The 55,505-nt window shown below is 71.9% G+C and carries 56 protein-coding genes, 4 tRNA genes and 3 pseudogenes (2 of these 63 cut by a window edge); 36 read left to right on the top strand and 27 right to left on the bottom strand.

Annotated features, from left to right (window positions below; translation table 11 throughout):
* Positions 1–45 (top strand): IS5 family transposase gene (locus CP981_RS20800; protein WP_244329672.1); it begins 800 nt to the left of the window's first position. Within the gene, positions 1–45 belong to an annotated coding region that runs on past the window's edge; the region does not span the whole gene.
* A gap of 120 nt (positions 46–165) precedes the next feature.
* Here CP981_RS20800 and CP981_RS20795 read toward each other — a convergent pair.
* Positions 166–597, bottom strand: a complete 432-nt coding sequence (locus CP981_RS20795; RefSeq protein ID WP_085928157.1) for a nuclear transport factor 2 family protein — start codon at positions 595–597, stop codon at positions 166–168.
* Between the two features lie 134 nt (positions 598–731).
* Between CP981_RS20795 and CP981_RS20790 the strand changes: the two genes are divergently transcribed.
* The 5 genes from CP981_RS20790 (at position 732) to CP981_RS20770 (ending at position 4,646) form a co-directional block, all read left to right on the top strand.
* Complete coding sequence (locus CP981_RS20790; protein ID WP_085928158.1) at positions 732–1,301, top strand: PadR family transcriptional regulator; 570 nt, start codon at positions 732–734, stop codon at positions 1,299–1,301.
* 126 nt (positions 1,302–1,427) lie between these two features.
* A complete protein-coding gene (locus tag CP981_RS20785; RefSeq protein ID WP_085928159.1) occupies positions 1,428–1,775 on the top strand; it encodes a hypothetical protein in 348 nt (115 codons plus the stop codon).
* A gap of 142 nt (positions 1,776–1,917) precedes the next feature.
* Positions 1,918–2,973, top strand: a complete 1,056-nt coding sequence (locus CP981_RS20780) for an NAD(P)-dependent alcohol dehydrogenase (protein ID WP_085928190.1) — start codon at positions 1,918–1,920, stop codon at positions 2,971–2,973.
* A 236-nt stretch (positions 2,974–3,209) separates the two neighbouring features.
* Positions 3,210–3,380, top strand: coding sequence for a 50S ribosomal protein L32 (rpmF, locus tag CP981_RS20775; protein WP_085928160.1), 171 nt, complete (start codon positions 3,210–3,212; stop codon positions 3,378–3,380).
* A gap of 6 nt (positions 3,381–3,386) precedes the next feature.
* Positions 3,387–4,646: a GTP-binding protein gene (locus CP981_RS20770; protein ID WP_085928161.1), complete on the top strand. Its 1,260-nt coding sequence runs from the start codon at positions 3,387–3,389 to the stop codon at positions 4,644–4,646.
* Between the two features lie 81 nt (positions 4,647–4,727).
* Here the strand turns inward: CP981_RS20770 and CP981_RS20765 are convergent, their stop codons facing one another.
* Positions 4,728–6,908 (bottom strand): MMPL family transporter, encoded by a 2,181-nt coding sequence (locus tag CP981_RS20765; RefSeq protein WP_085928162.1) that lies wholly within the window; start codon positions 6,906–6,908, stop codon positions 4,728–4,730.
* Positions 6,909–7,158: 250 nt separating this feature from the next.
* Between CP981_RS20765 and CP981_RS20760 the strand changes: the two genes are divergently transcribed.
* The 5 genes from CP981_RS20760 (at position 7,159) to CP981_RS37795 (ending at position 9,843) form a co-directional block, all read left to right on the top strand.
* Positions 7,159–7,545, top strand: coding sequence for an ArsR/SmtB family transcription factor (locus CP981_RS20760; protein ID WP_085928163.1), 387 nt, complete (start codon positions 7,159–7,161; stop codon positions 7,543–7,545).
* Entirely contained in the window at positions 7,542–7,778 is a 237-nt protein-coding gene (locus CP981_RS20755) for a hypothetical protein (protein WP_085928164.1), read from the top strand. The genes CP981_RS20760 and CP981_RS20755 overlap by 4 nt, the downstream gene beginning before the upstream one ends.
* Before the next feature lie 157 nt (positions 7,779–7,935).
* Positions 7,936–8,448, top strand: coding sequence for an LPXTG cell wall anchor domain-containing protein (locus CP981_RS20750; protein WP_143659063.1), 513 nt, complete (start codon positions 7,936–7,938; stop codon positions 8,446–8,448).
* 31 nt (positions 8,449–8,479) lie between these two features.
* Positions 8,480–9,181, top strand: coding sequence for an RNA polymerase sigma factor (locus tag CP981_RS20745; protein ID WP_085928166.1), 702 nt, complete (start codon positions 8,480–8,482; stop codon positions 9,179–9,181).
* Complete coding sequence (locus CP981_RS37795; RefSeq protein WP_085928167.1) at positions 9,178–9,843, top strand: hypothetical protein; 666 nt, start codon at positions 9,178–9,180, stop codon at positions 9,841–9,843. The genes CP981_RS20745 and CP981_RS37795 overlap by 4 nt, the downstream gene beginning before the upstream one ends.
* Positions 9,844–9,848: 5 nt before the next feature.
* On the opposite strand, the gene CP981_RS20735 is transcribed toward CP981_RS37795, so the two are convergent.
* Positions 9,849–11,345 carry an apolipoprotein N-acyltransferase gene (locus tag CP981_RS20735; protein ID WP_244329724.1) on the bottom strand — a complete coding sequence of 499 codons (1,497 nt, stop codon included), beginning with the start codon at positions 11,343–11,345 and terminating at the stop codon, positions 9,849–9,851.
* Between the two features lie 353 nt (positions 11,346–11,698).
* Here CP981_RS20735 and CP981_RS20730 point away from each other — a divergent pair, with 353 nt between their 5' ends.
* The 3 genes from CP981_RS20730 (at position 11,699) to CP981_RS20720 (ending at position 13,594) form a co-directional block, all read left to right on the top strand.
* Positions 11,699–12,322 carry a DUF4232 domain-containing protein gene (locus tag CP981_RS20730; RefSeq protein ID WP_085928168.1) on the top strand — a complete coding sequence of 208 codons (624 nt, stop codon included), beginning with the start codon at positions 11,699–11,701 and terminating at the stop codon, positions 12,320–12,322.
* A 169-nt stretch (positions 12,323–12,491) separates the two neighbouring features.
* Positions 12,492–12,788 (top strand): type II toxin-antitoxin system VapB family antitoxin, encoded by a 297-nt coding sequence (locus tag CP981_RS20725; protein WP_006604254.1) that lies wholly within the window; start codon positions 12,492–12,494, stop codon positions 12,786–12,788.
* 155 nt (positions 12,789–12,943) lie between these two features.
* Positions 12,944–13,594: a LytR C-terminal domain-containing protein gene (locus tag CP981_RS20720; protein WP_085928169.1), complete on the top strand. Its 651-nt coding sequence runs from the start codon at positions 12,944–12,946 to the stop codon at positions 13,592–13,594.
* A gap of 75 nt (positions 13,595–13,669) precedes the next feature.
* Here the strand turns inward: CP981_RS20720 and upp are convergent, their stop codons facing one another.
* Positions 13,670–14,305 (bottom strand): uracil phosphoribosyltransferase, encoded by a 636-nt coding sequence (upp, locus tag CP981_RS20715; RefSeq protein WP_085928170.1) that lies wholly within the window; start codon positions 14,303–14,305, stop codon positions 13,670–13,672.
* A 175-nt stretch (positions 14,306–14,480) separates the two neighbouring features.
* Here upp and CP981_RS20710 point away from each other — a divergent pair, with 175 nt between their 5' ends.
* The 4 genes from CP981_RS20710 (at position 14,481) to CP981_RS20695 (ending at position 16,188) form a co-directional block, all read left to right on the top strand.
* Positions 14,481–14,699 (top strand): hypothetical protein, encoded by a 219-nt coding sequence (locus CP981_RS20710; protein WP_085928171.1) that lies wholly within the window; start codon positions 14,481–14,483, stop codon positions 14,697–14,699.
* 210 nt (positions 14,700–14,909) lie between these two features.
* Positions 14,910–15,452, top strand: a complete 543-nt coding sequence (locus CP981_RS20705) for a tRNA adenosine deaminase-associated protein (RefSeq protein WP_085928172.1) — start codon at positions 14,910–14,912, stop codon at positions 15,450–15,452.
* A gap of 69 nt (positions 15,453–15,521) precedes the next feature.
* Positions 15,522–16,022 (top strand): tRNA adenosine(34) deaminase TadA, encoded by a 501-nt coding sequence (gene tadA / locus CP981_RS20700; RefSeq protein WP_085928173.1) that lies wholly within the window; start codon positions 15,522–15,524, stop codon positions 16,020–16,022.
* Between the two features lie 79 nt (positions 16,023–16,101).
* Positions 16,102–16,188 (top strand) — tRNA-Ser (locus tag CP981_RS20695).
* Positions 16,189–16,368: 180 nt separating this feature from the next.
* On the opposite strand, the gene CP981_RS20690 is transcribed toward CP981_RS20695, so the two are convergent.
* A complete protein-coding gene (locus tag CP981_RS20690; protein WP_244329723.1) occupies positions 16,369–16,857 on the bottom strand; it encodes a hypothetical protein in 489 nt (162 codons plus the stop codon).
* 516 nt (positions 16,858–17,373) lie between these two features.
* Here CP981_RS20690 and CP981_RS37790 point away from each other — a divergent pair.
* The 6 genes from CP981_RS37790 to CP981_RS20665 all read left to right on the top strand — a co-directional run bounded on the left by CP981_RS37790 (position 17,374) and on the right by CP981_RS20665 (position 21,960).
* A complete protein-coding gene (locus CP981_RS37790) occupies positions 17,374–17,538 on the top strand; it encodes a hypothetical protein (RefSeq protein WP_167392858.1) in 165 nt (54 codons plus the stop codon).
* A gap of 136 nt (positions 17,539–17,674) precedes the next feature.
* The gene (locus tag CP981_RS20685; protein WP_085928174.1) at positions 17,675–17,968 is read left to right on the top strand and encodes a Dabb family protein; all 294 of its coding nucleotides are present in this window, start codon (positions 17,675–17,677) and stop codon (positions 17,966–17,968) included.
* A 219-nt stretch (positions 17,969–18,187) separates the two neighbouring features.
* Entirely contained in the window at positions 18,188–18,997 is an 810-nt protein-coding gene (locus CP981_RS20680) for an RNA polymerase sigma factor SigF (RefSeq protein WP_030415862.1), read from the top strand.
* 190 nt (positions 18,998–19,187) lie between these two features.
* On the top strand, positions 19,188–20,024 hold the full coding sequence (locus CP981_RS20675; RefSeq protein ID WP_085928175.1) for an RNA polymerase sigma factor SigF: 837 nt from the start codon (positions 19,188–19,190) through the stop codon (positions 20,022–20,024).
* Positions 20,025–20,504: 480 nt separating this feature from the next.
* Positions 20,505–21,323, top strand: a complete 819-nt coding sequence (locus tag CP981_RS20670; protein WP_244329722.1) for a hypothetical protein — start codon at positions 20,505–20,507, stop codon at positions 21,321–21,323.
* Positions 21,324–21,486: 163 nt separating this feature from the next.
* On the top strand, positions 21,487–21,960 hold the full coding sequence (locus CP981_RS20665; RefSeq protein ID WP_085928176.1) for a VOC family protein: 474 nt from the start codon (positions 21,487–21,489) through the stop codon (positions 21,958–21,960).
* A gap of 88 nt (positions 21,961–22,048) precedes the next feature.
* On the opposite strand, the gene CP981_RS20660 is transcribed toward CP981_RS20665, so the two are convergent.
* Positions 22,049–22,600 (bottom strand): MarR family winged helix-turn-helix transcriptional regulator, encoded by a 552-nt coding sequence (locus CP981_RS20660; protein WP_229893627.1) that lies wholly within the window; start codon positions 22,598–22,600, stop codon positions 22,049–22,051.
* Between the two features lie 73 nt (positions 22,601–22,673).
* Between CP981_RS20660 and CP981_RS20655 the strand changes: the two genes are divergently transcribed.
* Positions 22,674–24,002 (top strand): amidohydrolase family protein, encoded by a 1,329-nt coding sequence (locus tag CP981_RS20655; protein ID WP_085928178.1) that lies wholly within the window; start codon positions 22,674–22,676, stop codon positions 24,000–24,002.
* Between the two features lie 49 nt (positions 24,003–24,051).
* On the opposite strand, the gene CP981_RS20650 is transcribed toward CP981_RS20655, so the two are convergent.
* Positions 24,052–24,327: a GntR family transcriptional regulator gene (locus tag CP981_RS20650; protein WP_244329721.1), complete on the bottom strand. Its 276-nt coding sequence runs from the start codon at positions 24,325–24,327 to the stop codon at positions 24,052–24,054.
* A gap of 225 nt (positions 24,328–24,552) precedes the next feature.
* On the opposite strand from CP981_RS20650, the gene CP981_RS20645 reads away from it, so the two are divergent.
* Positions 24,553–24,831, top strand: coding sequence for a hypothetical protein (locus CP981_RS20645; RefSeq protein WP_085928180.1), 279 nt, complete (start codon positions 24,553–24,555; stop codon positions 24,829–24,831).
* A gap of 66 nt (positions 24,832–24,897) precedes the next feature.
* On the opposite strand, the gene CP981_RS20640 is transcribed toward CP981_RS20645, so the two are convergent.
* Entirely contained in the window at positions 24,898–25,116 is a 219-nt protein-coding gene (locus CP981_RS20640; RefSeq protein ID WP_085928181.1) for a hypothetical protein, read from the bottom strand.
* A gap of 344 nt (positions 25,117–25,460) precedes the next feature.
* Between CP981_RS20640 and CP981_RS20635 the strand changes: the two genes are divergently transcribed.
* The 5 genes from CP981_RS20635 (at position 25,461) to CP981_RS20615 (ending at position 31,081) form a co-directional block, all read left to right on the top strand.
* A complete protein-coding gene (locus CP981_RS20635; protein WP_085928182.1) occupies positions 25,461–25,934 on the top strand; it encodes a MarR family winged helix-turn-helix transcriptional regulator in 474 nt (157 codons plus the stop codon).
* Positions 25,935–26,026: 92 nt separating this feature from the next.
* Positions 26,027–28,534, top strand: a complete 2,508-nt coding sequence (locus CP981_RS20630) for an MFS transporter (protein WP_483028327.1) — start codon at positions 26,027–26,029, stop codon at positions 28,532–28,534.
* Between the two features lie 228 nt (positions 28,535–28,762).
* Positions 28,763–29,605 carry a YceI family protein gene (locus tag CP981_RS20625; RefSeq protein ID WP_085928184.1) on the top strand — a complete coding sequence of 281 codons (843 nt, stop codon included), beginning with the start codon at positions 28,763–28,765 and terminating at the stop codon, positions 29,603–29,605.
* A 73-nt stretch (positions 29,606–29,678) separates the two neighbouring features.
* Positions 29,679–30,593 (top strand): IS982 family transposase, encoded by a 915-nt coding sequence (locus tag CP981_RS20620; RefSeq protein WP_085928185.1) that lies wholly within the window; start codon positions 29,679–29,681, stop codon positions 30,591–30,593.
* Between the two features lie 38 nt (positions 30,594–30,631).
* The gene (locus CP981_RS20615) at positions 30,632–31,081 is read left to right on the top strand and encodes an SRPBCC family protein (protein WP_085928186.1); all 450 of its coding nucleotides are present in this window, start codon (positions 30,632–30,634) and stop codon (positions 31,079–31,081) included.
* Between the two features lie 355 nt (positions 31,082–31,436).
* On the opposite strand, the gene CP981_RS20610 is transcribed toward CP981_RS20615, so the two are convergent.
* The 8 genes from CP981_RS20610 to CP981_RS39205 form a co-directional block, all read right to left on the bottom strand.
* Complete coding sequence (locus CP981_RS20610; protein ID WP_085928187.1) at positions 31,437–32,207, bottom strand: TetR/AcrR family transcriptional regulator; 771 nt, start codon at positions 32,205–32,207, stop codon at positions 31,437–31,439.
* Between the two features lie 142 nt (positions 32,208–32,349).
* Positions 32,350–33,948 (bottom strand): MFS transporter, encoded by a 1,599-nt coding sequence (locus CP981_RS20605; protein WP_085928188.1) that lies wholly within the window; start codon positions 33,946–33,948, stop codon positions 32,350–32,352.
* A 202-nt stretch (positions 33,949–34,150) separates the two neighbouring features.
* Positions 34,151–36,397: an ArnT family glycosyltransferase gene (locus CP981_RS20600; protein WP_085928189.1), complete on the bottom strand. Its 2,247-nt coding sequence runs from the start codon at positions 36,395–36,397 to the stop codon at positions 34,151–34,153.
* Complete coding sequence (locus tag CP981_RS20595) at positions 36,394–37,740, bottom strand: bifunctional glycosyltransferase family 2/GtrA family protein (RefSeq protein ID WP_244329720.1); 1,347 nt, start codon at positions 37,738–37,740, stop codon at positions 36,394–36,396. The genes CP981_RS20600 and CP981_RS20595 overlap by 4 nt, the downstream gene beginning before the upstream one ends.
* 219 nt (positions 37,741–37,959) lie before the next feature.
* Positions 37,960–39,498: a sensor histidine kinase gene (locus CP981_RS20590; protein ID WP_085928698.1), complete on the bottom strand. Its 1,539-nt coding sequence runs from the start codon at positions 39,496–39,498 to the stop codon at positions 37,960–37,962.
* A gap of 171 nt (positions 39,499–39,669) precedes the next feature.
* On the bottom strand, positions 39,670–40,461 hold the full coding sequence (locus CP981_RS20585) for a response regulator transcription factor (protein ID WP_085928699.1): 792 nt from the start codon (positions 40,459–40,461) through the stop codon (positions 39,670–39,672).
* A gap of 126 nt (positions 40,462–40,587) precedes the next feature.
* Positions 40,588–42,348 (bottom strand): ABC transporter ATP-binding protein, encoded by a 1,761-nt coding sequence (locus CP981_RS20580; RefSeq protein WP_085928702.1) that lies wholly within the window; start codon positions 42,346–42,348, stop codon positions 40,588–40,590.
* A gap of 299 nt (positions 42,349–42,647) precedes the next feature.
* Positions 42,648–42,770, bottom strand: a complete 123-nt coding sequence (locus CP981_RS39205) for a hypothetical protein (protein ID WP_280116717.1) — start codon at positions 42,768–42,770, stop codon at positions 42,648–42,650.
* A 663-nt stretch (positions 42,771–43,433) separates the two neighbouring features.
* Here CP981_RS39205 and CP981_RS20575 point away from each other — a divergent pair.
* The gene (locus tag CP981_RS20575) at positions 43,434–44,015 is read left to right on the top strand and encodes an NADPH-dependent FMN reductase (protein WP_085928700.1); all 582 of its coding nucleotides are present in this window, start codon (positions 43,434–43,436) and stop codon (positions 44,013–44,015) included.
* A gap of 31 nt (positions 44,016–44,046) precedes the next feature.
* On the opposite strand, the gene CP981_RS20570 is transcribed toward CP981_RS20575, so the two are convergent.
* From CP981_RS20570 to CP981_RS20560, 3 genes are all read right to left on the bottom strand, one after another.
* Positions 44,047–44,922 carry an amidohydrolase family protein gene (locus tag CP981_RS20570; protein WP_085928701.1) on the bottom strand — a complete coding sequence of 292 codons (876 nt, stop codon included), beginning with the start codon at positions 44,920–44,922 and terminating at the stop codon, positions 44,047–44,049.
* A 195-nt stretch (positions 44,923–45,117) separates the two neighbouring features.
* Positions 45,118–46,182, bottom strand: a complete 1,065-nt coding sequence (locus tag CP981_RS20565) for a DUF2797 domain-containing protein (protein ID WP_150522356.1) — start codon at positions 46,180–46,182, stop codon at positions 45,118–45,120.
* A 191-nt stretch (positions 46,183–46,373) separates the two neighbouring features.
* Entirely contained in the window at positions 46,374–47,474 is a 1,101-nt protein-coding gene (locus tag CP981_RS20560; RefSeq protein ID WP_208852961.1) for a GlxA family transcriptional regulator, read from the bottom strand.
* Between the two features lie 44 nt (positions 47,475–47,518).
* On the opposite strand from CP981_RS20560, the gene CP981_RS20555 reads away from it, so the two are divergent.
* Positions 47,519–48,319: an NAD(P)H-dependent oxidoreductase gene (locus CP981_RS20555; protein ID WP_085924675.1), complete on the top strand. Its 801-nt coding sequence runs from the start codon at positions 47,519–47,521 to the stop codon at positions 48,317–48,319.
* A gap of 60 nt (positions 48,320–48,379) precedes the next feature.
* Here CP981_RS20555 and CP981_RS20550 read toward each other — a convergent pair.
* Positions 48,380–48,453: transfer RNA gene (locus CP981_RS20550), tRNA-Met, on the bottom strand.
* Positions 48,454–48,577: 124 nt separating this feature from the next.
* Here CP981_RS20550 and CP981_RS20545 point away from each other — a divergent pair.
* Positions 48,578–49,291, top strand: a complete 714-nt coding sequence (locus CP981_RS20545) for a nucleoside/nucleotide kinase family protein (RefSeq protein ID WP_208852960.1) — start codon at positions 48,578–48,580, stop codon at positions 49,289–49,291.
* A gap of 472 nt (positions 49,292–49,763) precedes the next feature.
* Here the strand turns inward: CP981_RS20545 and CP981_RS38720 are convergent.
* The 7 genes and pseudogenes from CP981_RS38720 to CP981_RS20520 all read right to left on the bottom strand — a co-directional run.
* Positions 49,764–49,973: pseudogene (locus CP981_RS38720) on the bottom strand (hypothetical protein); the annotation flags it as partial.
* Positions 49,974–49,991: 18 nt separating this feature from the next.
* A pseudogene (locus CP981_RS38715) lies at positions 49,992–50,180 on the bottom strand (hypothetical protein); the annotation flags it as partial.
* A 303-nt stretch (positions 50,181–50,483) separates the two neighbouring features.
* Positions 50,484–51,155, bottom strand: a pseudogene (locus CP981_RS38710) (caspase family protein); the annotation flags it as partial.
* A 2-nt stretch (positions 51,156–51,157) separates the two neighbouring features.
* A complete protein-coding gene (locus CP981_RS20535) occupies positions 51,158–51,559 on the bottom strand; it encodes an effector-associated constant component EACC1 (protein ID WP_107429528.1) in 402 nt (133 codons plus the stop codon).
* 586 nt (positions 51,560–52,145) lie between these two features.
* Positions 52,146–52,218 (bottom strand) — tRNA-Arg (locus tag CP981_RS20530).
* 133 nt (positions 52,219–52,351) lie between these two features.
* Entirely contained in the window at positions 52,352–52,591 is a 240-nt protein-coding gene (locus CP981_RS20525; RefSeq protein ID WP_085924672.1) for a hypothetical protein, read from the bottom strand.
* A gap of 399 nt (positions 52,592–52,990) precedes the next feature.
* Positions 52,991–53,081: transfer RNA gene (locus CP981_RS20520), tRNA-Ser, on the bottom strand.
* A gap of 240 nt (positions 53,082–53,321) precedes the next feature.
* On the opposite strand from CP981_RS20520, the gene CP981_RS38705 reads away from it, so the two are divergent.
* Positions 53,322–54,134: an SSI family serine proteinase inhibitor gene (locus CP981_RS38705; protein ID WP_244329718.1), complete on the top strand. Its 813-nt coding sequence runs from the start codon at positions 53,322–53,324 to the stop codon at positions 54,132–54,134.
* Between the two features lie 193 nt (positions 54,135–54,327).
* On the top strand, positions 54,328–55,505 hold the start of the coding sequence (locus CP981_RS20510; RefSeq protein WP_244329717.1) for a response regulator. 3,286 nt of this gene lie beyond the right edge of the window; 1,178 of the gene's 4,464 nt are visible here — the first part of the coding sequence; it begins with the start codon at positions 54,328–54,330; the stop codon falls past the right edge of the window.

Here is a 55,505-nt window from a genome sequence, read left to right as displayed (position 1 = left end):
GCCGGACTCCACCTCGCCGCCATCTTCATCTGGTCAGCCAGATGATCCGAAGGAAACGACCTAGCCGAGCTCTCCGGCCCGCCCTGCCACGGCATCCGTGCACGAGGCGGGCCGCCGTCCGGCCGCGGCCGCCCCTCCACCCAGCGGCCGTCCGGCCGGGCCGCCCTACGCCTGGGGCACCAGCCCGTCCTCGACCAGCCCGGCCAGCACCGCCTCGCCCAGCGCATGCACCGCGGACTGCGGGCGCACCATCACCGTGAACTCCTTGATCCGGCCCGCCTCGTCGAACTGGAGCAGGTCGATGCCGTGGATCTCCTTGCCGTTCACGGTGGCCCGGAAGATCAGGACCGTGGAGTCGGCGGAGCCGCCGTCCGGGCCCGCCGCCGTCTGTGCGCTGCCCGTCAGCTCGCCGACGTAGCGGAAGTCCTCGAAGGTGCGCAGCAGCACCCCGAACAGCCCGAGCACCATCGGCCGCCCCTCGAAGGGCGTGAACTTCACCGGGCTGTAGAGGCGGACGTCCTCGGTGAACAGCTCCTCCACCGCGCCGAGTTCCTTTGCCTCCACCGCCGCCTTGAAGCGGTCCGCGGTCGTCCCCATGACTTTCCTCCTCGCCTCGGCCGGGCAGCGGTCCGGGCGACCCCGGCCATGCCCCGGCCGCGGCGATGGACCTCGCCCTCATAGTCACGACTATGATTAGTCATATTCTTGAGTATGGGAAGGGGTGGCCGGCCATGGCTCTCAGGCACGCGGTGCTGGCGGCGCTGCTGGACGGCGAGTACAGCGGCTATCAGCTGGCCAAGGCGTTCGATGCCGGAGTCGCCAATTTCTGGCACGCACTGCCGCAGCAGCTCTACGCGGAGCTGACCAAACTCGAGGCGGACGGGCTGATCGCCGGCCGCCAGGTGATCCAGGAGACCCGGCCCAACAAGCGGCTGTTCCATGTCACCGAGGAGGGTCTGGCCGAGCTGGAGCGGTTCGCGGCGGCCACCGCCAAGCCGTCGTTCATCCGCGACGATCTGCTGGTCAAGGTGCAGGCCGTGGACCGGATCGAGGCCGCGCCGGTGATCGAGCAACTGGCCGCGCGGGCCCGGACCGCCGCCGCCAAGGCCGGGATCCTCGAACAGCTGGCGGCGCGGCTGCGCGGCGGGAGGGACGAGGCGGATTTCCTGGCCCACGGCACGCGGCTCGGCCCGTATCTGACCTGTCTGCGCGGTCTGGCTTTCGAACGGGAGACCCGCGACTGGTGCGAGCGGAGCGCCGAAATCTTGCGGGCGCGGTACGACGGGGGTCGGCAGCCCTAGCGCCCGGCCCGAACAACCGCCGAGGGATCGTTTCGCCGCAACTCCTTCGTGTGACGACGCACATCACCGGGCGGCAGGCCGGGAAGCACACATTCCGCACAGAACCGGAACGGAAGGAATGTCTGTATGCGTCTTCGTCACACCACCGCCCTCGCCGTCAGCGCGCTCGCGCTCACCCTGTCCCTGCCCGCCTCCCCGGCGGGCGCGGCCACCGGCCCCTTCACCTACGTCTACACCGACCAGACCGGCACCCCGCACGTGGGACTGCTGCCCGACCCGGTGAGCCGGGTGTGCATCACCCTGCCCGAGGTGGCCGACCCGGCCGTACCGCCCGCGCACACCCCGAAGAACTACACCGCGTCCGTCGCCACGCTGTTCACGGGCGTCGACTGCACCGGGGACTACTTCACCCTCCGGCCGAACGGCGGTCATGGCTCGGAGCGGCTGAAGGTGCGTTCGGTGGTCTTCGCCTGATCCGACGCCGGCCGCCGGAGCGCACGGCCGGCGGCCGCCCCCCGGCCTGCCCCGGAGGGTGGTTCCGTCAGTACTAGGCACACCATGCATATGTTGAAGGGGGCACTGGCTGGGGCGTGCGGCACGACGCATGCTCGGTGGCATGACGCACACCTCTGTCTTCGCGTACGCCGCACCCGCCCCGAAAGCACCGCTGGAGCGGACCACGATTCCGCGCCGCGAGCTGGGTGCCCACGACATCCTGATCGACATCAAGTACGCCGGCATCTGCCACTCCGACATCCACACCGTGCGCGCCGAGTGGGGCGACGGCGGGGCCTTCCCGATCGTTCCCGGCCATGAGATCGCCGGTGTGGTGGCCGAGGTCGGCGCCGAGGTGACCCGCTACCGGGCAGGCGACCGGGTCGGCGTCGGCTGCTTCGTCGACTCCTGCCGGGAGTGCGCGAACTGCCGTGCCGGGCTTGAGCAGTACTGCACCGGCGAGCTCGGCAACGTCGGCACGTACAACGCCACGGGCCGGGACGGCGAGACCACCTACGGCGGCTACTCCACCCATATCGTCGTCGACGAGAACTACGCCCTGCGCATCCCCGAGAGCATCCCGCTGGACGCCGCGGCCCCGCTGCTGTGCGCCGGCATCACCCTCTACTCGCCGCTCGCCCACTGGCAGGCCGGTCCCGGCAAGAAGGTCGCGATCGTCGGCCTGGGCGGCCTCGGCCACATGGGTGTGAAGATCGCGCATGCGATGGGCGCGGAGGTCACCGTGCTGAGCCAGTCGCTGCGCAAGAAGGACGACGGGCTGCGGCTGGGCGCGGACCACTACTACGCGACGTCCGACCCGGCGACCTTCGAGGAGCTGGCGGGCACCTTCGATCTGATCGTCAACACCGTCTCGGCCAACCTGGACCTGAACGCCTACCTCGGGCTGCTGCGCACCGACGGCACGCTGGTGCAGGTCGGCGCACCGGAAAGCCCGCTGCCGGTCGCGCCGTTCGCGCTGATACCGCAGCGCAAGTCGATCGCCGGCTCGATGATCGGCGGCATCCCGGAGACCCAGGAGATGCTCGACTTCTGCGGGGAGCACGGGCTGGCCGCGGACATCGAGGTGATCGGCGCGGACCAGATCAACGAGGCGTACGAGCGGGTCATGGCGAGCGATGTGCGCTACCGCTTCGTGATCGACACCGCGACGATCTGACGCCGGAACGGGGAGTTTTCCGCCCGGTCGGGCCGCCGCCCGGGGTGGCCTGCTGCGGGCCGCCCCGGGCCGGCGCGTGCGCGGGCGTTGGCGGACGGAACGGCCCGCGTCCCTGCCCCGCCCCCGCCCCCACCCCCGGGCTCAATTGAAAACGGTAGCCATTTTCATATAGCCTCCCGACGACGTCCGCCGGTGCACCGTGCCGGCACCCGCCCGTCCCGTAGGAGGCCCGCCCCATGGCCGTACCCAAGCGCAAGCTCTCCCGCAGCAACACCCGCCACCGCCGCGCCCAGTGGAAGGCGACCACGCCCCAGCTGGTGCCGGTCACCGTCGACGGCTCCGTGTACCAGGTGCCGCGCCGTCTGGCGAAGGCCTACCGGCTCGGCCTGATCGACCCGAAGGGCTGACCGGCCATGGCGCACCCCCGGCTGCCCGTCACCGTCCTCTCCGGTTTCCTCGGCGCCGGCAAGACGACCCTGCTCAACCACGTCCTGGGCAACCGGGAGGGCCTGCGCGTCGCCGTCATCGTCAATGACATGAGCGAGATCAACATCGACGCCGCCCTGGTGCGCGGCGGCGGCGCGGCGCTGTCCCGTACCGAGGAACGGCTCGTCGAGATGACCAACGGGTGCATCTGCTGCACCCTGCGGGACGATCTGCTGGAAGAGGTCGACCGGCTGGCCCGGGAGGGGCGCTTCGACTATCTGCTGATCGAGTCCAGTGGCATCTCCGAACCGATGCCGGTCGCCGCGACCTTCGCCTTTGCGCGCGATGACGGCGCCACGCTCGGCGAGCTCGCGCGTCTGGACACCATGGTCACCGTCGTCGACGCGGCCGGCTTCCTGCCCGAACTCACCGGCGGCGACGGCCTCGCCGAACGCGGCCTGGACCAGTACGAGGACGACGAGCGTACGGTCAGCGATCTCCTCATGGACCAGATCGAGTTCGCCGACGTCCTCGTGCTCAACAAGACCGACCTGGTCGACGCCGGGACCGCGGAACGCCTGCGGGCGACGCTGGCCCGGCTCAACCCGGCCGCCCGTATCGTCCCGGCCCGGCACGGCAGGGTGGCGCCCGCCGAGATTCTGGGCACCGGCCGCTTCGACCTGGAGCGCGCCCAGCAGGCGCCGGGCTGGGTACGGGAACTCAACGGCGACCATGTCCCGGAGACCGAGGAGTACGGCATCACCGGTACCGTCTTCCGCGCCGACCGCCCCTTCCACCCGGCCCGCCTCTGGCACTTCGTCACCGAGCAGCTCGACAGCGGCGCCTTCGGCGGCATCCTGCGCTCCAAGGGCTTCTTCCGGCTGGCCACCCGCCCCGGCGTCACCGGGCTGTGGTCCCAGGCCGGTTCGGTCGCCCGCTTCGAGCCGACGGGCGTGGACGAGGGGCGTACGGAGCCGGGGCCGGGGCGTGGTCCGGAGTCGGACCCGGCCCGTGATGTGGAGCCGGGCCCGAACGGCCAGGAGCTCGTCTTCATCGGCACCGGTCTGCGTGCGGGGCCGCTGCACGCCGCCCTGGACGCCTGTCTCCTCGTCCCCGGCGAGCCCGCGCCCACGAGGGCCGACGACCCGTTCCCGGCCTGGGACGTCCACGGCCCCGGGGACCTCTGCGACCACGAGAGCCCGGCCGACCACCCGGCGGACCACCCGGAGGTGCCGCTCACCGGCTGACGCGGCCGAGTCCCGGCCCGACCACGGCACCGCGCGCACGAGCACCACCCGGGCCACGGCACCGCCCGGCTACGCCCCCGGCTACGACACCCCCCGCACCGGCACCGCCTCCTGCGCCCGCCGCATCGTCCGGGACGGCCACCAACTGGCCCGCCCCAGGAGGGTCAGCGCCGACGGCAGGATCACGACCCGGATGACGAAGGCGTCCAGCAGGACGGCCACCGCGAGGCTGAAGCCGATCTGCTTCATCTCCGCGAGGTGCAGGAACATGAAGGCCGCGAAGACCGTCACCATGACCGCCGCCGCGCTGGTGACGACCTTGGCGGAGGCCCCCACGCCGTGCAGCACCGCCTCCCGGGTCGGCACCCCGCGCAGCGCCGCCTCCCGTATCCGGCTGACGACGAAGATCTGGTAGTCCATCGACAGGCCGAAGAGGATCACGAACAGGAACAGCGGTACGCGGGAGCCGATGGCGCTGGTCGCCGCGGTGTCGAACCCGAACAGGGTGCTGGCCAGGCCGTGCTGGAAGAAGACCACGACCAGCCCGAACGCCGCGGCCGCGGAGAGCAGATTGAGCGCGACCCCGAGCAGACCGATGACGACGGAGCGGAAGACCAGCGTGGTCATGAGGAAGGTCAAGAGCAGCAGGGCGCCGATGACCAGGGGCAGCTTGCCGTCCTGGTGGGCGAGGTAGTCGGTGTCGTGGGCGACATCGCCGCTGACCGCGAACTCCGCCCCGGGCACCGCGCCCACGGTGTCCGGCAGATAGTCCCGGCGGAGGCGGTCGAGGGAGGTGATCGCCTCGGGGGAGCTGACCTTGTGCGGCGTCGACAGCTCCATGGTGGTGGTGCGGTGGTCCCGCGAGGTCTTCACGAGCGGGGTGACGCCCTTGGCGTAGAGCGGATCGGACTGCGCCCGCGCGCTCAACTGCCGTAGCGCTGCCGCCACTTCGGAGGATTCCGCGGCGGGGGCCCGGACCACGATCTGATGCTGGACGCGCAGCTCGGGGAAGGCCGTGGTGAGCCGGTCGTAGGTCTGGAGGGCGGGGATCTCGCGGGAGTGGCTGTCCTTGTTGAGGACGCGCAGCTGCATGCCCAGTGCGGGTGCCGCGAGCGCCAGCATCAGCAGGACGGACACCGACAGGGTGCGGGCCGGGTGCTCGGTCGCCGGACGCAGCAGGGCGCGCCAGAGGCGGCCGGTGCCCTCCGCGCGCTCCCGCGGTGCCGGGCGGCGGCCGGTCCGCCGCGCACGGCGGTCCGCGCGGCGTTCGGCGCGTTGGGCGATCTTGACCAGCAGTGCGGGCAGCGCCGTCAGCGAGCTGAGGACCGCGGCCAGGACGACGATGACGGTGCTGGTCGCGAGCGAGGAGAAGACCACGTCGGTGGCCAGGTACAGAGTGGCGGTGGAGACGATCACCGCGAGGCCGGAGACGACGATCGCCCGGCCGGCGGTGGCGGCGGCCAGTTCCACCAGCGCCTCGGCGCCGAGCCGGCCGCCCGCGCGGGCCCGTTCCTCCCGTTCGCGCTTGAGGTAGAAGAGCGTGTAGTCGACGCCGACGGCCATGCCGATCAGCAGGATGATGTTGGCGCCCACCCCGGCGTCCGGCTGGAGGTGCGAGACCACCATCGACAGGCCCATGGCGGCCGCGATCGAGGTCAGCGCGAGCAGCAGCGGCACCGCCGCCATCAGCGCGGACCCGAAGACGACCAGCAGCGTCAGCAGTGTGACGGGCAGCGCGAGGGCCTCGGAGAGCGCCAGGTCCTGGCTGCGCTGGGTGTCGACGCCGACGCTGACCGACGGGCTGCCGGTCTCCGCCACCCGTAGTTCCGGGTGGCTGCGCTGGACCGCCGCGGTCCGCGCGGCGAGCGGCGCCACATGGTCCTTGGCGTCCGCCTCCGCGCCCTTCATGACCACCGCGACCCGCAGCGAACCCCCGTCGGCCGAACGGACCGGGGGCTCGACCCGCGCCACCTCGGGCAGCTTCCGCATCCTGGCGGTGAGGTCGCGGACGGCCGCGTCGGCGGCGGTCCGCTCCAGCGGGCCGGACCGGGCGGAGATCAGCACCTGTTCGACCGGCTCCCGGTCCAGCCGGGCCTCGGCGGCCAGCGTCTCGGCGCGGCCCGCCTCACCGACGCGGTAGTCCTCGCCGGTGGCCTTGTGGGTGCCCATCGCCAGGCCCACCCCCAGGCACAGCACCACGAACGCCAGCCAGCCGGCCAGCGCGCGCCAGGGATGCCGTGCGCTCCAGACCGCCAACCGCACCGTGACCGGCCGTTTTTCTCTCGACTGCGGCTCCCACGGCCGCGTTCGTACCGCCACGTTCACTTGCCCCGCCCCTTCGGCATCGCGTCGCGCCCCCACTGGTACGCATGTAAGTCGAGAATTACAGGTGTCACATCAGAGCGTCAACCGTAAAATTGTGGTGGCCGGAGGGCGCCGGGCTGTTTGACAGTCCGTCGTGGCATACGAAAACCTCCGCTGACACACGTCCGGAACAGCAAGAAGGTGGGCCATGAACAGCGAGCAGCTGCTGGCCCTGCTGTCCGCCGTGGGTCATGCGCAGCGGCTGCGGGTGATCGGCGAACTCGCCGACGGGCGGCTGTACGTCAGCGAGCTGGCCCGCCGGCTGGAGATGTCCCGGCCGCTGCTCTATATGCACCTGGACCGGCTGGAAAAGGCCGGACTGGTGGTCGGCCGGCTGGAGCTGTCCGAGGACGGCAAGGCGCTGAAATACTTCGAACTGGCGCCGTTCGAGCTGAAGCTGAACGTGGCCACCGTCCTCGCCGCCCTCCAGGAGGACCGGTCCGCGGCGCCGCCCGAAGAGACCGGGGACACGGGCGGCGCGGTGCAGCCGCCGGCCGCGAAGGGACCGAACGACCCTAGGGGGACGCGTACATGAACGGCAGCATCATCATCCCGATCGCCGTCCTGGTGATCATTTTTGCCTCGGTCACCACGATCGTGGCGTCGTACTTCAAGCTCCAGCGGCATCGCGCGGACGCCGCGGCGCTCGCCGAGTACCGCGGGCTCGCGGAGCGGGTCACCGCCCAGCAGGAGACCATGAGCGCGCAGTTGGCCGAGCTGGGCGACCGGGTCAAGGCCGTGGAGAAGCTGCTCCAGAGCGTGGGCTGAGGCCCGGCGGCGGGCGGGGAGCGGCCCGCCGGCGGGCGGGTGCGGGCCCGGCGGAAGTTTTTTCGCACCGCCCGGCAACCCCGGCCCCCGCCGCACGTCGTCAGGGGTGAGGGCGCCATCCGGCGCCGCCCCGTCGAAGAACGTGGAGCAGCCGACCGTGAAGTCCACCCGTACCGTCCGCACCCCCTCCGCCGCCCGGCCGTCCGCCGCCCGCCCCCGTCTGCGCGGTGCGGCCGGCGCCGGAGTGGTCGCGGCGCTCGCGCTGGCCGCGCTGTCGGCCGGCACCGCGCACGCCGAGAACCACGCGTCCCCGCGCCCGTCCCAGGCGTCCCCGTCCTCGCCGCCGTCCGACAGCAGTGCGCGGCCCACGCCCGGCACCAGCGTCACCCCGGAACCCAGCGCCCCGCCCACGGCCCCGCCCTCCCCCGGCACCCCGCGGCCCTCCGAGAGCCCCACCGAGCCGCCGCGGCCGAGCCAGACCCCGCCGCACCCCGGCGCCGAGCCGTCCTCCCCCGGCGAGCCCACCCCCGCCAACGGGCAGGGAGGCGGGAAGGAACTCGCGCGCACCGGCGCCTCCGACACGACGACCATGGCGCTCGGCGGCGCCGCCGCGGCCCTGATCGCCGCGGGCGGCGGCACCGTCTACGCGGTCCGCCGCCGGCGCGGCTGAACCACCGCACCAGGCCCCGCCGAAGGAAGCGATGGAGTACTCCGCCGCCCCGCACGCCCCGGTACGGTTCGCCCTGCCGGGGCGCCGGCCTGCCCTGTGGCGGTGGCTGCTGCGCACCGCCCGTGCGACGGCCGCCCACCGCGAGACACCGCGCCCGAGCCCTGCGCCTGCGCCTGCCGCGTACGGCCAACCCGCTGGCTCCCGGCCCCGGTTGCCGGACGGCGGGGGCGCCGCACCGCCCGAACCCGCGCCCACGATCAGCGAGCTGTACCACGCCCACCGGCTGACCATGGTCCGGCTGGCCGTGCTGCTCGTCGACGACCGCGCCACCGCGGAGGACGTCGTCCAGGACGCGTTCGCCGCGCTCTACAAGCGGCACGGCGAACAGCTCGACGAGGTCGACAACGCCCTCGCCTATCTGCGTACCGCGGTGGTCAACGCGGCCCGTTCGGTGCTGCGGCGCCGGCGGACCGCGCGCAACTACACCCCGCCGTACGAGGCGGACGCACCGTCCGCCGAGGAGCGGATCGTGCTGGACGAGGAGCACCGGGAGGTGTTCGCCGCGCTGAGCGGGCTGACCGCCCGCCGCCGGGAGGTGCTCGTGCTGCGCTACTGGGGTGATCTGACGGAGGCGCAGATCGCGACGACACTGGGCATCAGCCGCGGCGCGGTGAAGTCCCTCGCCAGCCGCGCCCTGGACTCGCTGGAGAAGATCTTGGAGGCGCGGTCATGAACGGCCCCGGCACGGGATACGGCCGCACCGGAGACGCCCCGGAGGACCGCCCGGGAGACGGCGGGGGCGGTGTCGGGCCCGGCGGCCCCGGTCCCGGCCCCGGCCTCGGCGGCACGGCGTCCGGGCGCCCCGTGGAGGACCGGCTGCGGCGGGCCTTCGCGGCCCGCGCCGAGAGCATCGGTATCCGGGATCTGCGGCCCGCCGCGCCCCCGCGGCCCGCACCGCGCCGCGTTCGGCTGCTCGGTCCGCGGCGGCCCTGGCTGCGCCGTTTCGGGCTGCCGCTGGCGGCGGCCGCCGCGGCCGCCGCCGTCGCGCTCGGCTATCTGGCGACCGCCCCCGACGGCCCGCCGGACCGGCCGCTGCCTGCCCGGCCGCCGCACTCCGTCGACCCGTCACCGGACCCGACGCCTACGGAACCGAGCAACACGCCGTCGCCGAGCGCGTCGCGGACGGGCGGCCACCGGCCCCCCGCCCCCTCCGGCTCGCCGTCCCCCTCCCGGCCGCCGCGGGATGCCCCGACGGCCCCCGCCACGGCCCGGCCGTCCGGCCGCCCGGACGGCCGGCCCTCCGGGACCAGCCCGCCGCCCTCCACACCCCCGTCACCCACCCCGACCCCGGAAGGCGGCGGCCGGAGCACCTCCCCTACCGCGTCCGCGAGTTGAGGATGTTACGGACGCTCGCCACCGGCCCCCGGAGCACCGGCACGGGCCCGCCGCCCCCGCACCCCGAGCGCTGCCACCAGCAGCGTTCCGCCGGTGCACAGCAGCGCGAACAGATCACCGGTCCGGCTGTAGAGGGTCTCCGTCCGCGGCTGCACCGGCACCTCGGCGACCAGTGTCTGCCGGTCCGCGGTGAAGTAGTCCGCGAGTCCGCGGATGCGGCCCTGGTGGTCCATCGCGGTGGCGACACCGTGCACGGACTGCCGGACCATGGCGTAGCCGTACTCGACGGACCGGAAGACGGCCCGCTGCGCGTGCAGCGACTCGAAGCCCGCCCAGTCGTTGGCGGGCACCATGATCAGTGCGGTGCCCTGGTCCGCCGCCCGCCGCATCAGCCCGGGGAAGTCGGCGTCGTAACAGATCACCGTCGCCAGCCGCCCGTACGGCGAGCCGGTGACGGGTACCGCCCCCTCGCCGGGCGTCATCGGCTCCATCGGGGTGGGGTGCGTCTTGTCGTAGGTCCAGGCGACCTTCCCCTCCGGTGTCACCAGGGCGGCGACATTACGCACATAGGGCGGCCGCGGGATGTGCAGGGCGAAGGCGGTGTTGACGTAGACCTGGCGCTTGCGGGCGATCCCGGCGACCCGGCCGAGCAGCCGCTGCCGGTCGTTCGCGAGCACCCGGGCCTGGGTCTCCGGCCACACCACGATCCGCGCACCGGCCCGCGCCTCCCGGTCGGTGGCCGCCACCAGATCGTCGGTCACCGGCGCCAGCGCGGCACGCACCCGTCGCGGATCGGCCCGCACCAGATTCCGCGGCCGCCACAGCTCCTCCCCGGCCGTGTGCAGCGCCCGTTCGGTGGCCCGTTCCGCGGCGCGGCCGGCGCTGATGCCCGCGACCCGTACGGTCTCCGTCGTCGGCGCGCAGTACACCAGCCGTACGCCACCGGCGCCCAGCACCAGCGCCAGCACCCCGGCCCACACCACCGCGCCGCGCCGGATCTCCGGCCACCGGAAACCGCGCTGCCATGCCCAGTGCGCGACCGAGGCCGTCCACGCCACCACGAAGCTGACGCCGTACACACCGGTGACGGAGGCGAGTTGGACCAGCGGCAGAAAGGCGTGCTGGGTGAAGCCGAGCGCCCCGTAGTCGCCGAAGCCGGCGAGCCGCGTGAAGAGATACTCCCCGCAGACCAGCACCACCGGAAAGACCAGCGTCGAGCACACCGAGCCGGCGCGCGCCGCGACCAGCCGGTCGGCGGCGAACGGCAGTGTCTGCACCAGGGCGAGCACCGCGAACACCGCCACCACGGACGGCACGAACACCATCCCGGTCGAGATCAGCCACACCAACTGGGCCAGCCCCAGCGCGTATCCGACCCGCGGCAGCCCGTGCCGGGCCGGCCGCAGCCGGGCGTAGCGCAGCAGAAAGACCGGAAACAGCCAGGCGGCCGCCGCGAGATGCCAGTTGCTGTGCACGGCGAGCAGCAGCAGCGCGGTGCCCACTCCCCACAGCCACCGCCCGGCCGGCCGGTCCCGCGCCGTCCGCGCCCTCTTTTCCGGCCCCCTCCCCGGGGCCTCCCCGCCCCCTCCACGCGCTCCCGCTCTCCCGCGCTCCCGTATGCCGAGCACACCGCTCTCCTCTCCCCGTACGCCTCGCTTGCCGCGTACCGGGACGCTAGGGGCGGTGGCCCCCTCGTCACCGCTGCCGTTCGGCAGGGACGACCCCCGACTTTCGTCAGGTCCCAAGGGCGGCGGACACCCCGCCGGGGGCAGCGCCGTAGGCGTTAGCCATGCGTTAGTCGATCGCCAGCACCCGCGCCGAAGGTCGTATACACGCCACCGTCCGGGGAGCACCTATGCCCATCACCGCCCTCGCCACCATCCGCCGGGCCGCCGCCGCAGCTCTCCTCGTCACCGCCACCCTGGCCCTGACCGCCGGCTGCCACGACGGCACCGGCCACAAAGCCGGGGACTCCGTCACGGCCGTGTCGCCGGCTCCCGTCCCGCCCTCGCACGACGACGGCGCCCCGCCCACCGGCCCGGACGGCCGGGCCGCCTGCACTCCCGAGATGCTCAAGTTCCAGGCCGGCGCGATGCCGCGGCGGGCACACCGCATGCTGCTGACGGTCACCAACTTCTCCGACCGGCCCTGCACTTTCGCCGCCCAGCCCTACCCCCTGCTGCACTTCGGCGACGGCCGGCGGGCCCCGCTCCCGGCAATCGGGGCCAGCGCACCGCCGGGCGTGATCTCGCTGGCGCCCAACCGGACCGCGTACGCCCTGATCATCACCTCCGCCGCCCACGGGCCGGACGGCTCGCACCACAGGGGCGGAAAGATCTCCCAGTTCGGCGTCGCCCTGTCGGCCCGGGCCACCCCCACCCAGGTCGGTCTGGACGGCCGCGCCCCGGTCCATGTCGACCCGCACACCGCCCGGGTCACCTACTGGCAGTCGAGCCTGGCGGCCGCCCGCAAGTGGTGACGCCCCGGCGTCCCGCGCTCCGGGGCCCGCCGCGGTAGGCCGTTCGGGTCGCATCCGGCCATATCCGCGGGGCCTCCACTCCCCAAAGATCCAACTTTGCCGCCAATGATCCTTTTGCACTGCTGCGGCATGGCTGCGCCCGGTGCCGCTCGCCCGGTAGGCTTTCCGTGTGATCTTCAAGCGCATCGGAAACGGTCGGCCGTACCCGGACCACGGCCGGGAGAGCACCCGCCAGTGGGCGGACGTCGCCCCGCGCCCGGTACGCCTCGACCAGTTGGTGACGACCAAGCAGCAGCTCGATCTCGAAACGCTGCTCGCCGAGGACTCGACGTTCTACGGCGACCTCTTCGCGCATGTCGTGAAGTGGGAGGGCGACCTCTACCTGGAGGACGGGCTGCACCGCGCGGTGCGCGCGGCCCTTCAGCAGCGCCAGGTGCTGCACGCCCGCGTGCTCGAACTGGACTGACACCCGGCCCGCACAGCCCAACAGGCCGGAAATCGCCCTTAACCGCCTGACACCACCCAACCCACCCCGTCCGAATTGACCCTTTTGGGTTGGGTCTCGCACGACGCGTTGATCATCTAGTAGGCACGGACCTCCACCCGCACTACGCTGCGCCCATGAGCATGCTGACGCCCCCAGGCATGGGCGGTAGGAAGTACCGCATCACGGGCGACAGGTATCCGCGGATGCGCCGTCCCCGCCACCGTCGCCGGATCGTTCTCACCCTCGTCGCCGCCGCCTGCGCCCTCGGCCTGGCCGGCTGGGGCACCTTGCAGCTCATCGACGTCTTCGGCGGCCGGGCCGGTACCGCCCACGCCGCCCAGGACAAACAGCACTGCCAGGACGGCGCCAAGACGGAAGCCGCCCAGGCGAAGACCGCCGCCCGGAAGCTGCCCGCGCCCGGCACCCTGACCGTCAATGTCTTCAACGCCACCCCGCGCTCCGGCCTCGCCAAGCGCACCGCCGACGAACTCCAGAAGCGCGGCTTCAAGATCGGCAAGGTGGGCAACGCCCCCGCCGCCTACGACAAGAAGATCAAGGGCGCCGGGATACTGCTCGGCCCCAGGGCGGCCGACGGCCCGCTGAAGGTGCTCGCCACCCAGCTCGCCGGCGCCCAGCAGAAGACCGACGACCGCAAGGGCGCCGAGCTCGACCTGATCATCGGCGACACCTTCAAGGCGCTGGCCACCCAGCAGGCCGCGACCAAGTCCCTCTCCGTGCTGACCCATCCGTCCCCGGCCCCCGCCGCCGGCGACGCCAAGTGCTGACCGCATGAGCAAGGGCCCTGCACCAACCGTGGTGCAGGGCCCGAACCATGATCAGGTGGGAAGGGGCGGGGCCGGTCAGCCGGCCGTGCCGTACATCCGGTCACCCGCGTCGCCGAGGCCCGGCACGATGTAACGGGCCTCGTTCAGCCGCTCGTCGACCGCCGCGGTGACCACCGTCACCGGCGTCCCGGCCAGCTCCTTCTCCATGACCTCGACGCCTTCCGGCGCGGCCAGCAGGCAGATCGCGGTGACATCGCCCGCACCGCGCTTGATCAGCTCACGGATCGCCGCGACCAGCGTGCCGCCGGTGGCGAGCATCGGGTCGACGACGTACACCTGACGGCCCGAGAGGTCGTCGGGCATCCGCGTGGCGTAGGTGCTCGCCTCGTAGGTCTCCTCGTTGCGGACCATGCCCATGAAGCCGACCTCGGCGGTGGGCAGCAGCCGGACCATGCCGTCCAGCATGCCCAGACCGGCCCGCAGAATCGGCACGACCAGGGGGCGGGGATGCGAGAGCCGCACACCGGTGGTCGCCGTCACCGGGGTCTCGATGTCGACCTGCTCGGTGCGCACATCGCGGGTGGCCTCGTACGCGAGCAGGGTGACCAGCTCGTCGGCGAGCCGCCGGAACGTGGGGGAGTCGGTGCGCTTGTCGCGCAGAGTGGTGAGTTTGTGCGCCACCAGCGGGTGGTCGACGACGTGGATCCGCATGACATCGACACTAACCGAGCCGGAAGGCCCCGGCGCCCGCCGTGCAGTGCCCGGCGGAAGCAGGCGGCCGTGCGAGGTGGCCGGCATCAAACCACTGAAAGGAGGGAAAGGGGGCACGTACGCCCGATTAGCCGTTCCGTCCTCGGGCGAAGAGCTCGCCCGAGGTGGTGTGCGTGTGCCCGACCGTAAGCGGACCGATGACACGAACGACGCCGTCTCCGGTAGCCAGGGCCCGTCCCCGGACGCCGGGAACGAAGCGGCGCGCCGACGGCGCCGTGCACAATTTCTGCGGGAACTGCACGAGGCCAAGGAGTTGCGGGCCCGCGTCCAGCCGCGCCGCGCGCGGGCCGAGCGGATGCGCCAGGCCGTGCGGATGCGCACATTCCGCTGGTAGCGGAGCCCTGTGCGCCGGTAGCGGAACGCCTTCACGCCCCGGCTCGCGCTGCGGCACGTGAGCGACATCTCTCACAACCTCCGCACGACGCAGCGTCGAAGACCCCGCGCGAACGCGTTGTTTCTGCCACGATTCCGAAGGGGCGGGACCAACGGCGTGCAGCGCCGCCCCGCCCGGCCCGGCACGCCTATGACCAGTGGGAGAGTCACGGTGTACTTCGCCGCACTGCTCGCGCGCACCGAAGACGGGTGGGAAGCGAGCGATACGGAGCTCGACGATGTGGAGACGCTGACCGATCTGGCCGATCTGGCCCGAGAGGCGGCGGTCGACGACGACACGGTGGTGGCCTTCATCGAGCAGGAGGACGCCTGGTTCGGCGTCATCCGGGTGGACGGCGAGGAAGACCCGCGGGTCTTCCTCTCCAACGCCGCCATCGCCGCCAGAAGCTCGTACGGCGCCATGCTGACCGACGAGCTGCTCGGCCGCGACGAGGACGACGCGACCGACGACCTCGACAGCCTCGACCTGGACGGCACGGAGGACGGCGAACCCGAATCGGACAACAACGTGGACGACGACCCCCTGGAGGCGGTGAACGGCTCGGACGGCCCGCCGCACGGCCCGCTCGGCGATGCCGCCCTGCTGGCCGACCTGGGGGTCAGCGACAAGGAACTGCTGGCCCTCAACGGTGATGCGCTGAGCACCATCGCGGACTCGCTGGGCTGCACGGAAGTCCTCGAAGCCGTGCGCTGAGCCGGCCCGGCCGGACTCCTGCCCCGGGGCCTGCGGCCCCGCCCCGGTCACGTCCCCGACACTGGGGACATGACCGTCCCCCCATCCGCCTCTCTTCCCTCCCCCGCGCCCGACCCGCTGCGCGATCCCTGGACCGCGCCGATGCGGCAAGCGCTGGGCGAGGCCGCCCGCGCCCCCGGGACCGGTGACGTCCCGGTGGGCGCCGTCGTGCTGTCCGCGGACGGCACGGTCCTGGGCACCGGCCACAACGAACGCGAGGCCACCGGCGACCCGACCGCGCACGCCGAGGTCCTCGCGCTGCGCGCCGCGGCCCGGGCCCTCGGAGAATGGCGGCTGACCGACTGCACGCTGGTAGTCACCCTCGAACCGTGCACGATGTGCGCCGGGGCGATCGTGCTCTCCCGGATCGACCGCGTGGTCTACGGCGCCCGCGACGCCAAGGCCGGGGCGGCCGGCTCGCTCTGGGACGTCATCCGTGACCGGCGTCTCAACCACCGGCCCGAAGTCATCACCGGCGTCCTCGAAGCCGAGTGCGCGGCCCTGCTCACCGACTTCTTCCGCGAGCGCTGACCGGCGTCCGGAGGCCGCGGCGGCCGCCGCCCGGAATCCGATTTCGGCGCACGGCCACCCTTGGGCTAAGCTCTCTCTCGGTAGCGTGTCCGAGCGGCCGAAGGAGCGCGCCTCGAAAGCGCGTGAGGGGGCAACTCCTCCGTGGGTTCAAATCCCACCGCTACCGCTCAGAGGGCGAAGGCCCCGATCCCCACCAGGATCGGGGCCTTCGTCATGTCCGGGGCCGCGACGACCGACGGCGCGGCGCGGGTTCCGCGCCCGGCACCCGCCACCGAAAAATCGCCACAGGAAAGCGGCGCACCCGCCGGGACGAGCGCGCCACTGGGCCGGGGGGGCCGGCCGGCGCCTACTGGGCGCTACGCCTGCTGCGTGCGCGGACGAAGCGCACGAGCAGCCAGATCGCCACGATCACCAGCACCAGGAAGACGACGAACAGCACGATCAGCACGATGCCGAGCTTCTTGAAGAAGCTGCCCTTCTTCTTCGCCTTCTTCTTCCACTTCGACACCTTGGACTTGGACACCGTGGTGAAGTGCGGCGCGTGGTGTGCCCGGTGGTGGCGGTACGACACGGGCTGCGCGGGAGCGGCGGCGAGCCGTACGGAGGCGTCGGCGCCCCGGCTCGGAGCGCTCGCGGCGGCGACCGGCCGGGTGGTGTCCCCCGTGCTGCGGCCGGCCGCGGCTGCCGGTGCGACGGCCGCGGCCAGCAGACCGGCCAGCAGGGCCAGCACGACGGCCGGCCGCCGCCGCGTCAGGGGCGGGCGGGCGCCGCTCCGGGCGGGCCGGGCGGCTCGGCAGGACGAATCGGGCGCGGGCGAGGCGGAGTTCATGGGCATCTTCGGTTCCCCCTTGGGACGAGCGTCCCGCCATTATGTGCCGCGGCCCGGCGCCTGTCGCCGAACACGACGGGAGCCCCGCCGCCGGGCCCTTTCCTGGGTTCCCCCGTGGTCACCAGGGGTGGCTCGGCGACAGGGCTCCCGTCCAGGAGAAGCGGCGTCCGCGGACGGCCGCATCCTCCGAGGAGGACCACACCTCGAGTCCACGTCACTGTCCGGGGGCGGTCGTGACATGAACCCCGCAGCGAGGCTCCGGTCCAGGGGCCGGGATTCCTGCCAGGATCACCGGCCCACGTCTCTCAGGGTGCCTCCCGGGAGCCGTCCCAACAGGCAGGCGAAGGGCCCCCTTTGGCGGGCCTTTGGTCCATAAAGTCCGGATCAGTGCCGGGCTGGAGCGGATGCACTCGGCCCACAACCTCGACTCCCGGGATCGAACACCTGTGGTTACACTCGCCCGACTGCAACCGGGAAAGTGCAGGCACCGCCGTGGGGGCCTGTGTAGGGGAGACGGGACTGATGGCGCAGGCGAAGAAGATCGCGTTGTACATGATCATTGTCTTCGTGCTGTACACGATCATCACCTCCCCGCAGCGGGCCGCCGAGATGGTGCAGATAGGCTTCGAGGGCATCTCGTCCGCCGCTCAGGGCGTCGGCGAGTTCATGACCCAGCTGATCAAGTAGGGACCGCCCGCCCCGGCCGGCGAACCCTGGGGCCGCCCGCGACCGGACCGGCCCACGGTCGGCCGGCACCCCAGCCCCGGCCCAGCCCGCCCGACGACCGGACCGGCTGCGCCCCGTCCGCCGCACGGAGGCTCCCGTGATCCGCCACCTGGTCCTGTTCAAGCTCAATGAAGGTGTCTCCCGCGACGAGGAGCGGGTGCAGGCCGGCGTGCGCGCGTTCGCGGCGCTGGAGGACGAGATTCCGGAGCTGGCGTTCTGGGAGTGCGCCTGGAACATCACCGACCGGCCGATCGCCTACGACTACGCGATCAACTCGGCGGTGGCCGACAAGGACGCCCTCAAGCGCTATCTCGAGCACCCGGCCCACCAGGCGACCGCTGCCCAGTGGCGTGAATTCGCCACCTGGGTGATCGCCGACTACGAATTCTGAGCCGCGGCACTCCCCCGGCCCGTTCCGCCGAGCCCCTCACCCCTCGTGGGTGGGGGGCTTTGCCGTACCCCGGCCCCGGCCGCCACCCACCCGCCTCACGCCACCCCGCAGCCACTCAACTCTCTGTTCAACACGGCGTTATGAGGTGCTTGCACACAGTGCACATGTCTTGTGATGCTATGACCGCTTTTGCCGGATACATGCACTGTGAAGGGTGGCGTGACCGTGACGGCCCGTACTGCGCCCAAGGCTCCATCCCGCGAGAGCCGAAGCGCGGACACGCGGGCGCTCACGCAGGTGCTGTTCGCGGAGCTGTCGGACCTCGAGCCCGGCACCCCGGAGCACACCCGGGTCCGCGCCGCACTGATCGAGGCCAATCTGCCGCTGGTCCGCTATGCCGCGGCGCGTTTCCGCAGCCGCAATGAGCCGATGGAGGATGTCATCCAGGTCGGCACCATCGGCCTGATCAATGCGATCGACCGGTTCGATCCAGATCGCGGCGTCCAGTTCCCCACCTTCGCGATGCCTACCGTCGTCGGCGAGATCAAACGCTACTTTCGAGACAATGTCCGTACGGTCCATGTGCCACGCCGTCTCCACGAGCTGTGGGTCCAGGTCAACGGCGCGACCGAGGATCTGACGGTGCTGCACGGCCGCTCCCCCACCACCGCCGAGATCGCCGAACGACTGAAGATCGGCGAGGACGAGGTACTGGCCTGCCTGGAGGCGGGCCGTTCGTATCACGCCACCTCACTGGAGGCCGCACAGGAGGGCGACGGCCTGCCCGGCCTGCTCGACCGCCTCGGATACGAGGACCCGGAGCTGGCCGGCGTCGAGCACCGGGACCTCGTACGGCACCTCCTGGTCCAGCTGCCGGAGCGCGAGCAGCGGATCCTTCTGCTGCGTTACTACAGCAATCTGACGCAGTCACAGATCAGTGCGGAGCTAGGGGTGTCGCAGATGCATGTCTCGCGGCTACTGTCGCGGAGCTTCGCTCGGCTGCGATCCGCAAACAGGATCGACGCGTAGCCGGGACGAGCGACCCGATCCGGCACAGATATGTCGACATGGCGCTACAGCGTGTTGCCGACATGTGACATTCTGCTGGAACCGCGTTTGCCACGGCGCTGCCTCCGGTATTCAGGTGGAGGTATCACTCCTCGGTCCACCCCGGTCCGAGGACGCCGCAGCGACCCGACCGCGACCTCAAGGGGGTGGCATGTCCGTAGAACTGGGCAGCTCGAAGGTGCTTCCCGCGATTCCCGCGCCCGCACCGCACGTGCACGACGACGACGCCATCAACACCCGCACGCTCTCCCGCTCCCTGTTCCTGCGGCTGGCCTCGCTCGACAAGGACTGCGCGGAGCGTACGTACGTACGCGACACGCTCATCGAGCTGAACCTCCCGCTGGTCCGCTATGCGGCGGCCCGGTTCCGCAGCCGCAACGAGCCGATGGAGGACATCGTCCAGGTCGGCACGATCGGTCTGATCAAGGCGATCGACCGTTTCGATTGCGAACGCGGCGTGGAATTCCCGACGTTCGCGATGCCTACCGTGGTCGGCGAGATCAAGCGGTTCTTCCGCGACACCTCGTGGTCGGTGCGGGTCCCGCGCCGCCTCCAGGAGCTCCGGCTCGCCCTCACCAAGGCCAGTGACGAGCTCTCCCAGAAGCTGGACCGCTCCCCGACCGTTCCCGAACTGGCCCTGTGCCTGGGAGTGTCGGAGGAGGACGTGGTCGACGGCCTCGCCGTCGGCAACGCCTACACCGCCTCCTCGCTCGACTCCCCCTCTCCCGAGGACGACGGCGGCGAGGGCTCCCTCGCGGACCGCCTCGGCTACGAGGACACCGCCCTGGAGGGCGTGGAGTACCGCGAGTCCCTCAAGCCGCTGCTGGCCAAACTCCCGGCCCGCGAGCGCCAGATCATCATGCTGCGCTTCTTCGCCAACATGACGCAGTCCCAGATCGGCGAGGAGGTCGGCATCTCCCAGATGCATGTCTCCCGGCTGCTCACCCGCACCCTGGCGCAGCTGCGCGAGGGCCTCATCTCCGACTGAGGAACGGTCCGCCGGGGGGCTGCAGGTGCTTCGTGCCGCTCGGCGGACAGTCACAAGAGGAGCCAGGAGGACGGCGGGGCAGCGCGCGGAGATCCGCGCCCCGGCTGCCCGGCAGCCGCATCCCCGAAAGCCGCAACAGCGGCGCACGAGAGCCGCAGACGGGCCGTACGCGGCCGTACGCAGCTCGTGGGCCCCTTCGTGAGGTCCTCCCGAAGTTTTGAACGTACCGCGTCGAACCGGGACTTGATACGGGCCGTGGCCGCCCGTCCGTCGTCCCTGCCCTCCGCGTCCGTACCCTCCGCCGTCCGTGCCGTCCGCCGGCCGACGCCGTGGAGGTCGAGGTCGAGGTCGGGGTCGACGAAGATCCGGCCCGCGCCAAGTAGAGGCCGTCGAACCGGTGGTGGCGGATGTCGAACCGCCCTCCGCACCCCCGGCGTCCGGCCTCTGTACACCTGACGCACCGTCAGCAACACTGACCCGATGCGACGGACGACGACTGTGGCCTCCGCTTCCGCGGCCGTGCTGTGCCTGGGTGTCCTGCTGACCGGCTGTGGGAGCGCGGCCGGTGCGGGCCATGCCGCGGTGGGCGCGGCCGGGCCCGGCGACGGCCGGGTGCCGACTCAGGCCGTCCCGCCCCGGGACGGCGTCCAGCTGACGCCTCTGGACGGCGACGGAAGCCAGGCACGGAACGGCGGCAAGGACGACAGCGGCGGCACGGAGTCCGGGCGGCCCGGTACGGGGGCGCCCGAGGGATCCGGCAAGGAGGACACGGCCGACGGCGCACGGCCCTCCGGCAGCCCCGGTGCGTCCGGTGCCCGGCACGGCTCCTCCGCGCCCACCACAGGAGCGCACCCCGGCCACGGCGGCGCCACCACGCCCCCGGCGTCTCCGGGCTCCCCCAACTCCCCCTCGCACCCCGGCGATCCCACCCCGCCGCACGGCACCCCCGCTCCCGAACCGCCCTCCCCCACCCTCCCGGGCGGCCCGGACACCCCCGATGGCCTGCTGATCGGTGTGCCGGACCGGTCCGGCACCGACGTCCGCTGGTGCGAGCGGGTCACCCTGGAGTTCCTCAACACCGGCGACCGGCCCGTCACGTCCGGCACGGTCACCTTCGGGACGCACATCATCGGCGGCCTCGGCATCGACTGGGCCACCCTCCACTCCACCCACAAGCTGCCGCTGCCGCTGGCGCCGGGAAAGAAGAAGACCGGCAGCTGGCGGGTGTGTGTGGACGGCTGGCGGGTGCCGGCGGGCATGCACATCGAGACGAAGGATGTGGCCTTCACCTGGAAGTGAGGGAGCCGGGCGGGGCCGCCGGGTCCCGCGGGCGGCCGGGCCGCTCCGTTCCCCATCAGCGCGGGGAAACCCCTCCCGGAATAGCGATGAGTTCCCAGCGGTGCGACGGTCTAGAGAGGCACAGACGCAGCCACCGGCCGCGAACCGTCCCAGGGAGAAGACCATGCCCAAGATCACCCCCAACCTCTGGTTCGACACCCAAGGCAAGGAAGCCGCCGAGTTCTACTGCTCGGTGTTCCCGAACTCGAAGATCACCGACGTCACGTATTACAACGCGGCGGGCCCGCGGGAGGCCGGCACCGTACTGACGGTGGAGTTCGAGCTCGACGGCCAGGAGTACCTCGCGATCAACGGCGGCCCGGAGTTCACCTTCACCGAGGCCATCTCCCTGATGATCACCTGTGCCGACCAGGACGAGATCGACTACTACTGGGCCAAGCTCTCCGAGGGCGGCGAAGAGGGTCCCTGCGGCTGGCTGAAGGACAAGTACGGGCTGTCCTGGCAGGTGGCGCCCGGCGGTATGACGGAGCTGCTCAACGATCCGGACCAGGAGCGGGCGGCCCGTGCCATGAAGGCCATGTTCGGCATGAAGAAGATCGATATCGCGGCGCTCCAGGCGGCGGCCGACCAGGCTTGAGGCGCCTTCCCGGCACTTTCCGCGGGCGTATCGGAGCCCCGGGCCGGGCGCGGTCCGGGGCCCGTCGCCGCGTCGGTGGGTCGTGGCCTCAGGAGCGGCTGGGATTCCGTCCGGTCCGTATCGGGCGCGGGGCGGGGCTGTGGCGTATGTCCACGTCGCGCAGGGCCCGGGTGGCCGCGTCCACGGCCGTGGGGGACGCCTCGGCGAAGACGGCCTCATGCGCGTCGGCGTTGGCGCGGACGGCGTGCTCGGCCGTCCGCACCCCGTCCGGCGTCAGCCTGATCATGGTGCTCCGGCCGTCGTCCGGTGAGGGCTCGCGGCGGACGAGGCCGCGCTCGGCGAGGTGGTTGACGACGTTGCTGATGCCGCCGGAGGACAGCAGCAGGGCGCGGGCCAGTTCGTTCGGCTTCATACGGTACGGCTCGCCCGCCCGGCGCAGGGCGACCAGGATGTCGAACTCGGCGACGGTCAGGCCGAGTTCGGGCAGCACACCGCGGGTGGCCTGGTCCAGGGCGCGGGCGAGCTGGGCTATGCGCTTCGAGAGCTCCGTCGTCGGGCGGAGCACGTCCGGCAGCTCGGCGTGCCAGGCGTCCATCAGCGCGTCGACGGGGTCAGGGCGCGGTCCGGGTGGTGCGGTCACGTCGGCAGGATAGATCAGCATCATGATAGCTTTCTATAAAGCTTTCTTCCGAACGTGTAGAGGGTGACTTGCCATGGGAATCGAGCGCCACCACTCACCGCGCCTGCTTCTGCGCGGCGGCCTGGTCATCGACACCGCCCCCCACCCCGTCGTCCACCCGCACACCGATGTCCTCGTCGAGGAGGGCCGGATCGCCGCCGTGGGCCGCGGTCTGCCCTTCGACGAGGCCGATACCGGCCTGGAGGTGATCGACGCCCGCGCGCTGATCGTGCTGCCGGGCTTCGTCGACACCCACCGGCACATGTGGCAGGCCGTGCTGCGGTCCGCCGCGGTCGACGAGAGCCTCGACAGCTATCTCGGCCGGATCCTCGGCGACCTCTCCGGCCGCTTCACGCCCGCGGATGTGTACACCGGCAACCTCCTCGGCGCACTGGAGTGCCTGGACACCGGCGTCACCACCGTGCAGGACTTCTCGCACGTCCAGTACACGCCGGAGCACAGCGCGGCCGCCGTCGAGGCGCTGGAGGAGGCCGGTATCCGCGCCGTCTTCGGCTACGGCTACCCCGTCTTCGACGACACCGCCCGGCGGGCCGACTGGGTGCGGGACGTCCGCACGAAGTACTTCCCCTCGCGCGAGGCACTGCTCACGATGGCGCTGACCCCTGTCGGCCCCTCCTTCGCCCCACCGGAGACCGTCCGGGAGGACTGGCTGCTCGCCCGTGAGCTGGGGCTGCCGATCGCCGTGCATGTGACCGCCGGGCCGGTGGCGATGCGGCCGATCGCCGCCCTCCAGGAGCAGGGGCTGCTCACCGCCGGCACCCTCTACGTACACGGCAATTCACTGCCCGACTCCGAGCTTCGGCTGATCGCCGAGTCCGGCGGCGCGGTGGCGATCACGCCGGCGATCGAGGCATCGATGCGGTTCGGCGCACCGATGGCGGGCCGGCTGCGCCGGGCGGGCATCCCGACCGGCCTGGGCGCGGACGCGGTCACCTCGGCACCGGGCGACATGTTCTCCCAGATGCGCGCCGCGCTGATGAGCAGTCACTTCGACGGCAACGGCGACGGCGAGGCCGACGCGCCCACGGTCAAGGCGGCCGATGTCCTGCGGATGGCCACCGCGGAGGGCGCCGCGGCCCTCGGCCTGGCCGACGAGGTGGGCTCACTCGGCATCGGCAAACGCGCCGACCTCGTCCTGCTGCGCGCCGACGCCCTCAACCTCGCCCCGGTCGCCCACGACCCGATCGGCGCCGTGGTGACCGCCGCCCACCCCGGAAACATCGACACGGTCCTGGTCGACGGCCGCCCGGTCAAACGCCACGGCCAACTGCTGTACGGCGACCTGGGCCACGTACTGAACACGGCCCACCGGACGGCGGAACGACTGGTGGCCACGGGCTGAGCAGCGTCAGCCTGTCCGCTTGGGCAGCGTCAGGTCGAACTCCACGGCGTCAGGAGTCGTCGGCAGGCCGGGCCGCCGGTTCGAGGATTTCGGCGGCGTTCTTCGCGACGAACGACCCCATGCCGGGTTCGGTGTAGATCAGCCCGTCGGACCGCAGCCCGCGGTGCACCTTCTGGCCCGTGGTCGTGGCGATGCCGAATTCCTCCAGCATCTCGACCACTGACGGGACGCGGGTGCCGGGCTGGTACGTGCCGTCGGCAATGCGCTGGCGGATCACGTCGGCGACCTGGCGCCATCGAGGCCGGTCCGGGGCAAATTCGATCACGTGAACAAGTTAGGCACGCCACACCATGCCAGGCGAGAGGTACTAAGGTGTGCCAGGGTGTACCAGAGTGCACTAGACTCGCTGCCGCAAAGACCCCGGCGGGTGCGCCAACACCCCCGGGGCATGGCCAACCTGGAGAAAGCAGGTCGACATGCGAAACCTTATGCACAGCCTTCTCACCCGGTTAAGGAAGCACCGGACCCACCGCGCGAGGGCGGTCACCTCATGAGCGACGGGATGCGGCTGCTGCCCTGGAACGGGCCGGACGGGAAGCCTTGCTACCTCTCCACTGACGAGGGTGGCGGATATCTGTCCCGGCTCGCCGACGACATGGAAGCCGCGCAGCTCGACACCGCCGAGGAGCTGCTCCGGCACACGAACGAGCTGCTGAACGGGTCGGCGGAGGTGACCGCCGGGGAGCTGCGCTTCTGTGTCCACAGGCTGCGTGAAGCACTGCGGGACATGCTGCGGATCGTGGAAAGCAGGGGCGGGCGGGCGACGTAACCCGCGGGCCGGAACGATCAAGGGCCCGGCATCACGGATGCCGGGCCCCGTACGACGTGGAAGCTTCTAGGCCAGCGCCAGCCACGCCGCGCCCGCGACGACCAGGAGGGCGACGATCACGCCGACGATGAGGCCCACGCGGGGGCCTGCGGACTGCTGGGGGGCCGGGGCGCGGCGGCCGCCGGTCTGGGGGGTGCCGCCCTCGTCCACGAAGGCGCGGAACATCTGCGTGCTGCCGGCCGGGTCGTGGTTGCCGCCGGCCTGGTTCTGCGGGTTGGTCGCCATGGGCAAGGACCCTAGCGAACCGGGGGCGGAGCGGCACCGTTGGGGCGCGTGTGGAGCGCCCGTGAAGGCGCCTACGCAGCGGGGTCGGGCCGGGTACGGCGCGTGGGCGGGAGCGTGGGCGGGCCGTCCAGGGGTGTCCCGTTACCGGCCGGTATTGGCCGGCGCTCGCGATACCGGCTCCGACCTGCGGGTTTGCGGATCGCCATCGGGTCGTTGACCAATGCCCGGTGGAGACTTTTGGCTGCCTTTACTTCAAGCCTGGACGAATCATTTGCCTTCAGCAACCAACCTGCTTATGGTTGCCCCAAGCAACAAAAGATGTGTGTGGATGCGTGGAGGAGCCGGTGGCAGCTCACAGTCAGTACGAGGAGCTGGCCAGGCAGCTCAGTGCCATCGGCGCCGTCAAGCGGGAGATGGGGCGGATGCTGCCGCAGGAGTGCCCGCCCGCCTCGGCGGGGGTGCTCACCCTTCTCGACCGGCACGGTGAGATGCGGATGAGTCAGCTCGCGGAGCTGCTGGCGATCGATATGTCGGTGACCAGCCGGCACGTGGCCCATGCCGCCGAGCGCGGCTGGATCGAGCGGAAGCCCGATCCGGCGGACAAGCGGTCGCGACTGCTGCGCCTGACCCCGAGCGGGACGGAGCTCCTGGAGGAGCTCGCCGAGCGCTACACGGCCGCGCTCGCCCGGTACTTGGACGACTGGTCCGACGCCGACGTCGGGCAGCTCACCGAACTCCTCGCCAGGCTCCGCACGAGCTTCGGCGACTGCCGTACCCGAGCGCATCACGACTTCACCACCCGTACACCCGCAGGATGAAAAGGAACTACATGGCTACGACCACACCAGCCGGTGTGCGGGGCGGCCACGCCAGGCACGGAGGCGGACAGCACGCCTCCGACGGAGCCCCTATGACGCACCGTCAGATCATGGAGGCGCTGTCCGGGCTGCTGCTCGGCATGTTCGTCGCCATCCTGTCGTCGACGATCGTCTCCAACGCGCTGCCCGAGATCATTCATGACCTCGACGGCGGACAGAGCGCCTACACCTGGGTCGTCACCGCTTCGCTGCTCGCGATGACCGCGACCACCCCGCTGTGGGGCAAGCTCTCCGACCTGTTCAGCAAGAAGCTGCTGGTGCAGATCGCGCTGATCATTTACGTGGCGGGCTCGGTCGTCGCCGGGCTGTCGCAGAACACCGGCATGCTGATCGCCTGCCGGGTCGTGCAGGGCATAGGCGTGGGCGGGCTGTCCGCCCTGGCCCAGATCGTGATGGCCGCCATGATCTCCCCGCGGGAGCGCGGGCGTTACAGCGGCTACCTCGGCGCCACCTTCGCCGTCGCCACCGTCGGCGGCCCGCTGCTCGGCGGCGTCATCACCGACACCGACTGGCTCGGCTGGCGCTGGTGCTTCTACGTCGGCGTCCCGTTCGCCGTCATCGCGCTGATCGTGCTCCAGAAGACCCTGAAGCTGCCCGTCGTCAAGCGCGAGGGCGTCAAGGTCGACTGGGCGGGCGCGTTCTTCATCAGCGCGGCGGTCTCGCTGCTGCTGGTGTGGGTGACGCTGGCCGGTGACAAGTACGACTGGATGTCGTGGCAGACCGCCGCGATGGTCGGCGGTGCGGTCGTACTCGGCGCGATCTTCGTCTTCGTGGAGACCAAGGCCAAGGAGCCGATCATCCCGTTGCGGCTGTTCCGCAACAAGACGATCACCCTGGCGTCGGTGGCCTCGCTGTTCGTCGGTATCGCGATGTTCTCCGGCACCGTCTTCTTCAGCCAGTACTTCCAGCTGGCGCGCGACAAGTCGCCGACGATGTCCGGGGTCATGACGATCCCGATGATCGGCGGACTCTTCATCTCCTCGACGGTCTCCGGCCAGGTCATCACCAAGACCGGCCGCTGGAAGGCCTGGCTGGTCGCCGGTGGTGTGCTGGTGACCGCGGGTCTGGGCCTGCTGGGCACCATCCGCTACGACACCGAGTACTGGCACATCGCGATCTTCATGGCGCTGATGGGTCTGGGCATCGGCATGATGATGCAGAACCTGGTGCTCGCCACGCAGAACCAGGTGGCTCCCGAGGACCTCGGCTCCGCCTCGTCCGTCGTGACCTTCTTCCGCTCCCTCGGTGGTGCGGTGGGCGTCTCGGCGCTCGGTGCGGTGCTCGCCAACCGCGTCACCCACTACGTCAAGGACGGGCTGGCCGAGCTCGGCCCCAAGGGCGCGAAGGCCGCCGCACACGCCGCCGGCAACAGCGGCGGCGGCATCCCCGACCTGGACTCCCTGCCGGCGCCGCTGCGCACCGTCATGGAGAGCGCCTACGGCCACGGTGTCGCCGATGTCTTCCTGTACGCGGCGCCCTGTGCGCTGCTCGCCTTCGTCTTGACCCTGTTCATCAAGGAGGTCGCGTTGAAGACGCGTGGCGGACTGGCCCAGAGCTCCGAGGACGCACCGGCCGCGGCCACCCCGTCGGCCGCCTCCGCGGAGGCCGTCATCCCGGCGCAGGCCGAGGAGCGGGAGCCCGCCCTGGTGGGTGCCGCGCCGGTGGCCCCGGACGACGAGGCGCACACGCCCTCGTGGGCACGCCCGGCCGTGGCGACGGCCACCCAGCCGCTGGCCGCGTACGCCTCGGCCGGCGGCGGGGACGCCACCCCGTCCGGCCCGTCGGTGCACGGCTTCGTCCGCAACGCCGAGGGCAGCCCCGTACCGCGCTCCGCGGTCACGCTGATCTCGCTCAGCGGGCGGCAGCTGGGCCGCGCGGTCGCCCAGGCCAACGGCTCGTACGCGCTCAGCGCCCCCGGCGCCGGCTCGTATGTGCTGATCGCCGCGGCCGACGGCCACCAGCCGCAGGCCTCCACGGTCGTCATCGGCGAGGCGCCGCACGCCTACGACATCCTGCTCAGCGGCACCAGCGGCCTCGGCGGCCAGGTCCGCAGCGCGGCCACCGGCGCACCGGTCGACGGGGCGATGGTCGTCGTCACCGATGTCCGCGGCGAGGTGCTGGCCACCGGAAAGACCGGCGCCGAGGGCCACTTCGCCTTCGACGAGCTGGCGCCCGGCACCTTCACCGTCGCGGTGAACGCCCCGAACCACCGCCCGGCCGCACTGCCGGTCGAGATCGGCGGCCAGGGCACCACGAGGATCGAGATCGAGCTGCTGTCCGGCGCGCGGGTGCAGGGCGTCGTGCGGGCCGGTGCGCACCGCCGGCCGCTGCCCGACGCACGGGTCACGCTGGTGGACGCGGCCGGCAATGTCGTGGCCACCTCGACGACCGGGGAGGACGGCGCCTACGCCTTCACCGACCTGGACGCCGGCGACTACACGGTCATCGCGAGCGGCTACCCGCCCGTCGCCACCGGCCTCGCGGTCGATGCGCGCGGGGTCGACGGATACGACGTCGAGCTGGCACATCCCGGGGACTGAAACCACCCGGGCCCGGGGATCTCACCCGGGAGCAATACCCCGGACCGGGGCGCGCGTTGAGCGGAGGCGCGTCCCGGACCGGACCGAAGGGCTCCGGCGGCGGCGCTGCGCACAGGCAGGGGACGGCCTGCACGCCGCCGCCGGACCCGACACTTCCCCCCGCTCACGGCCCGGCTCGCACGGGCCCCATGAGCAGGGGGCACCATCAGGCAACAAACGGGAGAGGCAATGACTTCGACGGGCGCGGGAGCTGCGGGACTGAGGGCGCAGGTCCGCACACGGGACGGCTGGGCGGTCCAGCACGCCGTACTGACCGTCACCGATATGACCGGCGCGCAGGTGCTGCGGGCCGCGGCGGACGACGAGGGCGCCATCCGCAGCGCGGAGCCACTGCCGGCCGGCCCGTACACGGTCATCGTGACGGCCGTCGGCTACGCGCCGGTCGCCTCCAGCGCGATCGTGACGGCCAGCGGCCGGATGGACGTGGGCAGCGTCGTCCTGGCCCGGCAGGGCGGGGCCGAGCTGCCGCCGCCCGGTGTCTGGACCATCGACCCGATGCACTCGACGGTGGCGGCGGTCGCCCAGCACCTGGGGATCTCCAGCGTGCACGGCCGGTTCACCGAGTTCGGCGGCCGGATCGAGATCGCCGAGGACCTGCCCGCCTCGCGGGTCGAGGCGGACATCAAGGCCGCCTCCATCGACACCGGCAACGGGATGCGCGACGGCCATCTGCGTTCCGAGGACTTCCTGAACGTCGAGGAGTACCCGGAGCTCACCTACCGCAGTGCGGGCCTGTCCCCGGCCGGCCCGGACCGCTGGACCGTGCACGGTGAGCTGTCGCTGCACGGTGTCGTACGGCCGGTGGACCTCGAACTGAGCTACCTCGGCACCGGCCCCGACCCGTGGGGCGGGGTGCGCGCCGCGTTCCGCGCCACCGCTGAACTGCGCCGCGAGGACTTCAAGATGAACTACAACCAGGTCGTCGCGGCCGGTGTCGCGGCCATCGGGACGACGCTCAAGGTCGAGCTGGACATCCAGGCCGTGCAGGGGGAGAGCCTGCCGATGGGGTGAGGCCCCGTCCCCTAGACGATCGATTCCAAGGGATCGGCTGTGCGCACAAGGGAAGGGAGTCCAACGTCGGTGTGTGAAGACAGAGTTGGACTCCCTCGCCACCGCACTCTATGTGAAGACCGACGACCTGCTGAAGGCATCACCGCATCTGGCTCCCTGGCGTCCGGCCATGGGGATCGCTGTGCAACTGACCGATGCTGAGCTGGTCACGCTCGCGATGATGCAGGCCATGCTGGGCTTCACCTCCGAGGCCAAGTGGCTTCGCTACGCCCACTCTCACCTGCGGCATCTCTTCCCCTACCTGCCCAAGCAGCCCGGCTACAACAAGCGCCTGCGCAAGGCCGCCGAGCTGCTGCGGCGAGTGACCCGGCTGCTGGCCACCGACACCTCCGTATGGAGCGACGACGTGTGGATCGTGGATTCCACGCCCGTGGAGTGCGGACGCTCCCGCGAGACCGTCAAACGCTCCGACCTGGCCGGATGGGCCGAGTACGGGTACTGCGCCAGCCACAGCCGCTTCTTTTGGGGCCTGCGCCTGCACCTGGTGTGCACCCTGCAGGGCCTGCCGATCGCCTTTGCCCTGACCGGAGCCAAGGTCGACGAACGCGAGAGCCTGCTGGACCTGCTCGCCGCCGAACCGGGCCTGACCACCGCCCGGCCCGGACAGACACTGATCGGCGACAAGAACTACTTCGGCCGCGACTTCGAGCACCAATTGGCCGAGCAGGACCTCCGGCTCCTGCGGCCGGCCCGCAAAGGCGAGCCGGAACGGCCCGGCGCCTTGCTGTTCAAGCCGTTGCGGCAGGTGATCGAGTCGGTCAACGAGACCTTCAAGGGGCAGCTCAACCTTGAACAGCACCGAGGCCGTACACCGGGTGGCGTGATCGCCCGTGTCATGCAGCGCATCCTCGCGCTGACCGCCGCGATCTGGCACAACGACCACACCGGCCAGCCCGCCCTTCGCTCACTGACCGCCTACGATCACTAACCACAGACCCCTTGGAAATGATCATCTAGGGTGAGCTTATGCCGCATTTCGAGGTCGTGACAGCCGTCGCCGCACCCCCGGACCAGGTGTTCGCGGTTTGCCTGGACGTGGAGGCGCATACCCGCTCGATGGCTGATTCGTCGGAGCGAGCGGTTGGCGGCAAGACCCGGGGCGAGCTGTCGCTCGGCGATACGGTGACCTTCCAGGCTCGCCATCTCGGCCTGACCTGGCGACTCAAGGCCCGCATCACCTCATACGATCGGCCCCGAAGTTTCGTGGACGAGCAGGAGTCCGGGCCCTTCAAGCGATGGCGTCACGCCCACCACTTCGAGCCGGACGGAGCCGGCGGCACCATAATGCGAGACGTCGTCGACTTCACCTCACCACTGGGGACCGTCGGACGCATCGTCGACAGACTCCTCCTGAGCCGGTACATGCCCTACCTCATTAGAATCCGCAACGCCTACCTGGCCAGCACTTTCGACTGAGCGGCCCGCTTTTGTTCCACTCTCGACCTCTTCGACTCCATCCCCGAAGTCAACCGGGCCACCGTCGAGGTGATCATTGCGGCGACCGGCGGCGACATGGCCCGCTTCACCACCACCCAGGCACCCCTTGGAATAGATCATCTAGGGGGTGTCTTTCCGATCAGGCCGGATCAGGGAGCGGGGTGTGGTGCGTGCGATCGCAAGGCGGAGGAGGGAGTCGACGCGGAGCGTCGGCGAGTGACGACAACGCGGATGGGGGTCCCCCCGCGCCGTTCAGGCGTGGGGGAGTGCGTGCCACACCCCGCGAGCCCGGCATGATCGGGAAGACACCCCCTAGGCACGGCCGGGCCGGGCGTCAGTCCGCCGCCCGGTCCCGCATCGCCTCGATCCCCGCGATCTGCAGATCGAGGGCGAAGGTGAAGTCCCGGTCCAGCATCTCCACGACGCTCTGGCCCTGGCGTGTGTACCCGGTGCGGGTGGACAGCTCCAGCGTCTCGGCGAACTCCGGCCGCTCCGCGAGCGCGGCGAGGACCTGCTCGAAGTAGTCGTCGAGGGTCATGCCCGCGGCGCGGCACCGCTCCTCGTGCGTGGCCCGGATCGTGGCGAAGCCGTAGACGAAGTGGAAGAGCGACGCCAGCGCGCCGGAGGTGCGGTCCGGGGTCAGGCCGCTGCGCCGCATCACCCGCTGGGTGGCGTTGGAGAAGGCCGTCGAATGCGGGCCGATGTTCATCAGCCGGCCCAGCAGCCGGGCCGCCCAGGGGTGGCGCAGCAGCATGTCGCGGTAGCCGACGGCGAGGGCGCGCAGCTGGTCGCGCCAGTCGGCGCCGGTGTCCGACTCGTCCGGCAGCGCCATCTCGCCGGCCACCGCGTCCACGGCCAGTTCCAGCAGGTCGTCCTTGGTGTCGACGTACCAGTAGACGGACATCGCGGTGACACCGAGCTCGGCCGCGAGCCGGCGCATCGAGAATTTCGCCAGGCCCTCGGCGTCCAGCAGCCGGACCGTCGCCGCGACGATCTTGTCGAGGCCGAGTCCGGCCGGCTGGTCCGCCTTGCGTTTGAGCGGGGGGCGTTCGGTCAGCCAGACGCTGCTCGGCCGCTTCCCGGTGCGGCCGTCCGTCGCTGCCATGGCGCCCCTCCCTGCCCTGAACGTCTGCGACGCCAGGGGGTCGTCGTCGGTGTGTCGTCGGTGTCGTTTTCGGTGCACGGCACGTACGCGTGGTCATACGTGCCGTCGGTACATGCCGTTCACGATCACGTACCCGCCGATGCTATTCCGCCCCGGCGGCCGCCGGCTCCGCACCGGCAGGCGTGGCCGGCACCTCCGGGTCCCGGCCGGTGCGCTCCGCCCGGCGCAGCAGCACGGCGGCGACCAGCCCGCCCAGGAACACCGCGGCCGCGCCGACCAGCTGGCTGGTGCCGATACCGGTGGCGAAGGCGTCCTGCACGGCGCTGCGTTCGGCGTCCGTACGGGTCCTGGCGAGCGCCGCGGGCAGTGAACCGGCGCCCGCGGCGACCAGCGGAAGCAGCGCCACGAAGCGGGAATTGAGGACCGCGCCGAGCACGGCGACGCCGAGCCCCTGGCCGAACTCCATCAGCGTGCCGTTGACGCCCGCTCCCACTCCGGCCTTGGCCGACGGGATCGCGGACATGATGGCGTTGGCCATCGTCGGCATGGCGAGCGCGACACCGACACCCATCACGAGCAGACCGGCCAGCATGCCGCCATAGCTGTCGCCACCGAACAGGGAGATGGCGGCGAGACCGGCCGCGAGCAGCGACATCCCCGAGACGATCATTCCGGGGGTGCCGAGCCGGGGCAGCAGACGTGCGCTGAGGCCGGTGAAGTTGATCAGTATGACGGTGACGGCGAGCGGCGCCATCCGCAGTCCGGCATCCAACGGGCCGTAGCCGAGCACCAGTTGCAGATGCTGGGTGAGCAGGAACATCGAGCCGCCCATCCCGAAGGCGACGAGGATGCCGCCGGAGACGGCCCCGATGAAGCGGCGGTTGCGGAAGAAGTGCATGTCCAGCATCGGATACGGGACGTGCAGCTCCCACAGTGCGAAGACCGCGAGACCGGCCAGGCCGAGGGCTGCGGAGATCAGCACCCGCCCGGACAGCCAGCCGGTGACCGGCCCGGAGATGATCGCGAAGACCACTCCGACCATGCCGATCATGGACAGCAGGGCGCCCGGCAGGTCCATGGGGGTCCCCCCTGCTCGAACGCCGTGGAGAGTTTGGGGGAGTTCGCCGCCGTGGCTCCGGGACTCGGGCACCAGGGCGACGACGGCCAGCAGCGCCACGACGGCGACCGGCAGATTGACCAGGAACAGCGAGCCCCACCAGAAGTGGTCGAGCAGCGAACCGCCGATCAGCGGCCCGGCCGCGAACCCGAGCGAGTTGACCGAACTCCAGATCCCGATGGCCTTGGGTCGCTCCTCGTCGTCGAAGATCTGCATGACGACGGCGAGGGTGGTGGTCATCAGCAGCGCGCCGCCGACCCCCATCCCGGCCCGGGCGGCGATCAGCTGGCCGGGTGACTGGGCGAGCGCCGCGCCGAGCGAGGCGACGCCGAAGAGCACCAGGCCGATGGCGAGCATCCTCTTGCGGCCGTAGCGGTCAGCGGAATTGCCGGCGGTGAGCAGCAGACCGGACTGGACCAGCGAGTAGGCGTTGATCATCCACTGGACGTCGGCGGTGGTCGCCCCCAGGTCCTCGGTGAGGGAGGGGATGGCGACGTTGAGGACGGTGTTGTCGAGGATGACCGCCAGCTGGGCGAGGCAGATGACGGCCAGGATCAGCCAGCGGGTGGCGGTCCGGCCCGGCGGCTGGAGTGTGGTGGTGGCGTCGGAGGCCACGGGGGACATACGGGCTCCCTGTACGGGGTGGGCGTCGTTGATTTACACCGTACAGGGAGTGTTATACGCCGTACATTTGATTTCGGCCGGGTGACGGGCGGGTGGGGGCGGCGGTCGGGTGAGGGGGCGCCTCGCGCCTCGGGAGGGGTTGTCCGTAGGGGCGCGCCCCGACGGACGGTCGGGGCGCGCCCCTACGGATGACCCCTCCCGCTCACCCCTTCCGCGTCAGGTCGTAGAAGGTGGCGCCGCCGACGGTGGCCTTCTGGAAGGTCTTCGCCACCCAGGACGTGATCTGCGACGAGCCGCCCCGGTCGCCGCCGGGCCCGCCCTGCCCGCCCTGCCCGCCCGCGAGGAAGTAGTGGATCTTCCCGGCCGCGACATACTCCTTGAACCGGGCGAGGGTCGGCGACGGGTCGCTCCCGTTGAAGCCGCCGATCGCCATCACCGGCTTCTCAGTGGCCAGTTGGTAGCTCGCGGCGTTCTGGGAGCCGATGGCCGCGGCGGCCCAGGTGTACTCGTCCGCGTCCTTCTCCAGCAGCGCCTTGGCCCGGTCGCTCACCTTGCTGCCGTTGAGCAGACCGCCCATCCGGCCGGCGCCGCGCTCACCGAAGCCGCCCCTGCCGCCGGGGAACCGGGGTCGGCCGGCCTGCCACCCCCGGGCGCCCGGCGCCGGGAACTGCCTCTGCTGGCCGGCCCGCTGCGGGGGCGGGTTGGCGCCCTGCGTGCCGCCCGGCATCCGGCCCTGGCCACCTTGGCCCGGCGGAAGGGCCTGGCCGGGGGCCCCGCCCTGGCCGGCGCCCGGCACCCCGCCGTTGCGGCCGCGCATCCGGCCGCCCGGGAAGCCGCCACCGGGACCGCCCCTACCGCCCCGCACCGTGGGGCCGGCCGTGATGATCGAACCGCCCTTGGGCGTGTTGACCGTATCGAGGGTGTACGCGACCGGCCCGGCCAGCGCCGTCACCACCCCGAGCCCCGCCGCGAGCACCGCCACCCGCCGGCTCGCCCGTACCGGCGCCCGGCCTTCCGGCGCCGCTGCTTCCTTCCGGGCCGCCGCCCCCGCCCGTACCGCCGGCAGCAGCCCCAGCGCCGCCAGGAGGCCGAGCGCCGCCACCGTCCAGCGCAGCCACGGCAGCCAGTCCGGCGAGCGGTTCAGCAGCACGAACGACCATCCGGCCGTCACCGCCACCGTCCCGGCCAGGACGAGCGCGGCGGACCGCCCGCCGCGCCGCCACAACAGCGCCGCGCCCATCCCGACCAGCGCCGCGATATACGGGGCCAGCGCGATGTTGTAGTACTGATGGAAGATCCCGGACATGAAGCTGAAGGTCGTGAAGGTCATCAGCAGCGCGCCGCCCCAGACCAGGAACTCCGCCCGCTGACCGGCCTGTTCAGCGGCCACCGTCCGCCGCGCCCGCCACAGCACCGTCACCCCCGCGACCAGCAGGATCAGCGCCGCGGGCAGCAGCCAGGAGATCTGCCCGCCCATGTCGGACGAGAACAGCCGGGTGATGCCGGTCTCCCCCCAGCCACCGCCACCGGGACGGCCGCCGCCCCCGCCGACGCTGCCGGTCTCGTTGCCGGTGATCCGCCCGAAGCCGTTGTAGCCGAAGGTCAGCTCCAGGAAGCTGTTGTGCTGCGAGCCGCCGATATACGGGCGGGAGGCCGCCGGCCACAGTTCGACGAGCGCCACCCACCAGCCGGCGGACACCACGATCGCCAGCCCGGCGAGCAGCAGCTGACCGAACCGCCGGCGCAGCGCGACCGGCGCACAGCAGGCGTGGACGACGGCGAGCGGCGGCAGGATCAGCCACGCCTGGAGCGTCTTGGTGAGAAACCCGAGCCCGAAGCAGACCCCGGCCAGCACCAGCCACGTCGTCCGGCCGTCCGCCAGGGCGCGCAGGACACAGGCGATCGCACCGACCATCAGCAGGCACAGCAGCGCATCGGGGTTGTTGAAACGGAACATCAGCGCGGCGACCGGCGTCACCGCCAGCGCGCCGCCCGCGAGCAGCCCCGCGCCCGCACCGAACCGTCGCCGTACGGCCCCGTGGAGCACCCCGACCGCCGCCACACCCATCAGCGCCTCGGGCACCAGGATCGCCCAGGAGCTGAGCCCGAAGAGCCGTACGGACAGCGCCATCGGCCACAGCGCGGCGGGCGGCTTGTCGACGGTGATGGAGTTCGCCGCATCGGACGAACCGAAGAAGAAGGCCTTCCAGCTCTCGCTGCCGGCCTGTACGGCGGCCGAGTAGAACTGGTTGGCGTAACCGGAAGCGGACCGGTTCCAGAGGTAGAGAGCGGCCGTGACCAGCAACAACGCCAGCAGTGCGGGCCGCTCCCAGCGGGCCGCCGGCTCCGGTGCCACGGGCGTCCGGGGGTCGGTGAGCGACGCCGCCGCGCCCTCCTGTGCGGCGGACGGCGGCGGGGCCGGGGTGCCGGGCCGTTGTTGCGGGGTCATCGTGCGCTCCTGGTGAGATCGTCCCGGTCATGCGAAGGGTGCGGCGGCGCGGTGAGGTCGTCCCGGCGCTCGCGGTCGGGGAAGACCCAGGCGCGGAAAAGCAGAAAACGCAGCATCGTGGCCGCGAGGTTGGCGGCCACCAGCACCGCGAGTTCGGTGCCGTGCGAGGCGGTGCCCCCGGCGGCGTCGAGGGCCGCGAGCGAGCCGCTGGTCAGCACCAGTCCGACGGCGAAGACCACCAGCCCCTGCGCCTGATGGCGGACCGCCCGGTCCCGGCCCCGTACTCCGAAGGTCAGTCGCCGGTTGGCGGCCGTATTCGCGAGCGCCGACACCAACAGGGCGGCGGCATTGGCCAGTTGGGCGCCCGTCCCGAGGCGGAAGAGAGAGAAGAGGGCGAGGTAGAGCAGTGTGCTCAGCCCGCCGACGACACAGAAGCCGACCAGCTGACGGGCCAGCCCGCCGGGCACACCGGTCAGCTCACGGTCCCGCGGATCGTCCCCGAACGGCCGGGCCAGCCGGTCCAGCGGCAGCCCGCCGGTCGCCAGCGCCCGCCCCACCCGCCAGACGCCCTTGAGGTCATCGGCGGCCGTCCGCACGATATGCACGGTGCTGTGGGGATCGTCGATCCAGTCCACCGGCACCTCGTGGATCCGCAGCCCGGCCCGCTCCGCGAGCAGCAGCAGCTCGGTGTCGAAGAACCACCCGGTGTCCTCGACCATCGGCAGCAGCCGCTCGGCGACATCGCCGCGGATGGCCTTGAACCCGCACTGCGCGTCGGAGAACCGTGCGGCGAGCGAGCCCCGCAGGATGAGGTTGTACATCCGCGAGAGGAACTCCCGCTTCGGCCCCCGCACCACCCGTGCGCTCCGGCTGAGCCGGGAGCCGATCGCCAGATCCGAGTGCCCGGAGATCAGCGGCGCCACCAGCGGCAGCAGCGCGTTGAGGTCGGTGGACAGATCGACGTCCATATAGGCCAGCACCGGGGCTTCGGACAGCGACCACACGGTGCGCAGCGCCCGCCCCCGCCCCTTCTGCTCCAGCCGTACCGCGGTGACCTCGTCGAGCGCGTCATCGAGCCGGGCGGCGACATCCGGCGTACGGTCCGTGCTCGCGTTGTCGGCGATGGTGATCCGGAACCCGTACGGGAAGGTGCGGGCGAGGTGCTCGCGCAGCCGCCGCACACACGGTTCGAGGTCGCGCTCCTCGTTGTGGACGGGGATCACCACATCGAGGACGGTCGCGCTCTGGCCGAGCCGCAGATGCTCGCGTGGAGGCAGGGAGCCCAGCGGGGTGGGCGGCGGTGTCGTCATCATGCCCACGACATTCGCCAACCCCACTGTCATGGCGATGTGTTGATCCTGTGGCGGGGCTGTGAGTACGTGGGGGGGGAGGGGTGGGGCCGGGGGTCGTGGGGCTGGTGGGGCGGGGGTGTCGGCAGGGGCCGGGGTGTCGGCAGGGGCCGGGGTCTCGGCGGGGGGGCTGGGGCGCGGGGGACGTCTCGCGGGCCCTGGCCGGCGCGCGTCCCCGGCCCCTGTCCGGTGCCTACCGCCTCGTGACGGCCTCTACCGGCCCGTGCCCGGTGCCGTCCGTCCTGCCGTATCGCGTGCCTCCGACGGGGCCGCCGTCGGCAGCGTCACCGTGAAGACCGTCCGCCCCGGCACACTGCCGACCTCGACCGTGCCGCCGTGCGCGGCCACCACCGCCTGCACGATGGCGAGGCCGAGCCCGGTGCTCCCGGCGGCACGTGAACGCGAGGCATCACCCCGGGCGAAGCGCTCGAAGACATGCGGGAGCAGCTCCGCCGGTATACCCGGCCCGTCGTCCCGCACCTCCAGCTGGACGCCCCCGTCGTCACCGGCGGCGGCGCCCGTCGCGGCCCGCACCCGGGCGGTCACCGTGGTCCCCTCCGGCGTATGCGTACGGGCATTGGCCAGCAGATTCACCAGGATCTGATGCAGCCGCCCGGCATCGCCGTACACCACCGCCGGCTCATCGGGCAGCTCCAGCCGCCACCGGTGACCGGACCCCGCCACCCGGGCGTCGCTCACCGCGTCGACCACCAGCGGCGACAGATCTATTCGCTCGTACGCGAGCGGACGCCCGGAATCCAGCCGGGCGAGCAGCAGCAGATCCTCCACCAGCCCGGTCATCCGCTCCGCCTCCGACTCGATCCGGCCCAGGGCGTGCCGGGTCTCCGGCCCCGGCTGCTCCCGCCCGCGCCGGGTCAGCTCGGCGTAACCCCGGATCGACGCGAGCGGGGTACGCAGCTCATGGCTGGCATCGGCGACGAACCGCCGTACCCGCGTCTCGCTCTCCTGACGGGCAGAGAGCGCCGAACCGACATGCCCCAGCATCCGGTTCAGCGCCGCACCGACCTGCCCGACCTCCGTACGCCCGTCCGACTCGGACGCCGGCACCCGGACATGCAGCGCCACATCGCCCTGGTGGAGCGGGAGTTCGGAGACCCGGGTGGCGGTGGCGGCGACCCGGCGCAGCGGCCGCAGCGCGATCCCGACCATGGCGGAGCCCGCGAGCCCGACCGCCGCCAGCCCGGCGGCCGTCACACACGCCTCGATGAGCACGAGCCTGCCGACGGTCTTCTGCACATAGCCGAGCGGCAGACCGAGCACCAAGGAGCCGTCCTTGGTGGACTCCGCCCGGTAGTGACCGAGTCCGGGCAGCTCGGCGGTGTGTGGCCGGCCGTCCCTCGGCACCCTGTTCAGCACCGCGACCTGCGCGGCGGTAAGGTCCGCCAGCTTCTCCTCGGGCCCCCTGGTCGGGTTGGCCAGCATTGCCCCGGCCTCGGCAGTCCCCCCGGGCCCGACCCACGCCCCCACCGTGCCCAAGGGCAGACCACCCATCGCCACAAAGTCCAGGCCCCCCTGGGCACGCCTCGATTCATGGGGGCGCGGCATCTGGGCGCGCATCACGAACCCCTGGACCTGCCGGTCCAACTCCCCCTGCATATAGGCGTGCAGCGCAATGGTCGTCACCGTCCCGATGACGGCCCCGACGACGGCGATCAGGGCCACCGCGGACACCACGAGCCGGGTCCGGAGGGACCAGCGGCGACGGGGGGCGGGGGGCCGACGGCCCCGCATCCGGGGGGCTTCCGGCGGGGTCGGGGGTCCGGGCTGGTTCGGGTGCTCGGGCGGGGCGGGCGGCTCGGGCGGCTGCTGGGGACGGGCCTGACCGGGCCCGGCGGGCCTCTCGGGTTGCTCGGGCCGGTCAGGCCGCTCGGGCGCCGTCGCGGGCTTCCCGCTCATGGCCCGCTACCCGCCCGGCTTGAGCAGATAGCCCGCGCCCCGGCGGGTGTGAATCATGGGCGCCCGCCCCGCGTCGATCTTCCGCCGCAGATATGAGATATACAGCTCCACGACATTGGCCTGGCCGCCGAAGTCATAGCTCCAGACCCGGTCGAGGATCTGGGTCTTGCTCAGCACCCGCCGCGGATTGCGCATCAGATAGCGCAGCAGCTCGAACTCGGTGGCCGTCAGATGAATCTCCTGGCCGTCCCGCCACACCTCATGGCTGTCCTCGTCGAGCACCAGATCGCCCACCGTCAGCCGCGATTCGCTCCGCGCGGCGGCCGCCCCGGCCCGGCGCAGCAGCCCCCGCAGCCTGGCCACCACCTCTTCCAGGCTGAACGGCTTGGTGACGTAGTCGTCGCCGCCCGCCGTCAGCCCGGCGATCCGGTCCTCGACCGCGTCCTTGGCGGTCAGGAACAGCACCGGCACATCCGGCAGTTCACGCCGCAGCCGCCCGAGCACCGTCAGCCCGTCCATGTCCGGCAGCATGACATCGAGCAGCACCGCGTCCGGCCGCCAGCTACGGGCACAGCGCAGCGCACCGGCGCCGTCCCCCTCCGCGCGGATGTCCCAGCCCTCGTAGCGCAGCGCGAGCGACAGCAGATCGGCGAGCGAGGACTCATCGTCCACGACCAGCACCCGCACGGGGCTCCCGTCGGCCCGCAACAGCTCCGGCTGCTTCCCCGGCGCACCTCTGGAGGACGACGCCGGAGCCGGCAGACGAAACGACGCTGAGGACGAGGAAGTCACGGTCATGCCACGGAGCTTGGCCCGCCCCCGTGAGAGCTCCCTTGCGCCTTCCTGTGAATCTCCTGAGAATCCCCCATGCCGCTCTCCCTCCCCCGGGGCCCCACTCCTGCCCCCTCCGCCGGCCGCGCGCCACTAGTGACCTGAGCCGGAGACTCCCGTGCCGTTCTGTGAGCCGTGCAGCCGCGCGTACGCCCCGCCCCAGGCCAGCAGTTCCCGGTGCGTCCCGTTCTCCACCACCCGCCCGTGGTCGAGGACGAGGATGCGGTCGGCGTCCGGCGCCAGGTTCAGATCGTGCGTGATCGTGATCGTCGTACGGCCGGACATCAGCCGCCTGAGCGGTCCGATCACCTGCCGCGCGGACAGCGCGTCAAGACCGGTGGTGGGCTCGTCCAGGACCAGGACGGGCGCGTTCCGCAGCATGGCGCGGGCGATCGCCACACGCTGCAACTGGCCGCCGGACAGCTGCGCGGTGTGCGGGTCGATCCGGGTGTCGTAGCCCTCGGGGAGGGCGGTGATGAAGTCGTGGGCCGCCGCGTCCCGGGCAGCCTGGACGATCTCGTGGTCCGTGGCTCCCGGCCGCCCGCAGGCGATGTTCTCGCGGAGGGTGCCGTGCAGGATGAGCGTCTCCTGCGGCAGGAGCGTGACGTTCTCGCGGAGGAAGGCGAGGGGCATGGAGTGCAGCGGCACCCCGTCCAGGCGTACGGAGCCTTCGGCGGGGTCGTAGAAGCGCAGCAGCAGCTTCGACACGGTCGACTTGCCCGCCCCGCTCGCGCCGGTGATCAGCACGAACTCCCCGGGGCCGGCGGTGAGCGCGACCCCGGCCAGGGTGCGCTTCTCGGCGCCCGGGTAGCGGAAGCCCACCTGGTCGAACTCCACCGTGCCGTGCACCCGCCAGGGCGCGACGGCCGCTCCCGGCGGCGGGTCGGCCACGGCGGGCTCGGCGTCGAGGATGTCCAGCAGCCGCTCGGCGCCCGCGGTCGCGGCGGTGAGGGTGAGGCCGAGCTGTCCGAGGTTGCGGATCGGCGGGTAGAGGTAGCCGAGGAAGGCGGCGAAGGCCAGGAGCTGGCCGATGGTCATCCGGTCCTGGGAGATCTCCCAGGCGCCGAGCCCGATGACGGCGAGGACGCACAGCGTCTCGATGACCTGGACCAGCTGCTCGTACAGCTCGCTCATCCGCGCCCCGGCCACCGACGCGCGCATCCAGGCGCCCGCTTCCCGGCGCAGCCGCTTCTCCTCGGCGGCCTTCCGGTTGTAGGCCTGGGTGAGCACGATGTTGCCCAGCGACTCCTCGACCACCGAGGTGATCGCGCCGTCGGCGACGCGCTCCTCCCGCGCGACGGCCTTGATCCGGCCGGAGAAGCGCCGGGCGGCCAGCCAGAACAGCGGCGCCAGCACGAAGGTGGCCAGCGCCAGGTCCCAGCGCAGCCAGAAGGCGGCGGTGGCGAAGAAGACCGTGCTGAACAGGGCGGACACGGTTCCCACAACCCCGGAGACCACCATCTGCTCGATGGCCTCGACGTCCCCGGTGAGGCGCTCGACCAGGTCTCCCTGGCGGTGGCGCTGGAAGAAGTGCGGCGGCAGGTCCTGGACATGGCCGAAGACGCGGGCGCGCAGGCGAAGGACGAAGCGCTCGGCGGTCCACACCGCGAGCGAGTTGCCGGTGTACCCGACTGTCGCACCGAGGACCGCCACGGCGAACCACTGTCCGGCGGGAGACCAGAAGGCGCTGAGCGAGCCCTGCTGCAGGGCATGGTCCGTCAGGTTCGAGAACAGCAGGATCGCGGCCGTCTCGGCGAGCGCGGCGGCGACCACACAGAGGCAGATCAGCACCAGCCAGCGGCGGTCGCCCCGCGCCAGCGGCCAGAAGCGGCGGAAGGCCACGCGCGCCGGCAGGTGCGGGGCGGCCGGCTCGCCCTCGCGGCCCCTGCTGCCCCCGTGGCCGGGGGCGGACTCGGCTCCGACCGCCCGCAGCTGCGTCGTCGGCGAGTCGCCGTGGCTGAGCCCTGTGGGCGCTGTGGGCGCTGTGGGCGCTGTGGGCCCTGTGCGTGCGGTGGGCACCGAGGGCACTGTCGAGGTCACGGTCGCTGTCTCTTCCGCTCTGGCATCGTCCGGCTGCCGGAGGCGTGCCGGGCTCGGACATGGCCGAAGCGGGCCCGCGGCACAGTGCCACGGGCCCGCCTCCGGTCTGTGGCTCAGAAACCGATCGGGCGACGGCGCTGGTGCTTCTTGTGCGCCGGCTTCGGGTGCCGGTGCCGGTTCCTCTTCTCCTCGTGCTTGCAGGCGGGCTTGACCGGAAGGACCTTGCGGATGCTCATGGCGATTCTCTTTCAGTTGTTTCTTTTCTGATGTCTCGCCTTTCGGCTTCGACGTGGAAAACATTAGGAGGGGTTTCTGTGAGCGGGATCAGCGGAGCCTGTGCATACCCCAAGGGCCGCACGCTCGATCGGGCGACACCTAGGGCCCCTTGGGGTCCTTCTTCGGCTACGGAAGCGGATTAGGCAGCGGCTTCCGTAGCGGCTGCGTGAGCGCGCGGGGCGCCGGGGCGGACTTCTTGAAGCTCACTTCAATTCAGCCTTCGCCTGTTTTCACTGCGCCTGTCCGGTGCGGCAAGAAAGACGCCACGGAGGAATTCGGTGGAGAGTTGAATTCCTCGGTGAGGCTCGGTCAAGGAAATGAGAGTGACGCCGACGGAACTCGCTCGGCCGGGGTCGGAATAGCTGTCCACCATCTGCCGCCAACGGCAGCCCTCCAGCGCCCGGGCCCCTGAACCGGCCGCCCCCGCCCCGTACTTCGCCGCCGCCCGAGCCGGACCGTCCCCCGCGCCCGACGGCCGTAACCGACCTGGGCCGCCCCCCGCGCGGTCCAGGTCGATCACCACTTCTTAAGCATCGCACCTGCCACTGACAATCACCCTGACCAGCACTTTCCTTGCCCCGGGCCGCGCGCCCCACCCCACCCCGACCGCGTACCGTCGCCCCATGAGACTCCTCGCCCTCTCCGGCAGTCTGCGTGCGCGCTCCTCCAACGGTGCGGTGCTGCGCTCCGCACTCACCTTCTGGGACGGACCGGCCACCACCGCGGACATCGGCGCGCTCCCGCACTTCAACCCCGACCTGGACGGCGAGGACGCCACGCCCCCGGTCCCGGTCGCCGCCCTGCGCACCGCCGCCGCGACCGCCGACGCCCTGCTCGTCGTCAGCCCCGAATACGCGCACGGAGTCCCGGGCGTCCTCAAGAACGCCCTCGACTGGCTGGTCAGCAGCGGCGAATGTGGCGGCAAACCGGTCGCGGTGATCACTGCCTCGCCATTCCCCACCGGCGGTGACCACGCCAACGCCCAGCTGCGCGAGGTCCTGCGCATGATGTCCGGCGAGGTCGTGACGGCGGCCTGCCGCGAAATCCCCGCCATCGGACCGAAGGTCGACCCCACCACGGAACAGGTGAAGGACGCGGCCACCCTCACCGATCTGGGCCTGGCCATGGCTCAGCTGGCCGAAGCCGCGACCACAGCCACAGCCACAGCCACAGCCACCGCCACCGCCCCGCTCACCACACCATGAAGCCGGCAGCCCACACCGCCCTCCATCCCCCTCACACGCCGAACAACCGCGCCGCGTTCCCGTAACAGACCCCGCGCAGCCAGTCCTCCCCGAGCTCCAGCCCGGTGAGCACCTCCAGCGCATGTGCGTACCCGTAGGGGATGTTGGGGAAGTCGCTGCCGAACAGCACCCGTTCGCCGAGGTCCCGGAGCCGGCCGCGTTCCGGGCGGGGGAACGGCGCGATCCGTTCGGCGAAGTCCGTGAACGCCATGGTCGTATCGAGATGCACGCCCGGATAGCGCTGCGCGAGGTCAAGGAAGTCGGTGTACTCCGGCATCCCCATGTGCGCGATGATCAGCCGCAGCCGGGCGTGGCGGGCCAGCAGCCGTGCGATCGGCTCGGGCCCGGTGTGCTTGCCCGGCGCCGGGCCCGAGCCGCAGTGGATGACGACCGGCACCCCGGCCTCCGCGAGGGCTCCCCACACCGGGTCGAGCAGCGCATCGGCCGGGTCATACCCGCCCACCTGCACATGCGCCTTGAAAACCCGTGCCCCGTCGGCCAGTTCGGCGCGCACATACTCCGCTGCACCGTCCTCCGGGAAGAACGTCGCGGTCCGCAGACAGTCCGGCGTACGGGACGCGAAGTCGGCCGCCCAGCCGTTCAGCCACCGCGCCATCCCCGGCTTGTGCGGATAGATCATCGAGGTGAAGGCGCGTACGCCGAAGCCGCGCAGCACCGCCAGCCGCTCGTCCTCCTCGAACCGGTACGTGATCGGCCACGCCCGCCCCACCAGCGGCCCGGCCGCGTCGAAGTACGCCCAGACCTTCGCCATCACCCGCTCGGGCATGAAGTGCGTATGCACATCGATCAGCCCCGGCAGCCCCAACTCCCGCCAGAACGCGCCGACCCGCTCATCCCCGTCCGCCACGCCGGGCCCCTCCCTTACGGGCGACCCACTACGGCCTCGCCCCTACGGCCTCGCTCACGGCCCCGACCGGCACGGCACGGCCCCGTGGCCCCTCGGCCCGCTGAGCCACCAGCCTGCATCCACCGCACACATTTACCTGCACGCACATCCCTCTGCGCATCTACCTGCACGCAGCATCTAAACGCCCCCACTTCCTCAGAACAACCCCTCCTGCCCTCTCGCTCCCTCCCGCTCCCGTTCTCCCACCCCGCGCCCCACGGCCCGCACCGGCACCGTCGTCACCCGCCCCGCAGCAGCCCCCAGGACCCACCCGGACAACAGCCGCGCATCCATCACCGCAACCACACCCGCCTCAGCACCTGCACCCGGCCCCGCACCCCCACCGAACCCACCGGCGCCCGCCCGCTTCCCGCCCCCGTGCGCGCCCCGGCCCTCACCCCCGGCTCCGCCCCTCTCCCCGGCCACATCCCCCGCCCCCGCCAACCGCAGATACACATCGGCCCCCACCCCGGTCAGCACCTCCCCCACGATCTCCGCCCCGGCCGTCATCCCGCCCAGCTCGGCCACCTCACCCGGAATCCGGTCCAGGCCGAACAGCTCCGAATGGTCAGTACAGGCGAATTCCACCGGCTCCAGCGTCTCCGGCCAGCCCGCCAACTCCCGTGCTGTGCGGTGCAGTTGAGCGAGCTCGGCGGCCCGCTCCGGTACCGGGGGCAGCGCCCCGCGCGCCGCCCGCTTGGCCGCCTTCGTGAACCGGTCGGGCACCGCCAGCGCACTCCCCAGCAGTGCCTCCGCCCGCCGCGCCGCCATCAACGGCCCCCGCCCCAGCCATGCGTACGCCACCGCCCCCTGCTCCACCAGCCGGGCCGGGCCGCGCTCGGCGGCCGTGATCCCCACCTTGAGCAGCCCGGGACCGAAGTACGCGAGGTAGACGCCGTACGGCCGCGGATCGTCGGCCATGGTGTCCGCGGCCACCGAACGCGACCGGTCCAACTGGGCGCACCGCGCACACTGATCCCTGGCACTCGCCCCGTCGAGCACCGCACCGTACGGGCACACGATCCAGCGGCCGGCCCGCCACACCCCCAGACACCACCGCTCGCCCCGCGCGGCGAAGGCCAGCCGCTTGCCCGCGGGGAGCAGGCTCACCCGCGCCTCGCCCCGCTCGGCGCAATACCAGCCGAGCCGCTGCCCGAACCGCCCCGCCGGCCCCGCCCCCGGCCCGCCGCCCGACCAGCGCGGTCCCGTACATCGCCACACACCGCCAGCGTACGACCACCCACTGACAACGCCACCCGCCCGCCGTCGCCCCCGGGCCCCGCACGCCCGCACGCCCGCACCCCGGCCTGCACCCTCACGCGCGGCCCCGCACCCACCCGGCCCGCGCCCCTCACCTGCCCCTCAGCCCACCGACTCCCCTCAGGCCGCCCCCTCACCCCACCGACTCCCCCTCAAGCCACCAGCCCGCCCCCACTCCCCGGCCCCCGAAACGTGCTCCGATACGCCCGCGGCGACACCCCCAGCGCCGACTGGAGATGCTGCCGCAGCGAGGCCGCCGTCCCGAAGCCCGCCTCGGCCGCGATCCGGTCCACCGTCAGCTCGGTCTCCTCCAGCAACTGCCGGGCCCGTTCGATCCGTTGCTGCGTCAGCCACTGGAGCGGCGAGATACCGACCTCCTCCCGGAACCGCCGGGTGAAGGTCCGTACGCTCATCGACTCCCGCGCCGCCAGCTCCCGCAGGCTCAGCGGCCGGTCCAGGTGCTCCAGCGCCCAGGCCCGCGCCACCCCGGTGGACGAGATCTGCGGCTCCGGCATCGGCCGCCGGATGTACTGCGCCTGCCCGCCCTCCCGGTGTGGCGGCACGACCGTCCGCCGCGCCACATCGTTGGCCACCGCCGCCCCGTGATCGCACCGGACCATGTGCAGACACAGATCGATCCCGGAGGCGACCCCGGCCGCCGTCAGCACCTCGCCCTCGTCCGTGTACAGCACATCCGCGTCCAGGTCGACGGCCGGGAACAACTGGCGGAAGTGCTCCACCGACCGCCAGTGGGTGGTCGCCCGCCGCCCGTCCAGCAGCCCGGCCGCGGCCAGCACGAACGCGCCCGTGCAGATGGACGCGATCCGGGCCCCGGGCCGGATCCGGCCCAGCGCACCGGCCATCGCCGGACTCAGCCGCCCGGCGCTCCGCTCCGCCCCCAGGTCGTAGTCCGTCCCGGACGCCGGTACGACGACGGTGTCGGCCTCCTCCAGAGCCTCCGGCCCGTGCGCGACATTCACCGTGAAGTCCGTGTCCGTTCGCACCTCACCGGGCTCCAACGCGCAGGTGACCAGCTCGTACAGAGGCTCCCCGGCCGCCGACCGGGCCTCCCCGAAGATCCGGTGCACGATGCCCACCTCGATCGGCAGCATCCCGTCCCGCACCAGCACCGCCACCCGATGCCGCCGCCCGCTCCCCGGCACGGCCCGCACCGGCCCGGCCCCACCACTACCCCCGCTACGGCTTCCGCTCTCCACTACACCCATGGCCCGATCCTTGCACACTATGGCCATCGGGCCACTCGTCCGGCTCCCCGCCCCCACGGAGAGTGGAGGGCATGAAGGTCCTCTGGCTGTTCGCCCACCCCGACCAGCGTTCCCTGAGCGGCGCCCTCAAGGACGAGGGCCTCCGCGCCCTCGACGCCCAGGGCCACCAGCACCGCGTCTCCGACCTCTACGCCATGAAGTGGAACCCGGTGGTCGACGCCGCCGACTACGGCCACGACCCGGCCGGCCGCCTGCTCATCGGCGCGGCCTCCGAACGCGCCTATACGGACGGCCACTTGGCCCCCGAGATCCGCGCCGAACAGGACAAGCTCGACTGGGCCGACACCTTGATCGTCCAGTTCCCCCTCTGGTGGTACGGCATGCCGGCCATCCTCAAGGGCTGGTTCGACCGCGTCTTCGTCAAGGGCTTCGCCTTCGGCCTCACCGACCCGGCCACCGGCCGCCCCCAGCGCTACGGCGACGGCAGACTCACCGGCAAACGGGCCATGGTCATCACCACCGCCGGCGCCCGCGCCGCCACCCTCGGCCCGCGCGGCGTCAACGGGGACCTCAACGACCTCCTCTTCCCCCTCCAGCACGGCACCCTCTGGTACACGGGGATGTCCGTCGTCCCGCCCCTTCTGATCCCCGGCGCGGACCGCACCACCCCGACCGCCTACGCGACCGCCGCCAGCCGCCTGCGCGAGCGCCTGCGCACACTTCCCACCACCGAGCCGCTCCCGTTCCGCCACCAGAACAGCAGCGACTACGACGACGAGCTCCTGCTCCACCCCGACCTGGCCCGGCTGCCCCCGCCCCGCACGGGCCCGGCCGTCCACTACACGGCCCCGCCGCCACCGGTCCACGGATGAACCACACGCACAAAAGCCGCAGGCCCGGTGGAAATGAATCCACCGGGCCTGCGGCGTCAGTAGCGGGGACAGGATTTGAACCTGCGACCTCTGGGTTATGAGCCCAGCGAGCTACCGAGCTGCTCCACCCCGCGTCGGTGAAATGAACACTACGCGACTCCCCCGCCAATACCTAATCGCTTTCCGACCACCACCCCGCCCACACCCAACTACCGCCAGGCGCACCCCCGTTGAAGCTCCCTATGAAAAACTCCCCTCATGGCACCCACCCACCACCCCACAGACCCCGACCGCCCCGCACGCCCCACCCACCTGATCGCGGTCGTCGGCAACAGCCCCGGGGTCGGCAAATCCACCCTCTGCCGCGCCCTGGCCGACTGGCTGAGGAGCACCGGCGCCACCGTCGACCACTTCGAAGAGGCCGACATCCTCACCCGTCCCGCCTTCCGCGCCGTGGCCGAAGAATTCGCCGACGGCGCCCACAGCGTCCGCCCCGAGACCCTGGTGGCCGCCACCCGCGCCTACGTCACCGAGTCCCGCGCCGCCGGCACCGACGTCCTGGTCACCGACGCCCTCCTCCCATTCATCCCGTCCCTGATGGCCTGGGGCCATGACGAGCCCGCCATCACCGGCGTCCTACGGGAGTTGGCCACCGCCGTCGATCCGGCCCGGGTGACCGTCGTCTACCTCCACGACGACCCCGCAACCGCACTCCGTCGCGCCGTCGACCGCGAGGGCGCCGCCTGGGAGACCTGGTACATCGCCAAGCTCGCCGCCTCCCCCGGCACCCGCTCCGTCCACGACCTCCCCTCAGCCGCCGCCCACCTCCACCACGAAGCCACCCTGACCCGCCGCCTACTGGCCACCACCCCCTGGAACGTCCTCCCCGTGGACCTCACCGACCGCGACGCCCACCAGACGGCCGAGCACGTCCGCCGTCACCTGGCCGCGCTCTTGGACGTCACCGCTTGAGGACGTACGCACGGCGTATGGCCGACGCAGCCCTGCCGCCGCACGCCCACGCCCCGCAGCCATCGCCGGACACGCGCGATCGGACGACAGCCGAGAGACCCGCCACGTCCCGGGGGCGGCGCCCGGCCGGACGACAGCCAACCCTCCCCCCACGCTCCAGCGGGCAAAGCGCAGTCCGCCCCGCCCCTCAGCCCCGCTGAATCCCCTCCGTATCGAGCAACAACCCCCGGCGACCGTCCGAGCACTGCGCGAGGAGCGCCGGCCCCCGCTGCTCGACGGCGAGGTACCAGGTGCCCGGCACCAGCTCCCCCGCCGGCTCCAGCGAACCGTCCTCGCTCAGCACCTCGCGGGCAGCCGGGACCGCGAACCAGAACGGCTGGAAACCCGGCTCCGGTTCGGAGACCACGGCACCGGCCATGCGTTCGGCCTTGCGCAGGGTCTGCCGGGCATGGCTCTCCGCCACGTCACTGCCCCCGCGCTGGATGCCGTCCGTATCGCGCAGCAGCCCCCTGCGACCGTCCTCGGTCCGCGCGACGAGCGCCCCGTCACTCTGCCCGACGGCGAGGTACCAGGTGCCCGGCACCAACTCCCCCACCGGCTCCGGCGAACCGTCCTCGCTCAACATCTCGCGAGCCACCGGGACGGCGAACCAGAACGGCTCGAAACCCGGATCCTCAGCCGCCCCGCAGTCCACGTAAATCCCACGCTGGATGCCGTCCGCGTCGAGCAGCAGCCCCCTGCGACCGTCCTGGGTCTGCACGACGAGCGCCTTGCCCCGCTGCTCGACGGCGAGGTACCAGGTGCCCGGCACCAACTCCCCCGCCGGCTCCAGCGAACCGTCCTGTCCCATGAGCGGACGGGTGGCCGGCACGGCGAACCAGAACGGCTGGACACCCCGGTCCGGGGAGGCGGCCAGCGCGTGCGCCAGCCGCTGCGCGGTCTCCAGCGTCTGAAGGGCGCGGCGCTCCGCCTCCTGCCGCAGCGCCTCGGTCTCCAGACGTAACAGCTCCGCGCGCCGCTCCATCTCCGCCAGCCGCTGCTCGGCTTCACTCTGCCGGTCGGCCAGGCTCGCCGGGTCGGGCACGCCCGCGTACGGCGCGGCCCCGTCCGATACGGCCCCCTCCGATACGGCCCGGTTGCGCGCGATCGCGATACGGCCACCGGTATTGCGATTGCGCTGCTGGGGCACCGGCCGGGACCTGGCCGCCAGCCTCCCTCGAAGATGCCGGTAGAGGGTGTCCATGTCGAGCGGATCGGGCCGGCCCGGAATGCCCTCGTTCAGCGTCGCGATCAGCTCACCGGTGAACGCCGTGTACGTCTCCCCGGGCGGCGACAGCGCGGGCCGGGTCTCCGCGGAGGCCGTCAGCAGGCAGGTCCCCTCGACCACGGCCTGGTCCGCGATGTGCGCACTGGCACTCATCCGCCCCAGCAGCGCACGCCCGCTGTAACAGCAGTCGAGGATCACCACGGTCCGCTGGGCACCGGCCTGCGGATCCAGCACCGCCCTGCGCAGCCACTCATACCGCAGCGAGGTGTGCTCACGACCGGGGTCCGAATCGGCCATGGCGAGGTAGAGCTCGTCGGTGTACAGGTCCGTGAGACCGTGCCCGGCGTAGTAGACGAGCAGCGTGTCCCGGGCCTTGCGGGCCCGATCCCGCACCGTATCCAGCACCTGGCCGATACTGAGGGGTTGCGAGAGCACCGTGCACGACTCGGCCGGCAGCCCCCACACCGCGGGATCGGTCAGCGCGTCCCGCAGCCCCGCCAGATTCCGGGCGACCGCGGGCAGCTTCTCCAGGTAGACGTAGTCATGAACGCCCACCAGTACGGCCTCCGAGCGGGCCGGGTCCGACAAGACCGCCACGGCTACTCGCTGTCTCCGTCCGTCGCCACCGGAGCGGGCGCACCGCTCTCGTTCCAGACCCGCAGAATCTGCTCGACCGCCTCGGGAGAGCTGTCGTGCAGCGTCACCACCACACCGTCCCGCTCGAGCCGGACCTGCGGCGGCCGCGGCCGCGAGCCCCGCCAGGTGGCCACAGCGGTGATCAGGCTGCCCAGAGCAATGCTGTTGGCGACCACGACATTGACGAGGTCCAGCCCCCCGCCCATATGCCCCGGCTCCGACGGCTCCGCCCCAAGCGAAACCCTCACCTGCCCCCGCAACTCAGGCTCGGCCACCAGCCACCGGTACAAGGACACCGGCCCCTCGACATCCTCCGCCCCACCCCCGAACGACAGCGTGACCTCCACCCGACCGGCCCCTTCCATCGCCACCACTCCCACGCCCCACCATAGAAGCGCACCGTCTGCCCTGACGGGGTTTTCCCTGCTCTTCCCCGCCGGGGCCGGCGGCGGGATGGTGGCATGCACAGGCGTACGCCAACGGATGGAGCGACCACCGCTTCACAAGTTCACCCGGCCCGACTGTCGTGGCCCCGCGCCGTAACGCACCGGCATCGCCACGAGTCGCTCAGGCCCTCTGCGGTTCACCGCCGTTGATGTCAGCCGGAGACGATCGACAACACCTCAGAAACGCCGAACACACCGAGCAAGCCAACGAGCGCGACACCAACCAGGGCCAGAACGCACATCACCGCAATGCCCACCATGACCCACGAACGCCCAACCGCCGCGTGATACTCACCGTCGTCGTCCCATGCGGCTCTCGACTCACCGGAGGTCCGCTCCTCGCCTCCCACCGGCCGGCGGCGGAAGACCAGGGAAGCTGCGCTCAGCCCCCCGCCGGCTGTCCGAAGCGATGGGCGGCGCCGACTGGCCCGGTTGCTGTACTTCGCGGCTGTACGGCACGACAAAGCCCCCGCCCGGATTACCCGGCGGGGGCTTTGATCTGCTGTGCGCTCGGCAGGATTCGAACCTGCAACCTTCTGATCCGTAGTCAGATGCTCTATCCGTTAAGCTACGAGCGCTTGGCTTTCCGGCGGTTTTTCTTGCCGGTCGGCGTTGCGGGAACAACATTACATGACCTGCGGCGTGAGGCGAAATCCATTGCCCGTAGCGCCTCTGACCTGCGGAAACGCCCTTGTGGCGGGGGTTGCGGAGTTACTCGGGCCAGGGGGAGCCCTCGATGATCCGGACGAAGTTCGGGCGGGTGTAGTGGTCTTCGCAGCGGTCTGGGGCATCGGCCTTCGTATTGCCGAAGGTGGACTGGGGACGGTGGGCCGGGTCGGCGTGGAAGGCGTGGAGGATTCGGCGCCTGAAGTCGGGGCGGAGGCGGGGACGGGCGGAGACGATGGCCTCGCAGGTTTCCGCAGGGAGGGTTTCGAATGTGACGCGGGCCACTTCGGATGTCTGGGGGTTCCGGGGTTGCGTGCAGGGCGATGGCCTCCCAGACGTGGTGGGGGCCGGCAGCCCACCCGCGACGCCGGTCACCGAGAACCCCGGCTGCCCGGCAGGCCGCCGCCAGGCCCCGCACTATCCCGGCCCCCGCACCACCGGGCCACCCAGTCGTCCGACCGGCGCCGCCCCAGCGACCGACGAGGCAGCCAGGAGCGAGGCAGCCGGGGAACCCCGTAGGGGAGATCCGGTCGCGTGCCCGCCCCGTCTCGCCAGTAGCCACCACGCAGCCAGGCCCGGCCGACCAGCTCTAACCCGGCCGGCTGATCTCGGCCTGCGCCCAGAGGCGCCCCAAAACGCGTTCAGGCCCCGATCTTGGGAGATCGGGGCCTGAACGAAGAGGAGCGGAGGCGGAGGGATTTGAACCCTCGATGGGGGGTAAGCCCCAAACCGCATTAGCAGTGCGGCGCCATAGACCGGACTAGGCGACGCCTCCACACACCCCACGCGCGCATGCACGCTGTGGTGTGTCCAGATGATGGCACAGCTCCAAGGGCTGTCACCAATCGCCCCCTACGGTACTAGGCGCGCGGGCCACCCGGCAAAGACGTTTTTGCAGCGCAACGTCGGGGGCGGCAGCGCGTTAGAGGTGTCGGGGCCGCGACGACGCGCGTTGTCGTGCGCCCCCGGCGTGTACGTACCGCGTACCGCCCCGCACTCGCCTCTGGAGCCTGTGATGCCGTACCGCCGGACGTCGTCCCTCTTCGCCGCGGCCACCACTGCCGCCACCGCCACCACCACGGCCGTGCTCTCCGCCGCCGTGTCCGTCGTCTCCGCCGCCACCGCGCTGGCCCTGGCGGCGCCCGCCGCGTCGGCCGCCCCGATCCCGCTGCCCCACTACCGGACCGTGGACGGCATCACCGGCGCCGGCCACCACGCCCCGGCCGGGAGACAGGGCGGCCTGCCGGGCGGTGCCGATCACCACGCCGTTGACGGGGATCAGCGCCGCCCGGCAGGCCACCCCGCCTCGGCCGACCGCCGCAGCCCGGCCGGCCACCACATCTCGGCCGGGGGCCGGCACCGCCCGTCCGATCACGGCCTCCCCGTCGATCGCCTCATCCCGGCCGACCGCCCCACCCCCACCGGCCACCGGGCGCCCGGCGACAAGGACACCCCCGCCCTCAACCCAGCCGCCCCCTCCGCCCCCGCCCCCGCCTCCGTGGACCACCTCACCGTCACCGTCCGTGGGTCCGGTTCGGCGCGGACCGATGGGACGTTCGAGCTGTATTGCCACCCCGCGCGCGGCAACCACCCCCATGCCAAGAAGGCCTGCACGAAGCTGGACGGGATGACGCGGTGGGGGCGGGATCCGTTCGCGCCGGTGCCGCAGGGGGCGAACTGCACGATGATTTACGGCGGCCCGGCCACCGCGCATATCACCGGGACCTGGGCGGGGCGGCCCGTCAACGCGGATTTCCGGCGCACCAATGGGTGTGAGATCAGCCGCTGGAGCAGCTTCGAACCCCTGCTCCCGTCGACCAGTTCATGACCCGGTTCATGCCCTAGTAGCGGGCCAGGTCAGGACGATGCGGCAGATGTCGGGCGTGCGGCGAGTCGCACACGGCCGTGGCATTACCTCCTCGTCATCCGCCTCCGCGTCCCGGGCAAGTGCCCGTAGACTCCATCCCAGCGATCCGCCACGGTGGGTCGGCAAGGTGCGGTAACAGGGAGGAAGCGTCGTCGTGAGCAGCAGGCCATCCCGAGGCGCTGCTCGCCTCGCAGCCATACTCGACGCCCTCCCCGACGCGCTGTTGCTCGTCAACTGCAACGGCACCGTCGTCAACGCCAACACCATCGCGCTGGAGACCTTCGAGGCACCGGGCACGGCCCTGGTGGGGCGCGGGCTGCTCGATCTGCTGCCGTCCTTCGACTCCAAGCGCATCCCGGGGTCCATGCGGCGCATGGACGAGGAGGAGGAGCGGACCCGGACGAAGCCGACGCGGATGGTCGCGCGGCGGACGGACGGGACCGAGCTGCTGGTCGAGGTGACCAGCGCCAATCTTGAGGACGGCCGGACGCCGTACGAGTCCGCCTTCGAGGCCGCGTACGCCGATCACCGGAACGGCTATACGGGCAATGAGCTGCTGATGCTCGTCGTCCGTGATCTGACCGGGACGCTGGACACCGAGACCGAGCTGGCCCGTCAGCAGCGGCAGACCGAGATGATTCTGCGGGCCGCGGCCGAGGGCGTGGTCGGGGTCGACGCCGACGGCAAGGTCGTGCTCGTCAATCCGTCCGCGGCGCAGATCCTCGGGTACCGGGCGAGTGAGCTGGGCGGCAAGGAGCTGCATCCGCTCATCCATCACTCGCGGGCGGACGGTTCGGCGCTGCCGTGGGAGGACACCCCGCTGGCCGACACGCTCAAGTCGGGGCGCAAGCACCGGGTGCGCGGGCAGGCGCTGTGGGCGAAGGACGGCCGGGCGGTGTCCGTCGATCTGACGACGGCGCCGGTGCGGGACGGCGATCAGCTCGTCGGCGCGGTGATGACCTTCACCGACCGCCGGGCGTTCGACTCGCTGGCGGCCCGGCACACCCAGCTGCTGGCGGTGCTCGACCAGGCGCTGCGCGGGCCGCTGGAGGAGCTGAAGGGCGAGCTGGGCACGCTCGCGTCCGACCCGGCGGGCCAGCTGTGGCCCGAGGCGAACCAGATCCTGCACCACCTCGCGGCGGGCCATGCCCGGATGACGACGCTGGTGGACAACGTCCTGAGCTATCAGCGGCTGGACTCCGGCAAGGAGAAGCTCAACCGCACAAAGGTTTCGCTGGACGGTGTGGTCGCGGCCGGTGTGGAGGGCGCGATCGAGCTGATCGGTCCGGGCCGGGCGCAGTTCGCGGTGCATGCGCCGCCGATAGAGGCGAC

The organism is Streptomyces platensis (assembly GCF_008704855.1).
In the GTDB taxonomy this organism is placed as follows: Bacteria; Actinomycetota; Actinomycetes; order Streptomycetales; family Streptomycetaceae; genus Streptomyces; species Streptomyces platensis.
The sequence above is the reverse complement of the archived record's forward strand: the minus strand, read 5'-3'. Positions and strand labels throughout refer to the sequence as shown.

Coding starts and splice junctions, on each gene's coding strand:
- CP981_RS20655 (WP_085928178.1), top strand. CDS start 22,674: ATGGGAATCGAGCGCCACCACTCACCGCGCCTGCTTCTGCGCGGCGGC.
- CP981_RS20770 (WP_085928161.1), top strand. CDS start 3,387: ATGGCGCACCCCCGGCTGCCCGTCACCGTCCTCTCCGGTTTCCTCGGC.
- CP981_RS20615 (WP_085928186.1), top strand. CDS start 30,632: ATGCCGCATTTCGAGGTCGTGACAGCCGTCGCCGCACCCCCGGACCAG.
- CP981_RS20610 (WP_085928187.1), bottom strand. CDS start 32,207: ATGGCAGCGACGGACGGCCGCACCGGGAAGCGGCCGAGCAGCGTCTGG.
- CP981_RS20575 (WP_085928700.1), top strand. CDS start 43,434: ATGAGACTCCTCGCCCTCTCCGGCAGTCTGCGTGCGCGCTCCTCCAAC.
- upp (WP_085928170.1), bottom strand. CDS start 14,305: ATGCGGATCCACGTCGTCGACCACCCGCTGGTGGCGCACAAACTCACC.
- CP981_RS20605 (WP_085928188.1), bottom strand. CDS start 33,948: ATGTCCCCCGTGGCCTCCGACGCCACCACCACACTCCAGCCGCCGGGC.
- CP981_RS20585 (WP_085928699.1), bottom strand. CDS start 40,461: ATGACCGTGACTTCCTCGTCCTCAGCGTCGTTTCGTCTGCCGGCTCCG.
- CP981_RS20625 (WP_085928184.1), top strand. CDS start 28,763: ATGACTTCGACGGGCGCGGGAGCTGCGGGACTGAGGGCGCAGGTCCGC.
- CP981_RS20720 (WP_085928169.1), top strand. CDS start 12,944: ATGAGCATGCTGACGCCCCCAGGCATGGGCGGTAGGAAGTACCGCATC.
- CP981_RS20790 (WP_085928158.1), top strand. CDS start 732: ATGGCTCTCAGGCACGCGGTGCTGGCGGCGCTGCTGGACGGCGAGTAC.
- CP981_RS38705 (WP_244329718.1), top strand. CDS start 53,322: ATGCCGTACCGCCGGACGTCGTCCCTCTTCGCCGCGGCCACCACTGCC.
- CP981_RS20760 (WP_085928163.1), top strand. CDS start 7,159: ATGAACAGCGAGCAGCTGCTGGCCCTGCTGTCCGCCGTGGGTCATGCG.
- CP981_RS20535 (WP_107429528.1), bottom strand. CDS start 51,559: ATGGAAGGGGCCGGTCGGGTGGAGGTCACGCTGTCGTTCGGGGGTGGG.
- CP981_RS20755 (WP_085928164.1), top strand. CDS start 7,542: ATGAACGGCAGCATCATCATCCCGATCGCCGTCCTGGTGATCATTTTT.
- CP981_RS20590 (WP_085928698.1), bottom strand. CDS start 39,498: ATGCGGGGCCGTCGGCCCCCCGCCCCCCGTCGCCGCTGGTCCCTCCGG.
- CP981_RS39205 (WP_280116717.1), bottom strand. CDS start 42,770: ATGAGCATCCGCAAGGTCCTTCCGGTCAAGCCCGCCTGCAAGCACGAG.
- CP981_RS20555 (WP_085924675.1), top strand. CDS start 47,519: ATGAAGGTCCTCTGGCTGTTCGCCCACCCCGACCAGCGTTCCCTGAGC.
- CP981_RS20730 (WP_085928168.1), top strand. CDS start 11,699: ATGCCCATCACCGCCCTCGCCACCATCCGCCGGGCCGCCGCCGCAGCT.
- CP981_RS37795 (WP_085928167.1), top strand. CDS start 9,178: ATGAACGGCCCCGGCACGGGATACGGCCGCACCGGAGACGCCCCGGAG.
- CP981_RS20665 (WP_085928176.1), top strand. CDS start 21,487: ATGCCCAAGATCACCCCCAACCTCTGGTTCGACACCCAAGGCAAGGAA.
- CP981_RS20780 (WP_085928190.1), top strand. CDS start 1,918: ATGACGCACACCTCTGTCTTCGCGTACGCCGCACCCGCCCCGAAAGCA.
- CP981_RS37790 (WP_167392858.1), top strand. CDS start 17,374: ATGGCGCAGGCGAAGAAGATCGCGTTGTACATGATCATTGTCTTCGTG.
- CP981_RS20785 (WP_085928159.1), top strand. CDS start 1,428: ATGCGTCTTCGTCACACCACCGCCCTCGCCGTCAGCGCGCTCGCGCTC.
- CP981_RS20545 (WP_208852960.1), top strand. CDS start 48,578: ATGGCACCCACCCACCACCCCACAGACCCCGACCGCCCCGCACGCCCC.
- CP981_RS20640 (WP_085928181.1), bottom strand. CDS start 25,116: ATGGCGACCAACCCGCAGAACCAGGCCGGCGGCAACCACGACCCGGCC.
- CP981_RS20630 (WP_483028327.1), top strand. CDS start 26,027: ATGACGCACCGTCAGATCATGGAGGCGCTGTCCGGGCTGCTGCTCGGC.
- CP981_RS20795 (WP_085928157.1), bottom strand. CDS start 597: ATGGGGACGACCGCGGACCGCTTCAAGGCGGCGGTGGAGGCAAAGGAA.
- CP981_RS20645 (WP_085928180.1), top strand. CDS start 24,553: ATGAGCGACGGGATGCGGCTGCTGCCCTGGAACGGGCCGGACGGGAAG.
- CP981_RS20690 (WP_244329723.1), bottom strand. CDS start 16,857: ATGCCCATGAACTCCGCCTCGCCCGCGCCCGATTCGTCCTGCCGAGCC.
- CP981_RS20560 (WP_208852961.1), bottom strand. CDS start 47,474: ATGGCCATAGTGTGCAAGGATCGGGCCATGGGTGTAGTGGAGAGCGGA.
- CP981_RS20745 (WP_085928166.1), top strand. CDS start 8,480: ATGGAGTACTCCGCCGCCCCGCACGCCCCGGTACGGTTCGCCCTGCCG.
- CP981_RS20600 (WP_085928189.1), bottom strand. CDS start 36,397: ATGACCCCGCAACAACGGCCCGGCACCCCGGCCCCGCCGCCGTCCGCC.
- CP981_RS20675 (WP_085928175.1), top strand. CDS start 19,188: ATGTCCGTAGAACTGGGCAGCTCGAAGGTGCTTCCCGCGATTCCCGCG.
- tadA (WP_085928173.1), top strand. CDS start 15,522: ATGACCGTCCCCCCATCCGCCTCTCTTCCCTCCCCCGCGCCCGACCCG.
- CP981_RS20670 (WP_244329722.1), top strand. CDS start 20,505: ATGCGACGGACGACGACTGTGGCCTCCGCTTCCGCGGCCGTGCTGTGC.
- rpmF (WP_085928160.1), top strand. CDS start 3,210: ATGGCCGTACCCAAGCGCAAGCTCTCCCGCAGCAACACCCGCCACCGC.
- CP981_RS20595 (WP_244329720.1), bottom strand. CDS start 37,740: ATGACAGTGGGGTTGGCGAATGTCGTGGGCATGATGACGACACCGCCG.